This window comes from Micromonospora sp. CNZ280 (genome assembly GCF_011759515.1).
The window spans coordinates 2,655,507-2,711,806 of the sequence record NZ_JAAOYP010000001.1; the positions used below are offsets into that span (position 1 = coordinate 2,655,507).

Annotated in this window: 53 protein-coding genes, 1 tRNA gene and 1 pseudogene (1 of these 55 only partly in view); 26 read left to right on the top strand and 29 right to left on the bottom strand. The window is 71.8% G+C overall.

Features of this window, described 5'->3' with window-relative positions; genetic code table 11:
- Window positions 1-71: 71 nt before the first annotated feature.
- Entirely contained in the window at window positions 72-767 is a 696-nt protein-coding gene (locus FHX32_RS12705; RefSeq protein WP_167181258.1) for a response regulator transcription factor, read from the bottom strand.
- Entirely contained in the window at window positions 764-2,014 is a 1,251-nt protein-coding gene (locus FHX32_RS12710; RefSeq protein ID WP_208418060.1) for an ATP-binding protein, read from the bottom strand. Before FHX32_RS12710 ends, FHX32_RS12705 begins: the two co-directional genes overlap by 4 nt.
- A gap of 1,414 nt (window positions 2,015-3,428) precedes the next feature.
- Here FHX32_RS12710 and FHX32_RS12715 point away from each other — a divergent pair.
- Window positions 3,429-7,043 carry a S8 family serine peptidase gene (locus tag FHX32_RS12715; protein ID WP_208418061.1) on the top strand — a complete coding sequence of 1,205 codons (3,615 nt, stop codon included), beginning with the start codon at window positions 3,429-3,431 and terminating at the stop codon, window positions 7,041-7,043.
- A gap of 305 nt (window positions 7,044-7,348) precedes the next feature.
- On the opposite strand, the gene FHX32_RS12720 is transcribed toward FHX32_RS12715, so the two are convergent.
- The 8 genes from FHX32_RS12720 to FHX32_RS12760 form a co-directional block, all read right to left on the bottom strand.
- On the bottom strand, window positions 7,349-7,675 hold the full coding sequence (locus FHX32_RS12720; RefSeq protein WP_167181262.1) for an STAS domain-containing protein: 327 nt from the start codon (window positions 7,673-7,675) through the stop codon (window positions 7,349-7,351).
- Window positions 7,672-8,190, bottom strand: coding sequence for an ATP-binding protein (locus FHX32_RS12725; protein ID WP_167181264.1), 519 nt, complete (start codon window positions 8,188-8,190; stop codon window positions 7,672-7,674). Before FHX32_RS12725 ends, FHX32_RS12720 begins: the two co-directional genes overlap by 4 nt.
- 306 nt (window positions 8,191-8,496) lie before the next feature.
- The gene (locus tag FHX32_RS12730) at window positions 8,497-8,988 is read right to left on the bottom strand and encodes a hypothetical protein (RefSeq protein WP_167181266.1); all 492 of its coding nucleotides are present in this window, start codon (window positions 8,986-8,988) and stop codon (window positions 8,497-8,499) included.
- 438 nt (window positions 8,989-9,426) lie between these two features.
- Window positions 9,427-9,828, bottom strand: a complete 402-nt coding sequence (locus FHX32_RS12735; RefSeq protein WP_167181268.1) for a hypothetical protein — start codon at window positions 9,826-9,828, stop codon at window positions 9,427-9,429.
- A gap of 497 nt (window positions 9,829-10,325) precedes the next feature.
- Complete coding sequence (locus FHX32_RS12740) at window positions 10,326-11,399, bottom strand: hypothetical protein (protein ID WP_167181270.1); 1,074 nt, start codon at window positions 11,397-11,399, stop codon at window positions 10,326-10,328.
- Between the two features lie 880 nt (window positions 11,400-12,279).
- Window positions 12,280-13,119: an SDR family oxidoreductase gene (locus FHX32_RS12750; protein ID WP_167181272.1), complete on the bottom strand. Its 840-nt coding sequence runs from the start codon at window positions 13,117-13,119 to the stop codon at window positions 12,280-12,282.
- Window positions 13,120-13,148: 29 nt separating this feature from the next.
- On the bottom strand, window positions 13,149-14,600 hold the full coding sequence (locus FHX32_RS12755) for an MFS transporter (protein WP_167181273.1): 1,452 nt from the start codon (window positions 14,598-14,600) through the stop codon (window positions 13,149-13,151).
- A 4-nt stretch (window positions 14,601-14,604) separates the two neighbouring features.
- Window positions 14,605-15,693, bottom strand: coding sequence for an epoxide hydrolase family protein (locus tag FHX32_RS12760; protein WP_167182664.1), 1,089 nt, complete (start codon window positions 15,691-15,693; stop codon window positions 14,605-14,607).
- Between the two features lie 116 nt (window positions 15,694-15,809).
- Here FHX32_RS12760 and FHX32_RS12765 point away from each other — a divergent pair, with 116 nt between their 5' ends.
- Complete coding sequence (locus FHX32_RS12765) at window positions 15,810-16,271, top strand: MarR family transcriptional regulator (protein WP_167181275.1); 462 nt, start codon at window positions 15,810-15,812, stop codon at window positions 16,269-16,271.
- A 249-nt stretch (window positions 16,272-16,520) separates the two neighbouring features.
- Entirely contained in the window at window positions 16,521-17,012 is a 492-nt protein-coding gene (locus FHX32_RS12770) for a hypothetical protein (protein WP_167181277.1), read from the top strand.
- Between the two features lie 42 nt (window positions 17,013-17,054).
- Here FHX32_RS12770 and FHX32_RS12775 read toward each other — a convergent pair whose 3' ends face one another.
- Window positions 17,055-18,617, bottom strand: coding sequence for an MATE family efflux transporter (locus FHX32_RS12775; RefSeq protein WP_208418062.1), 1,563 nt, complete (start codon window positions 18,615-18,617; stop codon window positions 17,055-17,057).
- On the opposite strand from FHX32_RS12775, the gene FHX32_RS12780 reads away from it, so the two are divergent.
- The 5 genes from FHX32_RS12780 (at window position 18,570) to FHX32_RS12800 (ending at window position 22,209) form a co-directional block, all read left to right on the top strand.
- Window positions 18,570-19,091 carry a PadR family transcriptional regulator gene (locus FHX32_RS12780; protein ID WP_167181279.1) on the top strand — a complete coding sequence of 174 codons (522 nt, stop codon included), beginning with the start codon at window positions 18,570-18,572 and terminating at the stop codon, window positions 19,089-19,091. The two genes, FHX32_RS12775 and FHX32_RS12780, sit on opposite strands and share 48 nt — an antisense overlap.
- A gap of 176 nt (window positions 19,092-19,267) precedes the next feature.
- Window positions 19,268-20,203, top strand: coding sequence for an RHS repeat protein (locus FHX32_RS12785; protein ID WP_167181281.1), 936 nt, complete (start codon window positions 19,268-19,270; stop codon window positions 20,201-20,203).
- The gene (locus FHX32_RS12790) at window positions 20,200-20,544 is read left to right on the top strand and encodes a hypothetical protein (protein WP_167181283.1); all 345 of its coding nucleotides are present in this window, start codon (window positions 20,200-20,202) and stop codon (window positions 20,542-20,544) included. The genes FHX32_RS12785 and FHX32_RS12790 overlap by 4 nt, the downstream gene beginning before the upstream one ends.
- Before the next feature lie 649 nt (window positions 20,545-21,193).
- Window positions 21,194-21,853, top strand: coding sequence for a reverse transcriptase domain-containing protein (locus tag FHX32_RS12795; protein WP_486481031.1), 660 nt, complete (start codon window positions 21,194-21,196; stop codon window positions 21,851-21,853).
- 283 nt (window positions 21,854-22,136) lie between these two features.
- Window positions 22,137-22,209, top strand: a tRNA-Arg gene (locus FHX32_RS12800).
- Between the two features lie 128 nt (window positions 22,210-22,337).
- Here the strand turns inward: FHX32_RS12800 and FHX32_RS12805 are convergent.
- Entirely contained in the window at window positions 22,338-22,832 is a 495-nt protein-coding gene (locus FHX32_RS12805) for a GNAT family N-acetyltransferase (protein ID WP_167181285.1), read from the bottom strand.
- Between the two features lie 196 nt (window positions 22,833-23,028).
- On the opposite strand from FHX32_RS12805, the gene FHX32_RS12810 reads away from it, so the two are divergent.
- The gene (locus tag FHX32_RS12810) at window positions 23,029-23,604 is read left to right on the top strand and encodes a hypothetical protein (RefSeq protein WP_167181287.1); all 576 of its coding nucleotides are present in this window, start codon (window positions 23,029-23,031) and stop codon (window positions 23,602-23,604) included.
- Between the two features lie 228 nt (window positions 23,605-23,832).
- A complete protein-coding gene (locus FHX32_RS12815) occupies window positions 23,833-24,804 on the top strand; it encodes a zinc-binding dehydrogenase (protein WP_167181289.1) in 972 nt (323 codons plus the stop codon).
- 48 nt (window positions 24,805-24,852) lie between these two features.
- On the opposite strand, the gene FHX32_RS12820 is transcribed toward FHX32_RS12815, so the two are convergent.
- Together FHX32_RS12820 and FHX32_RS12825 are read right to left on the bottom strand one after the other, a co-directional pair.
- Window positions 24,853-25,518 (bottom strand): class I SAM-dependent methyltransferase, encoded by a 666-nt coding sequence (locus FHX32_RS12820; RefSeq protein WP_167181291.1) that lies wholly within the window; start codon window positions 25,516-25,518, stop codon window positions 24,853-24,855.
- Window positions 25,519-25,647: 129 nt separating this feature from the next.
- Complete coding sequence (locus FHX32_RS12825; protein ID WP_167181293.1) at window positions 25,648-26,496, bottom strand: SDR family oxidoreductase; 849 nt, start codon at window positions 26,494-26,496, stop codon at window positions 25,648-25,650.
- An 89-nt stretch (window positions 26,497-26,585) separates the two neighbouring features.
- Here FHX32_RS12825 and FHX32_RS12830 point away from each other — a divergent pair, with 89 nt between their 5' ends.
- Window positions 26,586-26,969: a winged helix-turn-helix transcriptional regulator gene (locus FHX32_RS12830; RefSeq protein WP_486481032.1), complete on the top strand. Its 384-nt coding sequence runs from the start codon at window positions 26,586-26,588 to the stop codon at window positions 26,967-26,969.
- A gap of 342 nt (window positions 26,970-27,311) precedes the next feature.
- Here FHX32_RS12830 and FHX32_RS12835 read toward each other — a convergent pair whose 3' ends face one another.
- Both FHX32_RS12835 and FHX32_RS12840 read right to left on the bottom strand, forming a co-directional pair.
- The gene (locus FHX32_RS12835; protein ID WP_167181295.1) at window positions 27,312-27,911 is read right to left on the bottom strand and encodes an ATP-dependent Clp protease proteolytic subunit; all 600 of its coding nucleotides are present in this window, start codon (window positions 27,909-27,911) and stop codon (window positions 27,312-27,314) included.
- 134 nt (window positions 27,912-28,045) lie between these two features.
- Window positions 28,046-28,660, bottom strand: a complete 615-nt coding sequence (locus FHX32_RS12840; RefSeq protein WP_167182674.1) for a transcriptional regulator — start codon at window positions 28,658-28,660, stop codon at window positions 28,046-28,048.
- Window positions 28,661-28,828: 168 nt separating this feature from the next.
- On the opposite strand from FHX32_RS12840, the gene FHX32_RS12845 reads away from it, so the two are divergent.
- Window positions 28,829-29,842 carry a potassium channel family protein gene (locus tag FHX32_RS12845; protein WP_167181297.1) on the top strand — a complete coding sequence of 338 codons (1,014 nt, stop codon included), beginning with the start codon at window positions 28,829-28,831 and terminating at the stop codon, window positions 29,840-29,842.
- A 128-nt stretch (window positions 29,843-29,970) separates the two neighbouring features.
- Here FHX32_RS12845 and FHX32_RS12850 read toward each other — a convergent pair whose 3' ends face one another.
- On the bottom strand, window positions 29,971-30,459 hold the full coding sequence (locus FHX32_RS12850) for a MarR family winged helix-turn-helix transcriptional regulator (RefSeq protein WP_208418063.1): 489 nt from the start codon (window positions 30,457-30,459) through the stop codon (window positions 29,971-29,973).
- A gap of 84 nt (window positions 30,460-30,543) precedes the next feature.
- Here FHX32_RS12850 and FHX32_RS12855 point away from each other — a divergent pair, with 84 nt between their 5' ends.
- Window positions 30,544-31,188, top strand: coding sequence for an FMN-dependent NADH-azoreductase (locus FHX32_RS12855; protein ID WP_109900582.1), 645 nt, complete (start codon window positions 30,544-30,546; stop codon window positions 31,186-31,188).
- Window positions 31,189-31,265: 77 nt separating this feature from the next.
- Here the strand turns inward: FHX32_RS12855 and FHX32_RS12860 are convergent, their stop codons facing one another.
- The 3 genes from FHX32_RS12860 to FHX32_RS12870 form a co-directional block, all read right to left on the bottom strand.
- On the bottom strand, window positions 31,266-32,300 hold the full coding sequence (locus FHX32_RS12860) for a 2-oxoacid:ferredoxin oxidoreductase subunit beta (protein WP_167181301.1): 1,035 nt from the start codon (window positions 32,298-32,300) through the stop codon (window positions 31,266-31,268).
- Entirely contained in the window at window positions 32,293-34,140 is a 1,848-nt protein-coding gene (locus FHX32_RS12865; protein WP_167181303.1) for a 2-oxoacid:acceptor oxidoreductase subunit alpha, read from the bottom strand. Before FHX32_RS12865 ends, FHX32_RS12860 begins: the two co-directional genes overlap by 8 nt.
- A gap of 319 nt (window positions 34,141-34,459) precedes the next feature.
- A complete protein-coding gene (locus tag FHX32_RS12870; RefSeq protein WP_486481033.1) occupies window positions 34,460-35,827 on the bottom strand; it encodes a hypothetical protein in 1,368 nt (455 codons plus the stop codon).
- 178 nt (window positions 35,828-36,005) lie between these two features.
- Between FHX32_RS12870 and ndhC the strand changes: the two genes are divergently transcribed.
- The gene (gene ndhC, locus FHX32_RS12875) at window positions 36,006-36,380 is read left to right on the top strand and encodes an NADH-quinone oxidoreductase subunit A (RefSeq protein WP_486481034.1); all 375 of its coding nucleotides are present in this window, start codon (window positions 36,006-36,008) and stop codon (window positions 36,378-36,380) included.
- A gap of 14 nt (window positions 36,381-36,394) precedes the next feature.
- Here the strand turns inward: ndhC and folP are convergent, their stop codons facing one another.
- Window positions 36,395-37,264 (bottom strand): dihydropteroate synthase, encoded by an 870-nt coding sequence (gene folP / locus FHX32_RS12880; RefSeq protein WP_167181307.1) that lies wholly within the window; start codon window positions 37,262-37,264, stop codon window positions 36,395-36,397.
- A 250-nt stretch (window positions 37,265-37,514) separates the two neighbouring features.
- Here folP and FHX32_RS35065 point away from each other — a divergent pair.
- Together FHX32_RS35065 and FHX32_RS12890 are read left to right on the top strand one after the other, a co-directional pair.
- Window positions 37,515-37,898: pseudogene (locus tag FHX32_RS35065) on the top strand (DivIVA domain-containing protein); the annotation flags it as partial.
- A 434-nt stretch (window positions 37,899-38,332) separates the two neighbouring features.
- On the top strand, window positions 38,333-38,830 hold the full coding sequence (locus tag FHX32_RS12890; protein ID WP_167181311.1) for an SRPBCC family protein: 498 nt from the start codon (window positions 38,333-38,335) through the stop codon (window positions 38,828-38,830).
- 6 nt (window positions 38,831-38,836) lie between these two features.
- Here the strand turns inward: FHX32_RS12890 and FHX32_RS12895 are convergent, their stop codons facing one another.
- Window positions 38,837-39,727 (bottom strand): sterol desaturase family protein, encoded by an 891-nt coding sequence (locus FHX32_RS12895; RefSeq protein WP_167181313.1) that lies wholly within the window; start codon window positions 39,725-39,727, stop codon window positions 38,837-38,839.
- Between the two features lie 139 nt (window positions 39,728-39,866).
- Here FHX32_RS12895 and FHX32_RS12900 point away from each other — a divergent pair, with 139 nt between their 5' ends.
- A complete protein-coding gene (locus tag FHX32_RS12900) occupies window positions 39,867-40,457 on the top strand; it encodes a DNA-3-methyladenine glycosylase I (RefSeq protein WP_167181315.1) in 591 nt (196 codons plus the stop codon).
- A 4-nt stretch (window positions 40,458-40,461) separates the two neighbouring features.
- Complete coding sequence (locus FHX32_RS12905; RefSeq protein ID WP_167181317.1) at window positions 40,462-41,085, top strand: hypothetical protein; 624 nt, start codon at window positions 40,462-40,464, stop codon at window positions 41,083-41,085.
- Window positions 41,086-41,100: 15 nt separating this feature from the next.
- Here the strand turns inward: FHX32_RS12905 and FHX32_RS12910 are convergent, their stop codons facing one another.
- Together FHX32_RS12910 and FHX32_RS12915 are read right to left on the bottom strand one after the other, a co-directional pair.
- Window positions 41,101-41,892, bottom strand: coding sequence for an enoyl-CoA hydratase-related protein (locus FHX32_RS12910; RefSeq protein WP_167181319.1), 792 nt, complete (start codon window positions 41,890-41,892; stop codon window positions 41,101-41,103).
- 4 nt (window positions 41,893-41,896) lie between these two features.
- Entirely contained in the window at window positions 41,897-42,715 is an 819-nt protein-coding gene (locus FHX32_RS12915) for a PaaX family transcriptional regulator C-terminal domain-containing protein (RefSeq protein ID WP_167181321.1), read from the bottom strand.
- 190 nt (window positions 42,716-42,905) lie between these two features.
- On the opposite strand from FHX32_RS12915, the gene FHX32_RS12920 reads away from it, so the two are divergent.
- Both FHX32_RS12920 and FHX32_RS12925 read left to right on the top strand, forming a co-directional pair.
- On the top strand, window positions 42,906-43,073 hold the full coding sequence (locus tag FHX32_RS12920) for a DUF3117 domain-containing protein (RefSeq protein ID WP_007455245.1): 168 nt from the start codon (window positions 42,906-42,908) through the stop codon (window positions 43,071-43,073).
- 148 nt (window positions 43,074-43,221) lie between these two features.
- Window positions 43,222-44,697, top strand: a complete 1,476-nt coding sequence (locus FHX32_RS12925) for a M17 family metallopeptidase (RefSeq protein ID WP_167181323.1) — start codon at window positions 43,222-43,224, stop codon at window positions 44,695-44,697.
- Window positions 44,698-44,739: 42 nt separating this feature from the next.
- Here the strand turns inward: FHX32_RS12925 and FHX32_RS12930 are convergent, their stop codons facing one another.
- Window positions 44,740-45,312, bottom strand: coding sequence for an O-methyltransferase (locus FHX32_RS12930; RefSeq protein ID WP_088997234.1), 573 nt, complete (start codon window positions 45,310-45,312; stop codon window positions 44,740-44,742).
- Window positions 45,313-45,625: 313 nt separating this feature from the next.
- Between FHX32_RS12930 and FHX32_RS12935 the strand changes: the two genes are divergently transcribed.
- Together FHX32_RS12935 and FHX32_RS12940 are read left to right on the top strand one after the other, a co-directional pair.
- Window positions 45,626-46,936, top strand: coding sequence for a trypsin-like peptidase domain-containing protein (locus tag FHX32_RS12935; protein WP_167181325.1), 1,311 nt, complete (start codon window positions 45,626-45,628; stop codon window positions 46,934-46,936).
- Window positions 46,937-47,009: 73 nt separating this feature from the next.
- Window positions 47,010-47,432: a twin-arginine translocase TatA/TatE family subunit gene (locus FHX32_RS12940; RefSeq protein WP_167181327.1), complete on the top strand. Its 423-nt coding sequence runs from the start codon at window positions 47,010-47,012 to the stop codon at window positions 47,430-47,432.
- Window positions 47,433-47,631: 199 nt separating this feature from the next.
- Here the strand turns inward: FHX32_RS12940 and FHX32_RS12945 are convergent, their stop codons facing one another.
- The 3 genes from FHX32_RS12945 to FHX32_RS12955 all read right to left on the bottom strand — a co-directional run bounded on the left by FHX32_RS12945 (window position 47,632) and on the right by FHX32_RS12955 (window position 50,891).
- Complete coding sequence (locus FHX32_RS12945; RefSeq protein ID WP_167181329.1) at window positions 47,632-48,780, bottom strand: Mrp/NBP35 family ATP-binding protein; 1,149 nt, start codon at window positions 48,778-48,780, stop codon at window positions 47,632-47,634.
- Between the two features lie 250 nt (window positions 48,781-49,030).
- Window positions 49,031-49,612 (bottom strand): DUF1003 domain-containing protein, encoded by a 582-nt coding sequence (locus FHX32_RS12950; RefSeq protein WP_167181331.1) that lies wholly within the window; start codon window positions 49,610-49,612, stop codon window positions 49,031-49,033.
- Complete coding sequence (locus tag FHX32_RS12955) at window positions 49,605-50,891, bottom strand: magnesium transporter MgtE N-terminal domain-containing protein (protein ID WP_167181333.1); 1,287 nt, start codon at window positions 50,889-50,891, stop codon at window positions 49,605-49,607. The genes FHX32_RS12950 and FHX32_RS12955 overlap by 8 nt, the downstream gene beginning before the upstream one ends.
- Before the next feature lie 33 nt (window positions 50,892-50,924).
- Here FHX32_RS12955 and FHX32_RS12960 point away from each other — a divergent pair, with 33 nt between their 5' ends.
- Together FHX32_RS12960 and FHX32_RS12965 are read left to right on the top strand one after the other, a co-directional pair.
- The gene (locus tag FHX32_RS12960) at window positions 50,925-51,794 is read left to right on the top strand and encodes a PhzF family phenazine biosynthesis protein (protein ID WP_167181335.1); all 870 of its coding nucleotides are present in this window, start codon (window positions 50,925-50,927) and stop codon (window positions 51,792-51,794) included.
- 80 nt (window positions 51,795-51,874) lie between these two features.
- Window positions 51,875-52,339 carry a hypothetical protein gene (locus FHX32_RS12965; RefSeq protein ID WP_208418699.1) on the top strand — a complete coding sequence of 155 codons (465 nt, stop codon included), beginning with the start codon at window positions 51,875-51,877 and terminating at the stop codon, window positions 52,337-52,339.
- Window positions 52,340-52,388: 49 nt separating this feature from the next.
- Here FHX32_RS12965 and FHX32_RS12970 read toward each other — a convergent pair whose 3' ends face one another.
- Window positions 52,389-53,084 carry an HAD family hydrolase gene (locus tag FHX32_RS12970; RefSeq protein ID WP_167181339.1) on the bottom strand — a complete coding sequence of 232 codons (696 nt, stop codon included), beginning with the start codon at window positions 53,082-53,084 and terminating at the stop codon, window positions 52,389-52,391.
- 104 nt (window positions 53,085-53,188) lie between these two features.
- Here FHX32_RS12970 and FHX32_RS12975 point away from each other — a divergent pair, with 104 nt between their 5' ends.
- A complete protein-coding gene (locus FHX32_RS12975) occupies window positions 53,189-54,145 on the top strand; it encodes a DMT family transporter (RefSeq protein WP_167181341.1) in 957 nt (318 codons plus the stop codon).
- A gap of 97 nt (window positions 54,146-54,242) precedes the next feature.
- Window positions 54,243-56,300, top strand: partial view of an APC family permease gene (locus FHX32_RS12980; protein WP_486481035.1) — the 5' portion only. It continues 153 nt past the right edge of the window; the window shows 2,058 of its 2,211 coding nt (coding positions 1-2,058); the start codon lies at window positions 54,243-54,245; its stop codon lies off the right edge, out of view.

Genomic DNA, 56,300 nt, shown 5'->3' on the forward strand with positions numbered 1-56,300 from the left:
GCCCGCACACCCCTCTGCGGCTGCCGTGGCCACGCCCGAACGTCATCCTGTCGGCGGCGGAGCCAGCAGCACTATCTGTCCATGTCGATGCGCCACCAGTGCTTCTCGTCGGTCGCTCCCCCGGGCCAGAACTCCAGCAGATCTCCTGGCGCGAGTCCAAGCGTGCGTTCGATCTCACCTGGGGTAACGTTGCGCAGTGATTCGGACAGCGACCGGATCAAATCGAGCCAATAGCCCCGGAGCGTGGACTCGCCCACGAACAGTCGCTTCGCGACCTGGGCGTAGCTCAGCCCACGGGCGCGGCCGTGCAGGATCTGCCGCTGACGCTCGCTGAGCAGGGTGATGCAGCCACGCCGGACCAGCACCTCGAGGATCCCGACGACGGACTGCGGCATGACGGTGCCACCCAAGGCGACATCGAGGAAGAGTTGCTCGGCCCGGCCGGTCGGCAGCGCCTTGGAGACGACCCCGCTCGCACCCGCCGCGAGGCAGGCCGCGAGGACGAAGCGGCGCTCCTCCTGGCTGTAGACGCAGACCCGGTAGCCGCAGCCGGTCAGGGCACGAATCGCGGCGATTCCCTGCCGGACGTCAGGCTGTTCGACGTTCGCCAGGTGCAGGTCGAGCAGGACCACATCCACCACCGGGTGGTGGACCATCAACTCCTCTACCGACGAGACCGCGGCGACGACGTCCAGATTAGGCATGAGCAGGCTGAACGAGTCACGCATCAGCGCCGCGTCCTCGACGACCGCGACCCGTGGTCTCATGCCGCCTCCTCGACGGAGGCGTCCCCGGTTACCCGAACGGACGCCGGTTCGGGACCCGGCGAGATCGTCACGGTCGTCCCGTCGCCGACGGCGGACTCGATCTCGACGTCGAGCCCGCACCGCCGCAGCTCGCCGACAACGACCTCACGCAGCCCGACCCCGACCCGCACCGCCACCGGATCGAAGCCGACGCCGTCGTCGCGCACGGTCAGCGTCCAGCTCCTGTCTTCGATTTGGTCGAGGTGGACCACGACCTCGGCTGCCCGCGCGTGCGTCCGTACGTTGAGCAGCAGGCTCTCCAGCGCGCGCTCGACAGCCTCGGCCTGCGCGGCGGGAAGCCTCAGGCCGGCGCCAAGGTCGAGCAGGGTGTCGATGGACAGGTCGGCGAACCGGTCACACACCCGCTCGATCATCGCAGCGAGCGCTACCGAGGGTCCGGAGCCGTCCGGTCCGATGGTGGCGGACTCATCCCCGTCCGGCGCCCGGCCGCGCAAGTAGGAACGCATGCGCTTGAGTTCCAACTCCGCCAGGTCGATGAGCCCGGAGCGCGGAACGCCGGTCTCCGGCTCGGTGAGCAGGCGCATCACGGCGACACCGTTGTGCATCATCACCTGGGCGCGGCGTTCCTCCTCGCGCCGCGCCAGCTCGGCCGCGCGGGCCTGCGAGGCGTCGGCGTCGCGCGCGATCCGACGCATGTACCCGAAGAGCATGCGCGCGATCAGCGCGTACACCACATAGGTGAGGACGTTGCCGATGGCGCTCGGGGTCATGTCTCCCCAGAGCTCGCCGCCGAGATACACCACGTAGCAGGCGGCGACGCCGAACAGGCCGCCAGCCCAGAGGGCGACGCTGCGGACACCGCTGGCCGTGATGATGATCGACAACGCGTAGCCCGGCTGGTACGCGACCCAGGTGCCGAAGCGTTCCGCCGACGCGAGCACCAGCGGCCCCAGGACAAGCAGTGCGCAGGCCAGCGCGAAGTCCATGGCGGACACCGCCGCGCCCGGCGGGCGACGGCGCACGAGTGTCGCCACGCTCACCGCGACCGAGGCAAGGGCCGCGGCGAACCAGCACGCAAGGTAGCCGGCCGGGCGCGGCGACGTTGCCACGCCGTTGTTGATCGCCGGGATCATTTGCGCGACCGTGCCCAGACGGACCCCCGCGATGAGGTATGAGAACGTCCGCTCGACGCCGGCCCTGGTCGTCGGCAGCTCCGCGGCCCGCCACAGCCTGTTCCAGCCGTTCATGCTCCTCCCAGCGTGATCGGCGGCACCGGTCGTGCACTGTTGACGGTTTCGCCGGGCCGTGGAGAGCCCGCGGAAAGCCAAGGTACGCATGAACAGCAACTATGGCCAGTACCTCCGACGTCGCCCGGGCTGGAGGATCGGAACACGCCGGCGGGCCACCGTCCGCCCCGGCGGATTCCCCCAACACCGCGCGACGGTCCCAATCCTCGCCGAGGTCGGGCACCTGCTTGACTCCCCAGCGGGCTGGCGAGGGTCCGCCCGTCAGCGTGATGTCGTGGATCGCGCGACACAGAAGGTGCCCGAGGACCGGTACTCCAGCGTTGCTGGACTCATCAGCGCTTGGCGTGACACGACCCAGCCATAGCGGCCTTTCGACGTTGAGCCGGGCGTCGCGCCTCTCGTGGCGCTGCCTCGTCGGAGTCTTCGGCGTGGGGGAGGCCGAGGCTGACAGGCGTCGGTCACCGCGGTCCGGTGCCCGGCCCTTGGATCCCGGGCCGAGGGAGCGCACATCGAGATCTCCGATGATGTGCGCGGTGTGTGCTCCCCAGCGGATGCCAACCCGGGTGAACCGGTGCCAACGCGGGTCACCGCGGCCGACCGCCGGTCGCAAACCGGGGTTCGTGTGCTCCAGGTGTAGTCCTGGGCTGGGCGAACAGGGGTCCGGGTGACGTGGGTGAACGTGGGCCACTCCCGGCCACCTCGGGTGAACCCCAGGTCGCTAGACTGGGCGCTCGCGCCCTCGTAGCTCAGGGGATAGAGCAACGGTTTCCTAAGACGGTGCTCAATGTGTAGCCGCAGGCTGTTTACCTGCGGCTCTGCCATTTTCGCCTCATGCCTGCTGGTCGCACCCCGCGTGCTGGTGTGCTCGCTTGCTGAAGATCAGCAGAACGGCTGTCGCCCCTGCGTGTGGGGCTTACCGCTTTGTGCGACGCCCTCTTCGTAGGGCTGCCTCGGCTTCATGGCGTCGACGGATGGCGGTTGGCTGGCTGGGCCAACCTGCTTGCTGCGCGTGCACGTGCAGGTCTTCGAAGTCTCGGGCTGGATCCGTCCTCGGCGTGGTCGGCGGGAGGAGTGTCGGCTCCGCCGTAATCCCTGTCTCACCACCACGGAGCCACCCGCTGAGGGGCGGCGGGTAGAGGAGACCGTACCCAAGCCTCCTGGCCGGGGAGACCATTATCGGTCGACGGCCCGCAGCCCGTGCGTCCGCCAGCGGAGGCTGGGCGGTCGTTAGGCGGATCGACCACGGGGTTTCAGGTCGGTAGTGCTCAGAGCCTTACCTGGAGATCCCGGCCATGCCGGAAACCGAAGGATGTAACGCGCCAACAACGGCCATCGCCTGTTGATGTTGGAAGGCTGGGTGCACGGCTCCCTACTTATCAATTGCGGGGGATCAATGCGTTCTCGTTGCGCGGTCGTGGCCGCGTCCACGCTGATACTGCTCAGTTCGGCAGTCCCGGCTGCGTATGCGGCCCAGCCGTCGAGTCAGGAGCCGGCGCCGAAGTCCGCAGTCGAGCATCTACCGCGGCCGGAACGGCCGCGCGAGGTGAAGGATCGCGAGTTCGACCCGCACTCGGTCCTCGTCCGGTTCAAGCACGGCGCCTCCGCGGCGGCGAAGGATCGGGCGTTGAAGAGCCGTGGCGCCAGCCGCGTCGGCGCGGTACGGGGCACCCGGTACGTCGAGGCACGGACCAGCGGGGCGGCCCCGGACCTGCTGCGCCAGCTCCGGGACGACCCGGCGGTGGCGGAGGTGTCGCTCGATTACCAGCGACGGACGGCGGCCCTGCCGAACGACCCGTACTTCGCGGACGGTCAGTCGTATCTGGACACCGTTCGTCTGCAGCAGGCATGGGACCTGAGCAAGGGCTCGACCAGCCAGATCATCGCGGTGGCGGACACCGGCGTTGACGGTCTGCACGCTGATCTGCAGGGCGTGACCGTGGAGGGCTACAACGCCATCACGGGGGCGGCCATCGCGGCCGGCACGAACTCGGACGACAACGGCCACGGCTCGATGGTGGCCGGTATCGCCGCGGCCAACACCGGTAACCGCATCGGCATCGCTGGCGCGGCCTGGACCGCACGGGTGATGCCGATCAAGGTGCTCGGTGCCAGTGGCAGCGGCTACGATTCCGACATTGCCGCCGGGATTACGTGGGCCGCCGACAACGGTGCGACGATCGTGAACCTGTCGCTGGGCGGCCCCGCCGACAGCCCCTTGCTGCATGATGCGGTCACGTACGCCACGGGCAAGGGTGCGCTGGTGGTCGTTGCAGCCGGCAACTATGGGAGCGGTCTGCCGCTTTATCCGGCGGCATATCCCGAGGTGTTGGCCGTCGGTGCCACGGACAGCGCTGGCAGCCTGACCGAATTCAGCTCGTGGGGCGACCACATCGACGTGGCGGCGCCCGGATCCGACATTATGTCCACCGGCCGGAACCAGACGTACGTCGTGGGCGACGGCACGTCGTTTGCGGCACCGATCGCCGCCGGCGTGGCGTCGTTGGTGCGTACGGCGAATCCGTCGTGGACTCCGGAGCAGGTGATCGCTCGGCTTCGGTCGACGGCCCGGGACGCCGGCCCGCGGGGCATCGACCCCTACTACGGGTTCGGAGTACTCGACGCGTACCACGCGCTGGGCGGCACGCCTGGTGGGGAGTTCCCGACGCGGGCGCTCGGCGCGAGCGAGCCGAACGATGTGCCGGCCCGGGCGACCGTCTTTGCCACCTCGGTCACCGGCACCCTGGCAGCCGAGGGCGACGTCGACTGGTACCGCTTCGACTCCACCGGAGAAGGGTCCGTCGACGTCACGGTGACGCCGCCGACGCGCGACGGCAGCATCGCCCAGAATGCCGACCCGGTTCTGACGGTGTACGACAAGGACCTGCGACTGATTGGCAAGGTTGACAAGGCGGGTCCGGGTGGCGCGGAGACGCTGAAGTTTGTCGGCGACATCGGTACATACCACGTTTCGGTGCGCAACTACAACGGGGCTGCCGACAGCCGGTCGTACACCCTCGCGGTCGCCACCGGATCCACCGCCCCGTTGTTCCAGCCGGCGACGTGGACCAGCGTCGGCGATGCGGAGGCGCGGACCGTTGACGTCGCGGATGTGACCGGTGACGGCCGCGACGACGTCCTTCTCATGACAAGCGGCTACACCGGTTCGGAGAACGACCACAAGCTGCTCGTCTTCGCGCAAAGACCGGACGGCACGCTCGCCCCACCGGTGCGTTACGGAACCGACGCCGTCCCCCACCCCTTCTTCGCGGTGTTGGACACCAACGGTGATGGTCGTCAGGATGTCGCGATCAACACGGTGAGTGGCATCAACATCCTGCGGCAGACCGCTGCCGGGACGCTGGAGAGCGCCGGGCTGCTACCGGCCAAGGGCAGCCCGGTGGCCGCGGACATGGACGGCGACGGCGACACCGATCTGGTCGCCACCGCCTCCAACGTGGGCATCACCCTGCTGACGCAGGGCGACGGCGGCAACTTTACGTCGACCCCGGTCACCGCCGATGACGTTGGAGAGGTGGAAGTGGGCGATGTCGACGGGGACGGGAAGGTCGACGTCGTCGGCGCGCCGCCGCCGTACCTCGGCAATGCGCCGATCTACGTCTACCACCCGACCGAGACCGGATGGACGCGAACCAACCACCCGACGGGTATGACGTCCCCCCAAACTGTCAACGGCATCGAGGTCGCCGACGTGAGCGGGGACGGTCGCGCCGACATCATCACTACGTTCGGCGGCAACAAGCCGAGTGCCCAGGTCAGCGTGCTCGTGCAGAATGCCACCGGCGGGCTGGGCAACGGGGCACTCTACCCGGTCTGGGACATCCCCCAGCCGGTCGAGGCGGCCGACGTCACGGGCGACTCCCGCCTGGACGTGGTCGTCTTGCACGGAGGATGGCACACGGTCAGCGTGCTGCCGCAGACGAGCGACGGGCGGCTCGGCACGCCGATCAGGACCGACGACCTCCCGTACGCGACGAGCTACACCATGCAGGGCCTCGCGCTGGGTGACATCAACGGCGACAACCGGACAGACGCGGTGGTCGCCGACTACAACAACGGCCTGGTGATGTTGCGGAACAACAACGGCCCGACGCGGGGTGGGCCGCAGATGTGGGTGCGGGACGTCTCGCCCGCTGATTTCGCATCGGAGGTGTCGCCGGCGGCGGTGCCGTCGGTGACCTTCCAGCGTGCGGTCGATGCGGAGTCGGTGTCGTCGTCGACCGTGCGGTTGGTGGACGGCCGGACGGGGGCGGCGGTGACGGCGTCAGTGTCGTACGACGCCGGGACGCGCACGGCGCGGGTGACGCCAGCGGTGGCGCTGCAGGACGAAACCCCGTACCGGTTGGTGGTGGAGGGGGTGCGGGACACTTCGGGCGAAGGCCAGACGGAGCGGTTCAGCAGCACGTTCAGCACGGTGGACACGGCGCCGGGTCCGGTGAGCGACTTTCAGGCGACCGGGGCGCTGAGGGAGGCGGGCCTATCGTGGACGGTGCCGTCGATCGCGGATTTCGACCAGGTGATCGTGCGCATGGACACCGGCAAGACAGCGCCGTCGTCGGTGACGTCGGGCACCGCCGTGTATGCGGGGACCGGATCGAGTGTGACGGTGAGCGGCCTGACCGACGGGTCAACCTACACGTTCGCGGCGTGGGTGCGGGACCGGTCGGGTAAGCTGAGCAGCCCCAGCACGGTGACGGTCACCGGTTCGGCGGTGACGATCTCCAGCAGCGCGAAGACGGTGACCTACGGCAGTTCGGTATCGCTGACCGGCCGGTTGACCCGGACGGACACCCGGGCGGCGATCGCTGGGGCGTCGGTGCAGTTGTACGGGCGGCCCGAGGGGTCTACCACCTGGTCGCTGGTGGGGACGGCGACGAGCAACAGCACCGGGGATGTGTCGCTGAGTCACACTCCGAGCGTCAGCACCGCCTACCAGTGGATCTACCATGGCACCACCGGGTACACGGGTGCCGACTCCCCGCTGCGGGCGGTGCAAGTCCGTACGCGGTGACGGCGACTGTGTCGTAAAGGGAGAGGTGATGCCGCCTCTCCCTTTACGTCAGCGCGAGCTCATAGCGACCCAGGCCGACGAAGGAAGCCGCTGGCGCTGCCGCGTCCGCGGCTTTCTTGCGCCAGGTCGCGTAGCTGGGTGCGTACTGAAACCTTCACTGGCAGGAAGTGCAGCGAGTATCCGATGAAAGTTCCGAACCCTGGCGGTTCGACGCCTTGGCCTCAGCCGAGAAATGCAAATCCGGCGACGCCCGCAATCTGCTCGCGCTGAGTCGAGGGTTTACTCGGTGCGGGTGTGAGGTTCCGTCAGGTGCTGGTGAGCGAGAGGGCGTCGAGCACGCCGGTGACATCCAGGACTCGACGGGCGGTCCTGCTGGGATTGGTGACGACGAGTTGTCTCCCGGTTGCCGTCGCGGTGTTGCGGGCGGTGATCAGTGCGCCGATGACAGTCGAGTCAATGAACTGGACCGCTGCCATGTCGACGTCGACCCGCTGCGCCGCGTTGATCGTGTGGGTGAGGAGGTCCAGGAGGTGGGCCGCTCCGTTGACGTCGATTTCCCCTCGGAGCAGGACGATTCTGCGGTCCGGCTCGACGTGAACTTGGTGCTGCCAGCTTGGCTGGGGGTTCATCATTTGGTGCCCTCCCCAGGGCTGCTGAGATCGTCGTTGTGTCGTGCGCCCGATGCGGCGCTGATGTCGGGGCCGATCGATGGCTGCAAGCATACGGTGACCGTGGCGGTCACTCCGTCGGGGCGGCGGGTGAGGATGAGCCCGTCGGTCAGCTGGTGGGCTAGCCACAGTCCCCGCCCGCCGGGCACATCGGCGGTCGGTGGCCGCACGGGCAGATTGTCAGTCGTCTCGCCCTGGTCGGTGATCTCGCAGATCAGGATGTCTTCCTCACGGCGTAACTCGATGCGCCCGTGGCCGCCGCCATGGCGGACGGCGTTGGTGATCAGTTCGTGCGCGGCGAGAACGAAGTCGAAGTTGGGATCGCCGACGAGTCCCGCGGCGGAGACCTTCGCGGCGAGCGCGTGTCGGAGGGCGGTAACAGTCGCGCCGGTGAAGTGCTGTGACATCAGGGTCGTGACCGCGCCACGGTGTGGCCGTGCCGGGTCCGCCGGCTCGGGCCCCCACGCGTCCGCACCCATGCTGGCAGGCTACCTACTCCTGCAAGTTCCGCGACCCTTGCTCGCCGACAAGTATCCCCAGCTCACGGCACCCGCCGGTGATCACCCGACTGGGACAACCGATGCTCCTCGTCCCGGCAGCGGTCACGCCACCACCCACTGGGTCTTCCGGCCTGCTCGGCGAGCAGGCCGTCGCGGCCGAACCGGCCTACTCGGTGGCGACGGCGTCAGTGTGCATGTGCCGCACGACCACCGCAGCGGCAGCCCGAGGCAGGATGACAGTCTGTTGGCGGACGGCCGCGACGGCGGGCACGAAGCCAACTGCGGCTAATGCATGGCAAACGGCGGTGACAGCCGGGACACGACATGGCGGACTATCGGCCAACCCGGGTCGTGATAGTCAAGCAGAATGTCCAAATGACGGCTGGCACCCAAGGGCACGGCGCTCGCCTGACGGTCAGCGGCGCTCAATGCCAATGCGGTCGGGGCATGCGTCGCCACGCGAAGGTTGATGAGCTGAGCCTCGTCTCCGCTGGCCGGTGCCGTCATACCTGCGATCATCATGACCGTCGGTTCGCTCGCTTCCCTATCGGTCGACTCTAGGCGGGCAAAGTCGGGGCGGCCCGAGCTGGAAACCCAGTAGTGGCAGGGCCGACCACGCGCGTGCAATCCGCGAACCAGGCGACCAACGACAGTGACGTGCGAGGCCGGGCAAGTTACCACCACCCGCAAGCCCTTACCGACCGTCGCCGCCACGATCAGGTCAGCAACGGTCGCCAGCACTACACGTTCACGCGCAATGGCGGACAGGTCAAGCACACAAATGCCCTTCAGCCCAGGCAGACCGGCACCAGCTATCAATACGGCCTCGGCACCGGACTCGGGGCGAGATGCTGCCGGCCCGACGTGGACTGTTGTGGCGTCCCGAGCCGACCTCTGCACTGCCACCAATGCAGGCGTCACGACCGCGACAGCCGTTACATTGACCTGTGCGCCGGTGCCGTTTGCTGGCAGGACCCGCCCCGACCTGGTCGCAGGCCAGCAACACCCAACCGTGAAAGTTACTGCGCTGCGGCGGTCGGTAGTCCACCGAAGGTGGTCGCGGCGCGGGAGGTGAACTGAAGCGGAATCCGTGCGGCCGCTGCCGCAGACAGTGCGGCAGCGGCGGCGGGACTACCTACGACGGGCCACCCCGCAGGGCGCCCTCCACCATGTGATCAGATCCGCAGATGAGTGGACGGGGCAGGTAGTGGTGCCTCAGTCTCCAGCAGTGGAGGAGCGGTAGCGGCTGACTACAACCACGGCGATGGTGGCGGCGCCGGCCAGTCCCGCGAGCGTCAGCAACCAGAGCCCGGATCCTACGCTCATCTGGGTGGCGGCGCTCATCGCCTTGCCAAGGCCCAGGGGATCGTCCTCACCGGACATGCTTGCCCGCATGTCCGCCTCTGCCGACTGAAGATCGACGATCTTCCACGCGCCGAGTCCGAGCAATCCGAGGGCGGAGAGAGCAGCAAGGACCGGCACGACGAGAGGCATCCGTTGACCCCGCAGGGCCAACCCGGCGTAGACGGCAATCGCGAGACCGAGTCCAGCCGTGATCCAGCCGTCCGAACCGTCGACACCCGACACGGTCATCGTCCCCAGGATCGGTGCGCTCACCTTGGCCCAAGGCATGAATGAGCCAATGATGGCGGCGAGGCCAGCGCCCAACACGATCCATTCACGGATTGGTCCCGATGCGGCAGGCGTCCCTGCGGGCCCACGGACGGGTTCACCCACGGACGGCGGTTGGTCCGGCGGAGGCGTGGCGGATTCATGCACCATTGTTCGGTCCCTCTGGATGCCGATGCCCTTCCCGTCTTTCGAGATGAGCGGAGAGTCAGCAATCTATGACTCCACCACAACAGAAACCAGCGGTCGTACGGATGACCGAGGTGTGATCGCTCGTGCAGCAATTCTGGCTGGCCGTCGGACGTCCGGCCAGATTGGAGCGGACGGAGCGCGTGTTCGCCGACCTCGGCGCCTCTGTGACGGATGTTGGCCCGGCGCCAGCCGGAGTCACCGACCGCGGCGCGGGGACACCTCAACCGACCGTCGGATAGCGGTCGTCGTCGCCTGTCTCGGATAACCAACCGCATCAGCCTGCGCCTGAGCTGTCAGTCGTCCTCTTCCTCGCCGCGTCCCTGCGAGTAGCTAGCCAGCAGGTCCTGCAGGCGGGTCACGGTGTCGGCGCTGATCCGGCCCCGCTCGGCCGCCTCGGTGACTCGCTCGCGCAGTTCCTGAATCCGCTTGGTTCGGTCCTTGGGCTTGCCTTGGTTGAGGCCGGCGAGCTTGTCCCGCAGGTCGTCGGCCGTCTCTGGGTCGATGTCGTTCCGGCTCTCCGCGTTGTCGACTATCGCCGCCAGTTCGGCGGCCAACTGCCGCGGGCTGACCGGAGTGAGCTTGGTTGGCGGGCTGCTACCCGGACCCGACGACGTGCCCGACGCGACCGATGCCGGCTGGTCGACGGGTGCGGCGACGACCGGCTCCGCGACGGGCCGAGTGTCGGGTTCGTCGCCGAGGGCGAGCGTTCCGACCAGCCCGACGACGAGAGCGAAGCCGGCCGCGATGAGCACCGTAAGCAGCCGTTTCGAGTAGCCCGACGGGCTGGCCGGCGAGGTGGGGCGCATTAAATTAGTTCCACCCACCACCGCCCGCGCGGGCCGATCCATGGCGTGCGCGGGCGGTGCACTCCGGCCGACCTTCCGGACGCGCTGGTAGGTGAACCACACGGCCCCGGTGTCGGTGGCGGACCTGGTCCCGGTGAACACGCGCTGATACTCCTGCGCCACGCCGATCGCGACGACCTGGGACCGGCCGGTGGCCGCGGCTTTGCGCATCAACGGCATCACCTGGTCGATCTTGCGTTGCGGCCACGGGCTGTCGGCCAGCACGCCCGGCCGGGTCTTCTCCTTCTTGCCGGTGAAGCCGATGACCGGGATGTCGTTGGCCTCGGCGAACGACATCACCGCCCGGCGGAAGGCCTGTCCACGGCGTTCCAGCAGCGCAGGCGACGGCACCGGCATGCCCTCGTGCTGGTTGAGGAAGCTGACCACCTGCCCACCCACGACCAGGTTCGGCACGGACATGGTCAGATGGACCCGGTCCAGGCAGTCGACCTCCAACAGCTTCGGCCAGTCGAGCACGTCGTTGACCGTGACCGCATTCGTTCTCGTCAGACGTGAGGCCATGACCAACCTCCGCATCCACGCCTACGAATGCCAGGATGACCCCACCAACAGCGACCCGACCAGCCCAGCCACCCACCTCGGCGCTTGATCTTGAGTCGGGCCTCGGCGCGGGTGCGGAACCGCTGCCGGTGGATGTACTCGACCCCGAGTGGAGTTGAACGCCTCGGCGGCGGCGTTGTCCAGGGCGCAGCCGACCCGGCCCATTGACTGCAGGACACCCAGCCGGCGGCAGGCCTTGGCGTAGTCGGCGGCGGTGTACCTATCCCCTTAGGTCCGGCCTCCACGCTATCGGGGAACCTCAGGGAGAGATTCAAGAGGGGTTTGCTCGGCTCGAAGTAGCGTTGCCCTCCAGGCTCGACAACCCAGGTGGATCGAGCATCGGAGGACCCGTTGAGTACGTGCCGAGCCAGTCGCTGGCGCCGTGGCCCCGCAGGTCGACGGCGTACACCGTCCGATCAGCGGACACGCCTGAGGCGATCACGTCCCAGTCGCGTGCGATCTTTCCGGTCGCGGGGAGCAGCGCGCTGGGTGCCTGGTCCGTGTCGACGGCCGGCCAGACCCGCAGTGAAAGATGCTGGTCTCCGACCGCGATGTCCAACAGTCCAGTCACACCGTGAGCTTCTCCGACCGTTGCTTCCGAATTCGAGACATTCTGCCGCGAGCAGACTGACAGGCTGCACGGCCACGATGATATTGACGTCATCGCCGTCCATGTCGATCGTGGCCCTACTGGTTCAGCTCACCCGCCGGGCGGCCGGCAGCAACCCGATCACCCGACAGGCGATGCCTTCCTCGATCCCGGCAACCTGGGCCTGGTCGGGAAGCGCCCCACGTAGATCAGGGTCGGCATGCTGGCGGGCCGCCCGGGGACGGCGCTACGTCAGGCTGGCGTCGCGGTGAAGGCTGCCGCGTGGTAGGCAGCCCATTGGGCGTAGGTGAATGCGGGCCGCCCTGTGACCTCCTCGACGGTCGGCAGTACCTGCGCGGTCTTGCCGTCGGCTGAGGCGAGTACGTCCAGGAGAAAGTCGACCGCCGGTGGCGGCGCTCCCTGGAGCAGCTGCTCCGCCCGGAACTGGTCGCTGGGCTGCTCCTCGAACCGCAGCGGTCGCCCGGTCGTCTCGCTGATGATCCGCACGCGGTCGATCTGGGTCAGTGACTGGGGCCCGGTGAGTGTGTACGTCTTGCCGAGGTGCCGGTCGAGCAACGCGCGGACGGCGACCGCGGCGATGTCGCGGGGGTCGACGGGGGCCTGCGCGGCATTGCCGAATGGCGCGCGTACGACCCCGCCGGCCGCGATCTGGTGTGCCCAGGCGAGGTCGTTGGTCATGAAGACGTCGGGGCGTACGAACGTCCACGGCAGCCCCGACGCAGCGACGGCCTCTTCGAGTGCCAGATGCTGCTCGCCGATCCATCCCGGCCTGGGGTACGTGATGGCCGATGAGGAGAGCAGTACGACGTGCCGCAGGCCGGCCTGCTTCGCCGCGTCGAGGAACCCGTCGGGCGCGCCGAAGACGGGAAACAGGAATGCCCGCTCGACACCATGAAGTGCTGCCGGCAGGGTTTCCGGCCGGGTGAGGTCGCCGGGCAGGACCTCGACCTCGTCGGGAAGCGCGCGGGTACGGGGGTTGCGGGTGATGACGCGTACCTTCTCGCCGGCGGCGACGAGTTGGCGGACGATGTTGACGCCGACGTTTCCGGTGGCGCCGGTTACCAGGATCATGGGTTGTGATCTCCTTTTCCCAGGGTCGGTTATCGACGGGCTTCGTCGCGGCCGATGATCAGGAACACGGCGACGGCCGCGAGGCAGAGGAATCCGGCAGCGGCCAGGCTTGCGACGTTGTAGCCGTGTACGGCTGCCTGGGCGGCAAGACCCGCGGCCGGTGCGTGGGTGTGGCGGAAGTCGGCGGCGGCCGAGCCCGCGATGCTGCCGAGCAGCGCGACGCCCAGCGAGGAGCCGACCTGCATGGAGGTCATGACGGTGGCTCCCGCGACCCCGGCGTCCGGTCCGGCGCCCAGGGTGGCGGTGTTGTTGGCGGGCACCAGGACCCAGGCGTTGCCGAGTCCCAGCAACACGACGACGGGCAGCAGGTGTGTGGCGTAGTCGCTGTCGGGGCGCAACAGGCCGAGCAGCGCGAGGCTCGCGGCCGTGACCAGCAGACCGGGACACAGCAGCCACCGCACCGGGGCGCTGGCCACGATCCGGCGGGCGAGCCGTACTCCGAGGATGATGGCGGCGGTGTACGGCAGGAAGGCGAGCCCGGCGGTGAGCGGGGCGTAGCCCAGGACGTTCTGCAAGTAGAAGGTGAGGAAGAAGGATCCGGCGAAGTTACCCACCGCCATGCACAGAACGGCCAGGTAGGCGCCGCCTCGCCGGCGGTGCAGGACCACGCGCAGGGGTAGCAGCGCATGGGTCGTCCGGTTCTCGACCCCGACGAACAAGGCCAACAGCACGAGCCCCGCCGCGAGGCCGAGCATCGTCGACGGTGTCGTCCAGCCACCGGATTCCGCTTCGCTGAACCCGTAGACCAGCGCCATCAGCCCCGACGTCACGAGGGCAGCGCCGACCAGGTCCACCCGCGTGCCCGTACGACGGGGCGTGGCAGGCACGGCCACGACGACACCGACCGCGGCGATGGCCGCGACGGGCACGCTGACGAACAGGCTCCAGCGCCAGCCCGCGTAGTCGGTCAGCAGCCCGCCGAGGATCAGTCCGATGCCCGAACTGCTGCCCATGACCGTGCCGTAGATCCCGAACGCCTTGGCCCGCTCGTCGGGCGTGGTGAAGGTCGTGCCGATCAAGGCAAGGACAGCGGGGGTGAACAGCGCCCCGAACACCCCCTGCAGCCCGCGGGACGCCAGAAGCATCGCCGGGTTGACCGCCACGCCGCCCAGAACGGAGGCCAGCGCGAGACCGGCCAGCCCGATGAGCAGGCACCGTTTGCGACCGATCAGGCCGGACAGCCGGCCCCCGAGCAGCAGGAGCCCACCGTAACCGAGGGCGAAGATGGTGATTACCCACTGGCGTTCGACATCGGTGAGTTGCAGCGCCCGCTGGACGGTCGGCAGCGCGATATTCATGATCGTGGCGTCTGCCGTGATCACGAGTTGGCCGATGGCCACCGCTACCAGTGCCCACCAGCGCCGCGGATCCGCGGTAACGGCCGACGTCGTCGTACGAACTGCACTCGTCAGGCTCGGCATGACGTCACCGCAGGTCCCGGAAGAACGCTCGTACGTCGTCGACGAACAGGTCGGGCACCTCCATCGCGGCGAAGTGGCCGCCACGGTCGTACTCGCTCCAGTGGGTGATCGTGTACGACCGTTCGGCGAGGGGGCGTACGGGCCGGGTGATGTCGTGCGCGAAGACGGCGACGCCCACCTGAGGCGGGCAGGGCAAGGGTCCGCCGAACGCGCTCTCGCGGGTGAGGCGCGCCGCGGACGCCGTGGTGGCGGTGAGCCAGTAGAGCGCGACGTTCGTGAGGATGCGGTCGTCGCTGATCTCGGATCGTGGGTCGATCCACTCCGTGAACTTCTCGGCGATCCACGCCAGTTGCCCGACCGGTGAGTCGATCAGGGCGTAGGACACCGTCTGCGGCCGGGTGGAGTAGAGCACCTGGTGAGGGTGCCGCTGAGCCATGAGCTGCTTGATCCGCGCCAGGCGAGCGCGGTTCTGCTCAGACAGATCGGCTTCTCCCGCCCAGTTGGGCGGCGGAGGCGTGGGCAGGTAGTTGAGGTGTACGCCGACGAGGTTCTCCGGGGCGACCGCGCCGAGCGTACGGGAGATCCCCGATCCCCAGTCGCCGCCCTGCGCCCCGTACCGGTGGTAGCCCAGCCGCCGCATCAGTTCAGCCCAGGCTCGGGCGACGCGGGTCTGGTCCCAGCCGCGTTCCCGCGTCGGGCCGGAGAAGCCGAAGCCGGGGATCGACGGGATGACCAGGTGGAACTGCTCGGACAGTGGGCCGATCACGTCGAGGAACTCCACGACCGAGCCGGGCCAGCCGTGGGTGAGGATCAGCGGCAGCGCGTCCGGATCGGCGGATCGCACGTGCAGGAAGTGGATGTTCTGCCCGTCGATCTCGGTGGTGAACTGCGGGTGGTGGTTGAGTTCGGCCTCGTGCTTGCGCCAGTCGTACGCGGTGCGCCAGCGCTCGGCCAGTTCGCGTACCCGCCACAGTGGGATGCCGTAGTCCCAGCCGGCGTCGGGCAGCTCGTCGGGCCAGCGGGTACGAGCCAGCCGGTCGGCCAGATCATCGAGGTCGGCCTGGGGGACGTCGACACGGAACGGCTTGATCATGGTCATCTGAGCAACTCACTCTCATTGGAGGATCTAACGTTTGTACCACTAACGTTAGCACGGCCAATTCATTCGATTCCGTTAGTCGCGCCAATGAGACTTGTTAGGCTGGCCACATGGAGACCCCGGCCCGAGACGCGGCACCTGCCCGCCTGACCAGCCTGCCGAGCTGGCTGATTACCCAGACCGCCATGCATACCCACCGGCTGGTGAGCGACGGGCTCGCGGCAGTCGATGCCCGGGGCTACCACTACCGCCTGCTTGCGACCCTGGATGAGTTCGGGCCCGCCAGCCAGGCGGCGCTCGGCCGCCGCAGTGGCATCCACTTCAGCGACATCGTCGCGGCGATCAACGAACTCGCCGACCGGGAACTCGTCAACCGCGCCCCCGACCCGGCCGACCGGCGGCGCAACATCATCACCATCACCCCAGTCGGGCGACGGCAACTTCGACGGCTGGAAAAGCAGCTGGCCAAGGTGCAGGAAGAGCTGCTCGCGCCGCTCTCGACCGACGAGCGTGACCAACTGACCCACCTGCTGACCCGGGTGCTCGCGTATCACACCCGCCAACCAGCCTGATCGGCATGCCGTAGCCGCGGTGGCGTCGTGCGGCGCGGATCGTCGACAGGTTGTGCGGGTCACCGACCTTCGCGCAAGCCAAGCGGGTGACTTCAGCTCCCCGGCTGTCCGCGTCCAGCAGAACCGAGAACACGTCGACATCCGGCCAGGCATCGATTCACCCAAGCCACCCGGCGGGCAGCGGCAGTCTCGCCGCCGGCGCGCTGCACGGCGGGGCCCACCACAGCAGAACCGAGGCGCGACGGTGCGGTGCTCGCACCGGAAAACTTGGCAAGCCCTCATGCGCTGACCAGCGCACAACCGGTACGGGCCACGCTGCATAGGTTCGAACGACACGACGACGTCGCGGGCCAGAAGCTCGCCCACCACACCAAGAAGCGCTCTGCGAGTCGGCGGCGTCCGGATCTGGCCGATGTGCGGATGCATCGGGCGGTGTTGTGGGTCAACGCCGCGCGGGCAGTCATGCGAAGATCGTCCTTGTCTTCGGCGACGAACGCCGCTGCCGCCACGGCGCGCGGCGCGGCGCGGCGCCACAACGTTGACGTCTTCGGTGTCGGCGCCGCCCGTGTCTCTGGCGGTGCATACCTCGGACAACGCGGCCGGGGCCAGGTGGCGGCCGTCCGGTCGGGCCTCGACGTGCCGGCTGATCCAACCGTCGGGTTTCACTTCAGGCCCGACATCGGGCCTGAAACGTCACAGGTGCGTGAATCAGCGCGTACACCCGCCGAAAGGAAGTCCTGAACTCGGCTACGGCGATGTCGGCCGCCTTTACGGTAAGGTCGGTCACCGTCGACCTGGCGCCGTGTCCGGACGGGGAACCGTGGCGGCTGTTGGGGATCGATCCAGCGTCGTGCTTGGAAGGGTTCGGCGTTCTGCACGGATCGACGGTGCGAGCGGAGCGATGGGTTCGTCTGCGGTTGGGGCGCGCAGTTTGGCCGCCCGCAGGACCAGCGTGAGCTGGAGCAGCGCGCTCACCGCCATCGCGAGCCACACTCCGGCCAGCCCCAGCACACCGGCGAAGCCCCAAGCCAGCCCGCTCTGCGTGAGCATCCCGGCCACCGTTACCGCGAATAGCCGCGGTCCGCTGCCGGAGCCCACGAGAAGGCCGCCGAGCGCGACCACTCCGGCGATCGGGATCAGGTAACCGCCGACGCAGCGCAGGAAGATCACGCCGGCCGTGATCACCTGTGGGTCCGCGCTGAACAGGCGCATCAGCATGGGCGCGGCTGCCGCGAGGAATACCGCGGCGAGCGCGGCGGCGGTCAGGGCGAGGCCGAGCACCTGCCTGCCGATGGCGCGGCGCTGCGGGGTGCGGGAGTCCGGCTCGAGGGCGCTGATTGTCCGCGGAGTGTGGATGGTCGCCGCGTTGCGCAGGGCGTAGAAGCCCATCGTGGCGAAGTAGAGCAGTTTCATCCCGATCCCGTACGCGGCCACTGCGGCCACGCCGGAGCGGCTCACCACGCCGATGGTGATCAGGGCGCCGACCATGCGGACGAGGAAGTCCCCGGCGATCGGCGCGCCGGCGACCGTGACGGCCCGGAGCGCGGGCCGTAGCGGGGCTGCGGCGCCGCGCGCCGGATGCCGGCGACGTACCAGAATCAAGCCGGTGACGAGTGCGGCGGCGCGGCCGAGCGTCGTCGCCGCGGCCGCTCCGGCAACGCCGAAGGCCGGCACCGGGCCGACTCCGTAGATCAGCACGGGGTCGAGGACCAGCAGCAGGCCGTTGGCGAGCAGGGCCAGCCGCATCGGCGTTCGGGTGTCCCCGTGCCCTGCGAAGGTTGCGTCGACGACCTGCTGGGCGTAGAAGATCGCCACGGCCGGGAAGAGGACCGTGAAGTACGCCGCCGCCTGTTCCGCCGCCTCCGCGTCGCCGAGGAAGGCGGCGGCGAGTGGGTGGCGCAGCGCCCAGCCGGCGAGTACCACCACCGGAGTCAGCCCGGCATAGATCCACCAGCCGGCGCGCACCGTTGCGCGGGCGGCGGCCGTGTCGCCCGCGCCGACATGGCCGGACAGCACCACGGTCACCCCGCCGTTGACCAGCAGGGCGACGCCGAGCAGGGCGTTCTCCACGCTGGTGGCGACGGCGACCGCGGCGACCGGGCCGGGACCGAGCCGCCCCACCCATGCCACGTCGATCATTCCGGTGATCACGCCGGAGAGCAGTGCGACGTAGTTGGGCGCGGCCAGGCGTAGCAGTGGGCGCCGGTGGGTCATGTGCTTACCTCGGTTCGCTGTACCTCGTTTCGATGTACCACGGAACGCTATAGGCTGGCGTGGCCACACGCAACGGAGGACGACATGCTCGCGCTGGCGATCCTGGGCTTCCTGCACGACGAGCCGCTGCACGGATACGAGCTCAAGGAGCGGATCAAGTCGCTGACCGGGCACGTCCGACCGGTCAGCGACGGTGCGCTCTACCCGGCGATCAGCCGCCTCGAGGCGGCCGGGATGCTGGAACGCCGGGTCGAGCCGGGCACGTCCGCGGCACCGCGGCAAGTGCTCTCACTCACCGACGCCGGCCGCGCCGAACTGCTCCAGCGTTTACGCTCGCCCTCGGAGGTGGAGATCAGCGACCGGAACCGGTACTTCACCGTGCTGGCGTTCCTGCGGCACCTACCCGACCGGGCCGAACAGGCCGCGGTGCTCAGGCGGCGGCTAGACTTCCTGCAGGCGCCGGCCACGTTCTTCTCCGCCGGCGGAAAACGGCTACGGGCAGCCGACATGGACGACCCCTACCGTCAAGGCATGTTCGAAATCGCCCGCGCTACCACGCAGGCGGAACGGGACTGGCTCACCCGTACGCTCGCTACGCTCGGCTGAGCCTGTCGTTCAACCTCCACGACGGCCAACTGCCGGCCGGAGCGGCCGTTCCCGCTATCAAAGGCAATGCCGCCCGGCGGACGGGACGGGTCATCACCACCACCAGCTACGACGGTCGCGGGCAGATAGCGGCGCAGACCGCTCCGTACTACAACATTGACCCGGCCGGATCAGCGTTGGACAACCCCGCCGCGGCGACCCTGGACTCCCGGACGACTTACAGGTACGACGCGCTGGGGCGGGTTACCGCCGAGGTGTTGGAATCCGGCGGTGTGGAGAAGTGGCGGACCCGGCACAGCTACGACGGTGACCGGCACACCCTCATCCCGCCGTCGGGAGGCAACTCCACCACCTACTACGACGCCGCCGGCCAGGCGGTCAAGGTTGCCGTCCAACCAGGCACCCAGGTCGAGGAGACCCGCTACGGCTACAACACCGCCGGTGAGCTGACCGCCATCACCGACGCGGCAGGCAACGTGACCCGCTACGGCTACGACCTGTCCGGCAACCGCACCAGCGTCCAAGACCCGAACACCGGCAGCAGCAGCTCCAAGTACAACCCCATCGGTGACCTGGAATGGACCATCGACGCCCGCGGCCAAAAGATTTCCTACCGCTACGACACCGTCGGACGGGTCACGGAACGGTGGGCAGGTGAGCTCAACACCGGCACCAAACTCGCCGCCTACACCTACGACGGCCTCGCCTTCGCCAAGGGGCAACTCTCCTCCACCATCCGATACGTCGCAGGCGCCGAGTACAAGGTGGAACCGACCGGGTACGACGACCAGTACCGGCCCACCGGCACCCGGTGGACCATCCCCCAGGCCGAAGGCAAGCTCGCCGGCACCTACACCACCGGTTACGGCTACGACTCCGCCGACCACCTGACCAGCGTCACGTACAGCGCGAAGGGCGGCCTGACCGCGGAGACGGTCACCGCCGCACGCCGCTGCGGTGGGGTCGGTGGGACGGCAATCGACTCACCGTCGCCCGTATCGGTGAGGACGACCGCTGCCTCGCCGATGTCAGCCCCTGCGGGACGCGGTTCCTCACGATCGCTCACTGGGGGAGGGAGCCGGCAATCCATCGCCTTCCCGACGGTGCGGTGACGCACGAGGTCGCCGCCTCCCACCGGCTTCCCCCGCATCCCCAGGCGCCGCCAGACGCCGAGGAGGAGCCCTTCTGGGGCTACCAGTGCGGCTTCGTCGACGAGCGCACGGTTGTCGCGAGCACCAGGGAGAGGTATGGGTATCCGCGGCACTGGCTGATCGACACGGCGCGGGGAGATGTGCTCGGTTGGGTGGAGTACTCGACGCCCGTATCGGAGGACCCGATGGCGCTTGGCGACGGCACCTGGCTCACCTGCGGCGAGGACCCCTTCCAGCTCCTGCTGTGGAGTCTTCCCCCGAGGGTGGAGGACGACGTCTCGTCCACCGCAGCCGGCCGTTGATCCGTGGGTGATCCGCAATCCGGTTGATCTGCAGGGACAACACCACTCAATCGCTACCACTGAGCCGTTTTCGTGCGCCCAGCAGATGGAGGTTGATCGTGTAGGTGGTTGATCTTCGTTCGTAAGCTCGTCGTCGCTTGCCGGTGGAAGTCCGGTCCGGGTAGCTGCCAGGAGGCCCGGTAGCAGACTGGCGGCTCGGTCTGGAAACGGGTCGGGTCGAAGCCCAGTGTCGAAAGCCCTGTTGGGGGAGCGACTGAGCGGTCCGTAGCGTGAAGCGAAGCCTGCGGCGTCGTTACTCAGCTGCCCGTGAGGGTGGCACAGGGGAGTGCTGAGCCCTTCGAAATCGGGGTGAAGGCCATGGAAGCGGTGAAGCACCTGGATTGCAGCCGTGAAGGACTCCTCGGCGTATGGGGCGCGGAACGTTCAGATAGTGGCGGCGGGAACTGGGGAGGCCCTCCCCGGCCCGGTGACCTGCGCGTATGTCACCGGAAGCGCGGCGTTCTATAACCGATGATCTCGGGAAGTGAGCGACCGGCCGGGAGGGCGTCGGAGGCGGTCGTAGTACCGATCGAGCCGGGCGGACAACACAACCGCCGGTGAGGGAAGGGCCGCTGCTTCGTCGGTGCGTGTGGTGTTGAGGAGGGGCCCGGTGAGTGCCGTTTCGGCTAGTCCCGCCGCTGGCGGATCGATCGTTGATCCGGTCCGTGCCTTGCAGCGTGCGCTGTACCGGGCGGCCAAGGCCGATCCCGGACGTCGGTTCCACGCGCTGCGAGACAAAGTCCTGCGCAGGGACGTCTTGTGGCGGGCGTGGGTCGCGGTGCGTCGTAACGACGGCGCGCCGGGCATCGACAAGACCAGCCTTGACCAGGTCGAGCAGGACGGCGTTGGCCGGCTGCTGGATGACCTGGCGCGCGAGCTCAGGGACGGCAGCTATCGGCCGTTGCCGGCGCGGCGGGTGTTCATCCCCAAGTCCGGCAGCAGCGAGTTGAGGCCGCTGTCGATCCCGTCGGTTCGTGACCGGATAGTGCAGGCCGCGGTGAAGATCGTGCTCGAGCCGGTCTTTGAAGCGGACATGCTGCCGTGCAGTTTCGGGTTCCGCCCGAAACGTTCGGCGCACGATGCCCTGCAGGTGCTCATCGAGGAGTCCGCGCGGGGTAGGCGGTGGGTGGTCGAGACGGATATCGCCAACTGCTTCTCGGCGATACCGCACCAGGAGTTGATGCACGCGGTTGAGGAACGGGTCTGCGACCAGGCGCTGTTGAAGCTGCTGTCTCTGCTGATGGTGGCCCGGACCCTATCGGTGGTCTAGCGCCTGTTGTATCGCCTACTTCGTGGCGGTTGCCGTTGGGTAGCCTCCGCCAGGCTGTGGGGGATCATCGCGCTGTGCGCGGTGTGTGCTCTCCAGCCGGTGCCACCCTGGGTCAATCGGTGCCAGTTCGGGTCAACCGGCACCAAGGAACATGATCGCTAGCTCGCCCGTGTGATCCACGTGTGGTCATCGGCTGGGCCGATCGGCCGGGACAATGCAGGCCAACGCAGGCCACTCCCTGCCATCCCGGGTCAGCCCGCAGGTCGCTAGACTGGGCGCTCGCGCCCTCGTAGCTCAGGGGATAGAGCAACGGTTTCCTAAACCGTGTGTCGCAGGTTCGAATCCTGCCGGGGGCACCTGGTCACACCCTTGATCAACGCTTACTGACTGTCTTCCGGCCTCCCGTGCCCGCTGCCTGCCCTATCGCCTCGCCAGCTCCCCAACCGGAACAGTTCCCACGCCACGTTCGATCGGCAGCGACGGGTCAAGGAGCGAGGCTCTTGACCATCACGTGCTCCCTGCGCACGCCGTCGGGCATGAGGTCGCCGAGCTCGCCCGTGTCGTGGAAGCCGTTCCGCCGGTAGAGCGCCCGGGCGTTCATGTTGTCCTCCACCACGGCCAGCCGTAGCGTCCCCGCGCCGACCTGCCGAGCCCACTGCTCGACCGCGTGCAGCAGGTGGTCGCCCACGCCTCGGCCACGTCCCGCCGGCGCCACGTACATGGAAATCAGCTCGGCGACGCCGTCCTGATCCGTCGGCACTCCGCTGGTCATCCCGACGGGCTGCCCGTCGAGCATCGCCACCACGTTGTACGAGCCGGGGATGGCCAGTCGACCGCGCCAGCGTTCCTCACGGTCGCCGTCCCCCTGCCAGTCCGCCAACTGTGAACCGAAGGCGTACGGCGCCTCGGTCAGCGCAGCGAGCCGCAGTTCCCGCCAGACCGTCCAATCGCCCTCAGTGAGCGCACGCGTTTCGATCATTCTTGAAGGCTGTCGTCGGTCGGGGGACCAGGCAATGCGTTTTCGGCTGGGCCATCGGCGAGCCAGTGAACGTGCGGCCCGCATTCGACAATTCCCAAGCCGAGGGTCCACCCGTGTCCGCGTCAACGACCGCTCGCAGGACCTGTACGCCCTTTCTGATCTTGACGCGGCCATCGCGGTGCCCAAGGGTGGCCGGATGACGTCGAAGGTCTGGCTTTCTCGTGACGAGGACTTCCGCCCCGGTGCCGAGCTGTTCCGTAGCGAGCGGCTGTTCGTGCTGTGGGCGTACTCCGCGACCCACGGCCAGCTGCTCCTGCGGGCCGACCTGATGCCCGAGGGTCACGCCCGCCTCCCGACCACGGTCGGGGTGCTGTTCAGGCTGGCGGACGCGATGCAGGTCCGGGCGGCGTACCGGGGACTGGTGATCCGATGCGCGACCGGGGAGGAGGCCGCGCGGATCCACGGCGGCATCCGGGACGATCATGGCCACCCGGAGAATTACCGGGTGCTCGTGCTGGAGAGCCAGGGGACGATGGGCTACGTCCTCGCCCGCGGCGTGGGATGGTGCGAGGGCGAGTTGTCGGACCTGCAACCCTCGTTCTTCAACCCGTTCACGCCGTACGATCCGGTGTGGCCGGTCAAGCCGCTGCTCGGGGTCGGCGCTGAGCTCGACATCGCCTCCCCGCAGGAGTCGCGGAGGCGTTCCTCACCGGCCGGCCGGCGGGCGTACGCCGAGACCGGTACCGCAACCGGCACCTGCTCGCGGTGGTGACCGAGGAGGACGGCCGCCGACGCCGTCACAACCTGGGCGTCTTCCGCACCGAGGCGGACGCCGAGGAGGCGAGGCGACTGGTCGAGCCGCACCGCGGGGTCGCCGGCGCCCAGAAGGCGGGCAGGTCACCCGGCTCCGCCCCGCGCCGGTCCGGTGGCATGTCGGACAGCCGTGAGATCAGTCGCCAGGTGTTGACCTCAACCGGCCTTGAAGTTGTCGGATCGTCTCATGCGTGCGATTCAGCTTCACGAGTTCGGCCCACCCGGCAACCTGGTCCTCGACGACCTGCCGGACCTCTCACCCGGCCCCGGCCAGGTGCGGATCGCCGTCCGGGCCAGCGGCGTGCACCTGCTCGACACGACTCTGCGCCAGGGCGAGGCCGGCGGCCCGCTGCCGCTGCCCGAGCTGCCCACGATTCCCGGCCGGGAGGTGGCCGGGGTGGTCGACCAGGTGGGCGCCGGTGTCGACGGATCCTGGCTCGGCAGGCGGGTCGTCGCCCACCTCGGCATGGTGCCGGGCGGCTACGCCGAGCAGGCCGTCACCGCTGTCGAGTCGCTGTTCGCCGTACCCGAGGCGGTGAACTTCCCCGAGGCGGTGGCCGCGGTCGGCACCGGCCGGACCGCCCTCGGCGTCTTCGAGCTGGAACGCCCGACCGCGGACGACGTGGTCCTGGTGCCCTCGGCGGCTGGTGGGATGGGCTGGCTGCTGGTGCAGGCCGCCCGGTCGACCGGGGCCACCGTGGTCGCGGCGGCGCGGGGCAGCGACCGGACGGCGCCGCTGCACGACCTGGGCGCGCACCTCGTGGTCGACTACGGGCTGCCCGACTGGGCCGACCGGGTCCGGGAGCAGGTCGGCGGCGTGACGCTGGTCTGGGACGGGGTGGGTGGCACCGTCGGCCGGGCCGCGCTGGAGCTGCTGCGGCCGGGCGGCCGGTTCATGATGTTCGGCTGGTCGTCCGGTGCGGCGACCCGGGTCGAGACGGCGGACCTGGTCGAGCGGGGCCTCACCGTGGGGTGGCTGGGTCAGCGGATGCGCGCCCTGCCCGGCGGCATCCCGGGCCTGGCCGGCCGGTCGCTGGAACTCGCCGGCCGGGGCTGGTGGCGGCCGCGGGTGTCCACGTACCCGCTGGCCGACGCGGCCACCGCGCACGCCGACCTGGAGGGGCGCCGGGCGCTGGGCAAGGTGGTGCTGACGACCTAGGCGCCACCGGGTGGGGGTGGGCGCGTCCCCACCCGGTCGCCGCGGGCGTCAGGAACCGGCCGGTCGGTGGGCCAGCAGGTACGCGTGCGGGGTGCGCTCGGGGCGGCCCGCGACCGTCGCGGGCTCGCGTACCAACCGCACCCGCATCGCGAACCCGGCCTCGGTCAGCAGCTCGGCGACGCGTTCCGGCTGCCGGCGCCGGAAGGTCAGCGAGATCGAATGGCCGAGCGCCTCGGTCAGGTGCAGCGGCTCGTCACCGACCTGGAACGCCAGCATCAGGTGACCGCCCGGCGCCAGCGCCCGGCGGAACCCGGCGAAGGTGGCCGGGAGCAGCTCGTCCGGCAGGTGGATGATCGAGTACCAGCACACGATGCCGCCGAGGGTGGCGTCCGGCACGTCCAGGTCGGTCATCGAGCCCACCGTGAAGGGCAACCCGGGGTGGGCGGCGCGGGCCGTCTCGATCATGCGCGGGGACAGGTCGACGCCGGAGACGTCCAGCCCGAGCCCGTGCAGGTGGCCGGTGACCCGGCCGGGACCGCAGCCGAGTTCGACGACCCGCCGGTTGTCGCCGGCGCGGACCGTCTCGGCGAAGCCGGCCAGGACGGCGCGCTCCCACGGATTGCTCGCCAGTTCGTCCTGGAGATGCTCGGCGTAGCTGGTGGCCAGCGTGTCGTAGGACGTGCGGGTGTCGTGGAGGAAGTCGGCTTCGCTCATCCCGGCACGGTAGCGGGCCGGGACGACAGCCACGGGCGGCGAGTGCGGCCGGTCGACGGTGGCCGGGCCGGTCATCGACGCACCCCCGCCGCCCCGCCGGACAACCGGGCCGGGCGGCGGGCGGGATCGTCAGAGCGCGGCGCGGATCGCCTCGGCCAGCGTGGTCGGCTCGCGGCCGATCAGCCTGGCCAGGTCGTCGCCGTCGACGTGCAGCTCGCCCTGGGCGGCGGCCCGGTCGCCGTCGGCGATGACCTCCGCGTACGCCCGAGGCAGGCCGGCGCCGACGAGGACCTCGACGTACTTCTCCACCGGCAGGTCGGTGTAGCCGACCTGCCGGCCGGTCTGCCGGGACAGCTCCTCGGCCAGCTCGGTCATCGTGAACCCCGCGCCACCCAGCTCGTACACCCGGCCGGCGTGGCCCTCGGTGGTGAGCACCGCGGCGACGGCCTCGGCGTAGTCGGCGCGGGCGGCGCCGCTGATCCGGCCGTCCCCGGCCGCGCCGGCGATCCCGTGCTCCAGGTACGTCGGGATCTGCGGCAGGTAGTTCTCGAAGTACCAGCTGTTGCGCAGGAACACGTACGGCAGGCCGGAGTTCGCGACAACCTGTTCGGTGCCCCGGTGGTCGACGGCGAGGATCAAGCTGGAGGTGTCCGCCTTGGGGGCGCTGGTGTAGGCGATCAGCAGGACACCGGCCTCCCGCGCGGCGGTCACCACGTTGCGGGCCTGCTCGACCCGGCGGCCGATGTCGGTGCCGGAGACGAACGCCAACTGCTCCGCACCGGCGAACGCGGCACGCAGCGACTCGACGTCGTCGTAGTCGGCCCGCCGCACGGTCACGCCCCGGTCGGCCAGGTCGGCCAGCCGGTCGGTGTCCCGGCCGAGCGCCACGACGTCCCCGGCCGGTACGCCCCGGTGCAGCAGCGACTCGACGACCAGGCGACCGAGGTGGCCGGTGGCGCCGGTGACGACGATGGACATGGAGCACTCCCTTGCGAGAACGGTGTCGGTCGTCAGCGTCAACGGGAACACCGAGCCGACGCTTCCCGTTGGAGAGTAGGCACCTTCAAGTGCGTGACTTACCGATGGAGAGTGGTGGCGTGCAGCCGAACATCTACGCCCGCGACTGCGGCAGCCGGCAGGTGCTGGACCGGATCGGCGACCGGTGGAGCGTCCTGGTGGTGCTCATCCTCGCCGAGGGCACCAAGCGCTACGGCGAGCTGGCCCAGCGGATCGAGGGGATCAGCCAGAAGATGCTCACCCAGACGCTGCGCGGCCTAGAGCGCGACGGGCTGGTCACCCGGACGGTGCACGCCAGCGTGCCGCCCCGGGTCGACTACGCGCTGACCGACCTCGGCCGCAGCCTGCTCGACCTGGTCGCCGGGCTGGAGTCGTGGGCCACCAACCACCTGGCCGAGGTGGAGGCGGCCCGGGCCCGCTACGACGCCCGGTGACGATCCGGCCCTGATGCAGCGGGCACGGGCCCGATGTAACGAAGATTGCCGGCAAGACGCTGCGCCGTGCGCCCGCGCGCGTGATTCCCACCGCGCATAGGCTCCGCTCTATGGGGATCGGCACGTGACGACATTCTCACCTTGGGTGTCGGACGCGATCGAGGGGGCGCGTCCGGCGCCGTGCCGGTTCGCTTCCATCCGACGGAGAAACGCCTGCGTACCTCGTCGACCTGCCGTGACGGATGGATCGGCGGCCGGCGGTACGCGACGGCGGCCGGCGGGACCATCGCCGGCCGCCGTCGCGCGTTCCCGTCCGGGCCGCCCTCGTCGCGGCCCGGGCCGTCAACCCGCCGGGAGCTGGTCGACCGTGGTGAGCACCCGGTCGACCAGGCCGTACTCGCGGGCCTGCTCGGCGGTGAACCACCGGTCCCGGTCCCAGTCGCGCTGGATCTCCTCCAGGGTGCGTCCGCTGTGCTGGGCGATCAGCTCCTGCATGGTCCGCTTCACGTGCAGCATGTTCTCGGCCTGGATGGTGACGTCCGCCGCGGTGCCGCCCATCCCGCCGGACGGCTGGTGCATCATGATCCGCGAGTGCGGCAGCGCGTAGCGCTTCCCGGCGGCGCCCGCGCAGAGCAGGAACTGCCCCATCGAGCCGGCGAAGCCGAGCGCCAGGGTGGCCACGTCGTTGCGGACGTACCGCATCGTGTCGTAGACGGCCATGCCGGCGCTCACCGAGCCGCCCGGCGAGTTGATGTAGAGGAAGATGTCCCGCTCGGCGTCCTCGGCGGCGAGCAGCAGGATCTGGGCGCAGATCTGGTTCGCCGTCGCGTCGGTCACCTCGGTGCCGAGGAAGACGATCCGCTCCTTGAGCAACCGTTCATAGACCTGGTCGCCGAAGGTCGGCTGCCCGCTGTCCAGCATCCGTACGCCGTTGGAGATCATCGTGTCCGCCTTCCACCGTGCCGGCGGGCGGCGGAACCGCCCGGGGGACCGGCGCTTCCAGCCTCCGGCGCGGCGCGTGCGGAACCCAGGATTTCTGCCCGCGGCAGATCCGCCGTGGGCAGAACCGGGCCGGGCTACGCCGGGGTCAGCCGCCGCCGGCCGGCCCGGGCCCGCCGCCTGGCCAGCACCTTGGCGGTACGCGGACGGGGGCGCCCGGCCGGAGCGGAGGGGATCAGCCGCACCCGCAGCCCCGCCCCGCCGACGGTCGAGCCGAGCCCCGGCATCCCGCCGCCCACGTACGCCGGCACGCCGACCGTGAGCACCACGGACCCGCCGGTGTACGGCCGTGGCTCGCCGAGGTGCGGCCTCGGGTCGCCGGCGCCGGGGCCGAAGCCGACCCGGGTACGGCCGGCGCGCGGCGCGACCGTGACGCGCGGGCCGCTCTCCTCGTGGCGGGAGACCGGCACCCGCTCCAGCCGGGCCAGGGCGGCCCGCGGTGCGGTGGGGATGCGCGGCTCAACCCGGCGCAGGTCGTCCCGGGCCTCCTCCAGCAGGTCGGAGAGGCGGATGCCGAGCGCCCGGCAGATCGCCGCGAGCACCTCCGACGAGGCCTCCTTGCGGCCCCGCTCGATCTCGGACAGGTAGGGCACCGACACCCCGGCTGCCACCGCCACCTCGCGCAGCGTGCGGCCCTGCCGCAGCCGGAGCCGGCGCAGCACGCCGCCGATCACTCGTCGCAGCAACGACATGCGGGCCTCACTCTCGCGGTCGTCCGGGGACACCTCCATCATGCCCGCTCACCGCCGTCCCGGTCGGCCCGGTCCGGTCCGCCAGCCCGTGATCTCCACCCGGGCGTGCGGCCCCCGGGGAAACCGCTATGTTGTGGGCGTGCAGGCGTCGGTGGAGCAGGTCCCTCGGTGATCCATTTTCCCGCACAGCGGCGGGGGCCGCTGAGCGCGCTGAGCCTGCGCCTGGCTGCCGCGGTCGGGCTGGTCCTCGCCACCGTCGCGGTGGTCTACCTCGACCGGGACGGCTACCGGGACGTCAACGAGGACGGGATGACCCTCCTCGACTGCTTCTACTACGTGGTGGTGTCGCTCTCCACCACCGGCTACGGCGACATCACCCCGGTCAGCCAGAGCGCCCGGCTGGTCAACGTCCTGTACATCACCCCTGCCCGGGTGCTCTTCCTGATCATCCTGGTCGGCACCACGCTGGAAGTCCTGACCGAGCAGTACCGCACCGGCCGTCGCCTGTCGCGGTGGAGGAGAACCGTGAAGGACCACGTCATCATCTGCGGCTACGGCACCAAGGGCCGGAGCGCGGTCTCCGCCCTGCTGGAGAACGGTCTGGAGAAGTCGCGGATCGTGGTGGTGGAGCGCAGCGGCGCGGCGCTGCGGCAGGCCACCTCGGCCGGGCTGGTGGCGATCGAGGGCTCGGCGACCCGTTCCTCGGTGCTCAACGAGGCGCACGTCCGGCACGCCAAGGCCGTGATCATCGCGACCGACAGCGACGACGCGTCCGTCCTCGTGGCGCTGACCGTACGCCAGCTCACCGCCGGACAGGTGCGGATCATCGCCGCCGCCCGGGAGGCCGAGAACGCCCCGTTGCTCAAGCAGAGCGGCGCGCACCACGTGATCGTCTCGTCGGCGACCGCCGGCCGGCTGCTGGGGCTCTCCACCTCCGCCCCGCCGCTGATCGACGTGGTGGAGGACCTGCTCACGCCCGGGCAGGGGATGGCACTGGCGATGCGCTCGGCCGAGCGCCACGAGGTCGGCCGCTCGCCCCGCGAGCTGGACTCGCTGGTCATCGCCCTGGTCCGGCGGGGCAAGGTGGTCACCCTGGCCGACCGGGCCGGCGCGGTCATCGAGACCGGCGACATGCTGGTGCACGTCCGCGACGACCGGCCGCAGGCGGCTCCGACGAGCTGACCGTCCGGACGGCCAGACCCGGTGTCATCCGGTGCCGGCCGGCAGCGGGCCGGCTGGCCCGGCGGTGACGCGCCGGTCCGGGCCAACCCGGTCGGACTTGTCGGGGCTCGGCTTGCCGGTAGGCCGGTTCAGCAGCTGGCGTCCAGCTCCGCCTCGTCGGTGACCGCCGCGGCGCAGGTGGCCGGCGCTCCGCTGGTCGCCCGCCGGAGCAGCTCGTAGAGCTGGTCGCGCTCCGCCGGATCCAGCGCGCCGAGCACCTCCTCCTCGGCGCTGGCCAGGGCGCACTCGGCCTCGCCGAGCCGGCTCGCCCCGGTCTCGGTGAGGAACACGTCGTGCCGGCGGCGATCCTCCGGTGAGCGTCGCCGCTCCACCAGGTGCGCCGCCTCCAGGTCGTTGAGCAGCCCCACCACGTTGGTGCTGTCGATCTGCAGGGTGCTGGCCAGCGCCTGCTGACCGATGCCGCCCGCGTCGCGCAGCACGGTGAGCGCGACCAGATGCCGGGGGCGCAGGCCGAGCGGCGCGAGCACCGATTCCGAGCGCAGTCGCATCCGCCGGGCCAGGTACTCCAGGAGCGCCCCCGACCGGCGCTCCGACTGGCCGACCGACGGGGCAGACATGTGACCCAGTCTACCCATCCCAAGGAACGTCGGCCTGTTATAAATGGTTAGCGCTACACAAATGATCCGTGGAGGGTTAGTCAAATGCCACACCTGTTGCACATCGACTCGAGCATCCGCGGCGAGCAGTCGGTCAGCCGCCGGCTCACCGCCCGGGCAGCCGCCGCCTGGCGGGCCGCCCACCCGGACGGCACGGTGACCTATCGGGACCTCGGCCGGGAGCCGCTGCCGCACCTGGACGAGGCCGGCGGCCTGGCCCGGATCGTGCCGGTCGACCAGCACACCCCGGAGCAGCGGGCGTCCTGGGAGTTGACCGAGCGGCTGGTGGCCGAGGTCAAGCGGGCCGACACCGTCCTGCTCGGGCTGCCGCTCTACAACTACGGCGCGCCGAGCAGTGTGAAGACCTGGGTCGACCACCTCATCGCGCCCGGCATCGCGTACGACCCGGAAACCAACGCCGGGCTGCTGGGCGACCGGGAGTTCATCGTGCTGACCAGCCGCGGCGGCGGCTACGGAGCGGGCACCCCGCGGGAGGGCTGGGACCACGCCGAGCCCTGGCTGCCGCACGGCATCTCGCAGACCGGGATGGAGCCGCGCTTCATCACCGCCGAGCTCACCCTCGCCCCGGTGGTCCCGGCCATGGCCGAGCTGATCCCGCTGCACGAGGAGAGCCTCGCGGCGGCCGAGCGCGCCATCGACGAGCTCTGGGTGCCGGCCCGAGTCGGCTGAGGTGCCGCCCGGACAACGGAAAGGGTGGCCGTCCCCGCGCGGGGACGGCCACCCTTCGTCGTGGGCTCAGCGCCGGCTCAGATGATCGTCCAGGTGTCGCCGCTGTTGAGCAGGCCGGCGAGCTGCTGTTCCGGGGTGTCGGTGACCTTCGCCCGGGCGGTGGCGAGCTGCTCCTGCACGACGCTGTCGTAGGACGGCCGCTGGACCGAGCGGAACACGCCGATCGGGGTGTTGCGCAGGTCGAGGCCGGGCAGCCGGGACAGCGCGAACGCGTAGGCCGGGTCGGTGACCGTGGCGTCGTGCACGACGATCTCGTCGGGGCTGGTGGCCGCGGTCTCCCGTACCTCCAGCCCGAAGCCGCCGGGCGGGTGGACGACGCAGAACTGGCCGTCCTTGCCGAAGGTGATCGGTTGCCCGTGCTCCAGCCGGATCAGGTAGTCGTCCCGGGTGGCCGGCTCCTTGAGCTGGTCGAAGGCGCCGTCGTTGAAGATGTTGCAGTTCTGGTAGATCTCCACGAACGCCGAACCCTGGTGCTCGGCCGCCGCCCGCAGCACGGACTGCAGGTGCTTGCGGTCGGAGTCGATGGTGCGGCCGACGAAGGTCGCCTCGGCGCCGAGCGCGAGGGAGATCGGGTTGAACGGCGCGTCCGCCGACCCGACCGGCGTCGACTTGGTGATCTTGCCGACCTCGGAGGTGGGGGAGTACTGCCCCTTGGTCAGCCCGTAGATGCGGTTGTTGAACAGCAGGATCTTCAGGTTGACGTTGCGGCGCAGCGCGTGGATCAGGTGGTTGCCGCCGATGGAGAGGGCGTCGCCGTCACCGGTGACGACCCAGACCGACAGGTCCGGCCGGGTCGCCGACAGGCCGGTGGCTATCGCCGGGGCGCGCCCGTGGATGGAGTGCATCCCGTAGGTGTTCATGTAGTACGGGAAGCGGGACGAGCAGCCGATGCCGGAGACGAAGACGATCCGCTCGCGGGGGATGTTCAGCTCCGGCATGAACTGCTGCACGGCGGCGAGGATGGCGTAGTCGCCGCAGCCGGGGCACCAGCGGACCTCCTGGTCGGACTTGAAGTCCTTGGCGGTGAGCTTGAGGGCGACGGGCTCAGACATTCTTCAGGACCTCTTCCAGCATCGTCTCCAGCTCCGCGGCGGTGAACGGCAGGCCGCGGACCTGGTTGTAGCCGATCGCGTCGACCAGGTACCTCGCCCGGATCACGTGCGCCAGCTGGCCGAGGTTCATCTCGGGGATGACCACCCGGTCGTAGGAGCGCAGCACCTCACCGAGGTTGGCGGGCATGGGCGCCAGGTGCCGCAGGTGCGCCTGCGCGACCGGCAGCCCGCGCTGACGCAGCGCCCGGCAGGCCGCACCGATCGGCCCGTACGTCGAACCCCAGCCGAGCACCAGGACGCGGGCGTCGCCGTCGGGGTCCTCGACCTCGACGTCCGGGACCGGAATCGCCTCGATCCGGGCGGCGCGGGTGCGGACCATGAAGTCGTGGTTGGCCGGGTCGTAGGAGATGTCACCGGTCTTGTCGGCCTTCTCCAGCCCGCCGATCCGGTGCTCGAGGCCGGGCGTGCCCGGGATCGCCCACGGCCGCGCCAGGGTCTGCGGGTCCCGCAGGTACGGCAGGAAGGTCGTGCCGTCCTCGCCGTTGGGCTGCGTGGCGAACTCGACCCGCAGGTCGGGCAGCGACTCCACGTCGGGCAGCAGCCACGGCTCGGAGCCGTTGGCCACGTAGTTGTCCGACAGCAGGATCACCGGCGTGCGGTAGGTGAGCGCGATCCGGGCCGCCTCCAGGGCGGCGTAGAAGCAGTCGGACGGCGACTTCGGGGCGATCACCGCGACCGGCGCCTCGCCGTGCCGCCCGTACAGCGCCATGTTGAGGTCGGCCTGCTCGGTCTTGGTCGGCATGCCGGTCGACGGCCCGGCCCGCTGCACGTCGACGATGACCAGCGGCAGCTCCAGCGCCACCGCCAGCGAGATCGTCTCGCTCTTCAGCGCCACGCCGGGACCGGAGGTGGTGGTCACGCCCAGCGAGCCGCCGTACGACGCGCCCAGCGCCGCGCCGACCGCCGCGATCTCGTCCTCCGCCTGCATGGTGAGCACACCGAACTTCTTGTGCTTGCTCAGCTCGTGCAGGATGTCCGAGGCGGGCGTGATCGGATAGGCGCCCAGGAAGACCGGCAGCCCCGAGCGGACGCCCGCGGCCACCAGACCGAGCGACAGGGCGGCGTTGCCGGTGATGTTGCGGTAGGTGCCGGGCTGCATCTTCGCCGGCTTGACCTCGTAGCGGACCGCGAAGTCCTCGGTCGTCTCACCGAAGTTCCACCCGGCCCGGAAGGCGGCGACGTTCGCGGCCACCAGCTCCGGCCGGGCCGCGAACTTGCGCTCCAGGAACCGCAGCGTCGACTCGTACGGCCGGGAGTACATCCAGGAGAGCAGGCCGAGCGCGAACATGTTCTTGGCCCGCTCGGCGTCCTTCTTGGACACCGCCTGGTCGGCGAGGGCGCCGATGGTCATCGACGTCAGCGCGACCGGGTGCACCACGTAGCCGGCCAGCGAATCGTCGTCCAGCGGGTTCGCCTGGTAGCCCACCTTGGCCAGGTTCCGCTTGGTGAACTCGTCGGTGTTCACGATGATGTCCGCGCCGCGGGGCAGATCGGCCAGGTTGGCCTTCAGCGCGGCCGGGTTCATCGCCACCAGCACGTTCGGCGCGTCGCCGGGGGTGAGGATGTCGTAGTCGGCGAAGTGCACCTGGAAGCTCGACACCCCGGGCAGGGTCCCGGCAGGCGCCCGGATCTCCGCCGGGAAGTTCGGCAGGGTGGAGATGTCGTTGCCGAGCTGTGCCGTCTCGGAGGTGAACCGGTCGCCGGTCAACTGCATGCCGTCGCCGGAGTCGCCGGCGAACCGGATGACCACCCGGTCGAGCTGACGGATCTGCTTGGTCACGCCTGCACCTCGCTTCGCTCAGCGCGGTCGCGCGGGCGGCTGAAACTGATGGTGACCTCGCCTTGCCCGGCCACGTGACCTCCTTGACGCACCGCCGCACCGGCCGTCCGTGACTGGTCCGGCCCGCTGTCTTTCCTCATCTGAGAGCCTACGTCGGATCGACCGGCCAACCTCCCGGGAGGTCCGCCGACTGGGACCGGAGGAGGCCGCCTTTTGTCCGATGTTGCGGCGTTTTGCCCTGCCCGCCGTAATTCAGATCACCGGTCGCGGACGGCCCGCCGCGGCCGCCCGGGTCGCGTCCGGGTGCCGGTCGGGCGGGTCACTCCAGGGTGGCGGGCGTCGCCGCCGGCTCGGTCGCCGGTGCCGTCATCCGCCGGCGCAGCGAGACGGTGGCCAGCGTCAGGGCGAGCACCACCAGCAGCGCGGAGACCGCGATCAGCAGGGCAGCGGTGCGCTGCACCGAGCTCGACCCGCCGCCCGCGCGGTCCAGCATCGGTGCGGTGGCCGCCACCACCCCCTGCGAACCGGTCGGCGCGGGCGCCGCGGCGACCTGGGTGGTCAGGGCGGCCGCCGCGGTGATCCGGAAGCTCATCTGCACCCGCCGGGTCCGGCCCTGGCGCGGGTCGAGCTGCCCGACCACCGCACCGGAGAGCGGCGCGGCCCGCTGCGCCTCCGGCGTCGCGATCACCGGCAGGCGCAGCTCGGCGGTACGCCCGGCCGGCACCGCGCCGACCTCGCACCGGGTTCGGCCCGCCGCCGTCGGCGCGCATCCGGCCGGGGGCGTCGGCACGCTCACCCCGTCCGGCAGGACCACCTCGATCCGGCCGCTGGCGTCCACCCGGCCGGTGTTGCCCAGTCGGACCGCGAGTTCGCTCGCCCCGCCGCCGATGTCGAAGGCGACCTCGTCGGCCCGCAACATGATGCCGGGCACCGGCGGGCCGGGCGGGAAGAGCACCGCGAAGCCCTCGTTGTCGGTGACCGAGCCGGCTGTGCCGGGCGCGGTCGCGGTGACCCGGACCGAGCCGGTGAGCGGCATGTTCCGCCAGGCGGTGCCGCTGACCCGGATCTTCAGGCGGGTGCTGAACCGCGCGCCCGGCGCGGTGATCCACTCACCGCACCGGTGTTCGCCGCCGCCGGTCGCGGCGCAACCCGGGGTGCCGGCGTCGGCCAGTCCACTGGGCAGCGTGTAGCCGAGCCGGATCCGGGTCCGCGCCGTGCCGGTGTTGGTGATGCTGACCCGCAGCGTGGCCACCGTGCTGGCGGCATTCCAGTAACGGCCGGAGATCTGGAGGTCGCCGGTGCTGACCCGGACGCCGAGCGGGCTGGCCGGCGGGGTGCCCGGACCGGGCGCGGACGGGCGGACCGGCGGCGGCACGGGCACGGGCGTGGCGGGTGCCGTGGTGGCCGGCGGTCCGGTGGTCGGGGCCGGACCGCCGGTGCCGGTGGCGGTGGGGTCCGGACCGGCGGTGGGCGTGGCCGGTGGGGTGGTCTCCGGGCTGGTCGGTGGCGCGGTCGTCGGCGCCGGTCCGGTGTCCGTCGGGTCCGCGGTCGGCGTCTGCTCGTCCGGCTCGTCCGCCGGCCCGGTGGCGGGTGCGGTCACCAGTGCGGCGGACGGCGCGGCGGTCGCCCACCCCGGCACCACGGTGAGCGTCAGCCCCAGCGCGAGCGGGACCGCCAGCAGCGGCATGACCCGCCGGCTGCGCGCCCGCCGAGCGGGCGATACGTCTGCGCGGGGCATCTGTCCTCCGGTGACCAGGGGTGGAGTCAATATTCGTGACATTTGCCCCAGAGCACTAGTCCCAGCGCAAAACAAATTCGTAACGTGTCCGGAACGCCCGCGCCGGACCGGGCGGTAGGCTGCCGGCGTGACCTACCTGGGCTCGTACGCGACGCTCGGGCTGCTGCTGCTCGCCAGCGTCCTCTTCTTTGTGATGGCGTTCTCGGCCAACCGGGTGTTACGTCCTGCCCGTCCGGCTGATCCACCGGGGAAGCGGGCCAGCTACGAGTGCGGCCTCGATCCGGTCGGCGCCGACTGGGCGCAGATGCAGATCCGGTACTACGTGTACGCGTACCTGTACGTGCTGTTCGCGGTGGAGTCGGTCTTCCTCTTCCCCTGGGCGGTGGTCTTCGACCGGCCGGGGTTCGGGATGGTCACCGTGGTCGAGATGGCGATCTTCGTGGCGGTGCTGGCGCTCGGCATCCTCTACGCGTGGCGCCGGAACATCCTGCGCTGGACCTGACCTGCCCGGCGGGATCAGGCGAGGCCGCGGCGGGTCGCCGTGGGCGGCCGGTCACCCCGGATCGAGGCGACCATGTCGAGCACCCGACGGGTCTGGCGTACCTGATGGGCCCGGAACACCCGGGCGCCCAACCAGGCGGAGACGGCGGTCGCCGCCAGGGTGCCCTCCAGCCGCTCGGTCACCGGCAGGTCCAGCGTCTCGCCGACGAAGTCCTTGTTGGACAGGGCGACCAGCAACGGCCAGCCGGTGCCGGTGAGTTCGTCCAGCCGGCGGGTGATCTCCAGCGAGTGGCGGGTGTTCTTGCCGAAGTCGTGCGCCGGGTCGATCAGGATGCCGTCCCGGCGTACGCCGAGTGCGACCGCACGGTCGGCGAGCCCGGTCACCGTGCCGAGCACGTCGGCCACCACGTCGTCGAAGGCCGCGCGGTGCGGCCTGGTCCGCGGCGCCAGCCCGCCGGCGTGCGAGCAGACCAGCCCGGCCCCGGTGTCGGCGGCCACCTGGGCCAGCGCCGGGTCGGCGCCGGACCAGGTGTCGTTGAGCAGATCGGCCCCGGCGGCCACCGCCTCCACCGCCACCTCGGCCCGCCAGGTGTCGATCGAGATGACCACCTCGGGGAACGTGGCCCGGACGGCGGCGATGGTGTCCACCGTCCGGCGGATCTCCTCGGCCACGTCGACCTCGGCTCCCGGGCCGGCCTTGACCCCGCCGATGTCGATGATCTCGGCGCCCTCCTCGACCGCCCGCTCCACGGCCCGTAGGGCGCTGTCGGCGGCGAAGGTGGCGCCCCGGTCGAAGAACGAGTCCGGCGTGCGGTTGACGATCGCCATCACCACCAGGTCGCCGGCGTCGAACGTCCGCGTACCGAGCCGAAGCGCTCCGGCCATGCCGCCCTCCCGAGGTCCGCGCCGCCGACCGCCCGTCGCCGGCCGATCCCGACGCTATCCGGTCGCCGGCCGCCGCCTCCGCCCGCCCGACGAACGCTGTGGCGGCGCGGGCCGTCAGCCCCGTGCCGCCCGCGCCCGCCCGGTCGACCTGGCGGGCGGGGCCAGCGGCGGAGCGCCGGAACCGGGCGGATCCGGCGGCGGGGTGGGTGGTGGGGTCGCTCCGGCCCGTTCGACATGCCACGATCTGTGCATGGGTCAGGTTCTGCTCCTGCTGGTCGTGGCGCTGACCGTCGCGGCGGTGGTGTTCGGGGTGACGGTGCTGGTCAGCGGCCGGGATCCCGGCCTGGTGCCGGTCGAGCCGGACGGCCGGGCGGTGCCGCTGCCGGGTGCCCGACCGCTGCGCGAGTCGGACGTCGGCGAGGTCAGGTTCGACACCGCCCTGCGCGGCTACCGGATGGCCCAGGTCGACCAGGCGATGCGGCGGGCGGCGTACGACATCGGCTACAAGTCCGAGCTGATCGGGGTGCTGGAGGCGGAGGTCGCCGCGCTGCGCGAGGGGCGGATCGAGGACGCCGACGCCCTGCGCCGGGCCCGGGAGCAGGCCGCCGGCAGCGCCGCCCAGGCCGAGCCCCCGGCCGCCGGCGCCACCGGGCCGGCCGGGCCCGGCGGACCCCCGGTCGACGATCCCACCGGGCCCGCGGTCTCCGAACCCGTCGTGTACGCCGAGCCGGCACCGACCGGCCGGGACGCCTTCGCCCGGCCCACGACCGGGTCCGACGCCTTCGCCCGGCCCACCACGGCCACCGAGCCGGCTGGCGGGTCGGCCGGGACCGCCACCACCCGGCCGGTGACCGAGTCGGATTTCGCCCGGCCGGCGACGGCCGGCGAGCCGGCTGCCGAGCCGGCCGGGGCCGCCACCACGGCAGACACGACAGCCACCGGCACACCGGGCGCCGAGGCCGCGCCGGCGACCGGGAACGGGGCCAGGCCGGTACCCGCCGAGAGCGACGACGTGCCGGGCGAGCCGGAGGACGGCCGGCGCGGGCCGGTCGCCCGGTCGGAGCCGGTGTGACCGGTCCGGAGGGAGCGGACGACCTGCGCGAGGCCGCCCACCCGGGTGCCGGCGAGGTGACCGCCACGGTGATCGTGAACGCCCCGGCCGGCCGGGTGTTCGCGGCGCTGACCGCGTGGGAGCGGCAGTCCGAGTGGATCCCGTTCACCAGGGTGCGGGTGATCGAGGGGGACGGCGGCGAGGGCAGCCTGGTCGAGGCGGTCACCGTGGTCGGCCCGGCCGTGCTCCGGGACGAGATGCGGGTGGTCCAGGTGGACCCGCCGTACGAGGTGCGGGTGGTGCACTGCGGGCGGCTGCTGCGTGGTCCCGGCGTGCTGCGCTGCACGCAGCTGGAGCGGGACCGCACCCAGGTGGTCTGGCACGAGTGGTTCCACCTGCCCGGTGGCACCGCCGGCCGGGTGGCCTGGCCGGTGCTCTGGCCCGGCTCCAAGTTCGGCCTCACCCAGGCGCTGAAGAAGTTCGCCCGGTTGGTCGAGCAGGGCCGCCTGCCCTGACCCCGGTCAGCGGGTGGTGACCGGGGCCGCCGGTGCCGGGGTGGCCGGTGCCGGGGCCGCCGGTGCGGCTTCCGGTTGCCAGCCGGGTGAGCGGAACAGCACCCCCGCCCGGTGCCGCCAGCTCGCCGCGGTACGCAGGTCGCGGGCGATCGAGACGTACTCGTGGAAGGCCACCCGCAGCGGGTTGTAGGTCTCGATGTTCTTGGTCAGCCCGTAGACGCAGCGCTCCCGCTCCGGCGCGAAGGTGCCGAACAGCCGGTCCCAGACGATCAGGATGCCGCCGAAGTTGCGGTCCAGGTAGCCGCCCTGCGAGGCGTGGTGCACCCGGTGGTGCGACGGGGTGTTGAACACCGCCTCGTACCAGCGGGGGAGCTTGTCGATCCGCTCGGTGTGGATCCAGAACTGGTAGAGCAGGTTGACCGAGCCGGCGAACGCCACCACCGCCGGATGCACCCCGAGCAGGATCATCGGGATGTAGAACACCCAGCCGGTGACGCTGGTCCACGGCTGCCGCAGCGCGGTGGAGAGGTTGAACCGCTGCGAGGAGTGGTGCACCACGTGGGTGGCCCAGAGGATCCGGATCACGTGGTGGCCCCGGTGCGACCAGTAGTAGCAGAAGTCCTGGGCGAGCACGATCAGCGGCCAGCTCCACCACAGCTCGGCGACCCGCAGTGGGGTGACCGCGTAGAGCAGCGCGTACGCGGCGGCGATCGGAATCTTCCAGAGCAGGTCGGTGAAGACGCTGCCCAGCCCCATCGCGAGGCTGGTGGCGGTGTCCGCCGCCCCGTAGCCCACCTCGTCGTCGTCGCGGTGCAGCAGGTAGGAGACCCGTTCCAGCACGACGAGCAGCAGGAAGGCCGGGATCGACCAGGCGATGACGTCCGGGAACTCCTTCATGGTGCCGCCTCCCGCTCTCGGTGCGCCGGGCGCGGCCGGGTGTGACGAGGCACACCTACCGGCCGGTAACCAGCACCATAGGCATCCGCCCCGGCCGGAGGCAATGGGCGTGTCGGGGGATTGGCCTACCGTTTACGCCGTGAGTGACCTGGTGATCGGCCCGGACGGGCTGCCACGCTGCGCCTGGGGGGCGAGCACCCCTGACTACGCCGTCTACCACGACACCGAGTGGGGCCGGCCGCTGCACGGCGACGACGCGCTCTACGAGCGGATGACGCTGGAGGCGTTCCAGTCCGGCCTGTCCTGGCTGACCATCCTGCGCAAGCGGGCCAACTTCCGGCTCGCCTTCGACGACTTCCACATCCCCACCGTGGCCGGCTACGGCGAGGCCGAGGTGAACCGGCTGCTGGCCGACGCCGGCATCGTGCGCAACCGGGCCAAGATCGAGGCGGCGATCGCCAACGCGCGGGCCGCGCTGGACCTGCCCGAGGGGCTCTCCAAGCTGCTCTGGTCGTACGCGCCGCCGCCCCGGGCCAGCCGGCCGACGTCGTTCGCGCAGGTGCCGGCGCTGACCGCCGAGTCCACCGCGATGGCCAAGGCGCTCAAGAAGCGCGGCTTCCGGTTCGTCGGCCCGACCACGGCGTACGCGCTGATGCAGGCCACCGGGATGGTCGACGACCACCTGGCGGGCTGCCACGTCGTGGCGCCCGGCAGCGGCGTGATGGGATGAGGACATGACGACCGACACCGCGTACCGGGTGAGCGGGGTGGGCCGCGCCGACGGCACGGGCGTCTGGGCGGTGCTGCTGCCGGCCGGGCGCTACGACGCCGAGCGGCTCGTCCACCACGACACGCTGGAGCTGACCGGCCTCGACGGCACCGTTCGCCCCCGCCCCGGCGACCAGGTGGCGGTGCTGGCCGACGAGCCGCCGCGGCTGGTGGCGCTGGGCCGGGTCGTCGCGCCCACCGGCGAGGCGCCGGAGGACCCGGACGATCCGCAGTCCGAGCGGGGCCCCGCCGAGCTGGTGGTGGCGTACACCCGGCGCGCCTTCGACGAGCCGGTGCCGGCCGACGCGGTCACCCTCGACCGGCCGGTGAGCCCGCTGGACCCGGCCGTCTTCCGGCGGCTGGTCGACCGGCTCGGCCCGCCGAAGGAACGGCGCTCCTGGCTGGTCAGCCTCGACCTGCCGATCGAGGCCGACTCGCCGGCCGAGGCGGTCCGGCTGTTCTGGGCGTACGTGCAGGAGCTGGGCCCGCGCGAGCTGCCGGCCTTCGTCTCGCCGTTCGGCGACGAACTGGCGATGCAGGCGTTCGTGCTCGGCGAGGAGGCCAACCAGGATCCGGAGGAGGACGACTGACCTCCCAGGGTCGGGTCAGCGGCCCTCGAACGCTGGCTTCTGCTTGTTGACGAAGGCGAAGGTGGCCGCGCGGTGGTCGTCGGTGGCCCCGCAGATCGACTGGGCCTGCGCCTCGGCGGCCAGCGCGTCGGCGAGGGTGCCCGCGTCGGCGATGGAGAGCTGCCGCTTGATCGCCCCGTACGCGACGGTCGGGCCGGCGGCGAGCCGGGCGGCCAGTTCCTGCGCGGCCGGCAGCACCTGCTCGTCGTCCTCGACCATCCGGTTGAGCAGCCCGAGCCGGCAGGCCTCCTCGGCGCGGACCGGCTCGGCCAGCATCAGCAGCTCCACCGTCTTGGCGTGGCCGACCAGCCGGGGCAGCGTCCAGGACGCGCCGGTGTCGGCGGCGAGACCCACCTTGGCGAAGGCCATCAGGAAGCTGGTCGACGGCCCACCGATGCGGATGTCGGCCAGGAAGGCGAGCGAGGCGCCCGCCCCGGCGGCCATCCCGCGTACCGCGGCCACCACCGGCTTCGGCAGGTTGGCCAGCCGGGCGGCGATCGGGTTGTAGTGCGCCCGGACGGTGTCCAGCGCGTCGCCGCTGCCCGACTCCAGGGTCTGGACGTGCTCGCGCAGGTCCTGGCCGGCGCTGAACGACCCGCCCGCGCCGGCCAGCACCACCGCCCGGCAGGACCGGTCGGTCTCCAGCTCGGCCAGGGTGTCCCGGAGGGCCTCCTTGAGCGCCACGTCGAGCGCGTTCATCGCGGTCGGGCGGTTCAGGGTGAGGGTCACGACGGCGTCGGTGCGGTCGACGAGCAGCGGCTCGGTCACGTCTCTAACGACCCTTCTGTCGGACGATGCGGTTGCCGGCGTCGAGGCACTGCTCGACGTACCGGTCGGCGGCCGGCCGGAGCCGGGCGGCGTGCCGGTCGAAGAAGCTGGCCGCGGCGGTGCCGGGCCAGCGTTCGGGCAGCAGTGCCGGGGGCAGCTGCGGATCCCGGAACAGAAAGGTACGCCACGCGTGCACCAGCCGGAAGCGAGCGGCGTACGCCTCCTCGTCACCGCTGCGCACGGTCACCCCGGCCAGCAGCGGGCGCTGCTCGGCGACGAACTGCTCGTAGGCCCGGCCGATCTCGGCCAGGTCCCAGGCCCGGCGCACCACGCCCATCGCGCCCGGGGTGCCCGAGGCGTGCGCGGCGGTGAACCGCTCGAACCGGACGCCGGCCTCGGCGAGCAGCAGGTCGACGTCCTCGGCCGGGCGGGTGGCCACCCAGGTCTGCTCGTCGAGCGTGCCGTAGCCGAGGAAGCGCAGGTTGGCGGCGAGTCGCTGGCGTTCCCGGCGGCCGGCGGGCGCCTCCAGCACGAGCAGGTCGAACCGGCCGTCCCAGCTGACCCGGCCGGTGCGGTAGATCCGGGACGCCGCCTCATCGAGCCGGCGGGCGGCTTTCGGTGTGATCGAATATCCCGGCCCGGAGGTCAGCCGGCAGGGGTCGAGCCACCCCTGACGCACCATCCGGGACACCGCCGTGCGCACGGCGGGCGGGGCGATTCCGAGCGGCGCCAGCAGCTTGACCAGGGCGGCGACCGGCGCGCGGCCACCCCGCGGTCGGAGGTGGTCGCCGTACAGGTCGAAGAGTGCCGACCGTGCCTGCATGACCGCACATTGTGACAGGCCTTCTCAAGATAAGCTAGATACTGTTACATCAATACTGCTTCGGTTTGGGTCCGGCGGTGTTCATCAGGGAAAATCGTCAGTCGACACCCCCGCGTAGGTTGCGGGTGGTCGTGACGAAGTGGCTGTGGGGCAACCCACCGACCCTGGTGTAGGTCTGAGGGGAGACAACATGGCGGCGATGAAGCCGCGGACGGGCGACGGTCCGCTGGAAGTCACCAAGGAGGGCCGGGGCATCGTCATGCGGGTCCCGCTGGAGGGCGGTGGCCGGCTCGTCGTCGAGATGACTCCCGACGAGGCCAACGCGCTCGGTGACGCGCTGAAGGCGGCCGCCGGCTGAGCGAGGAGCGGTTTGGGTGGCGTCCGCCGCCCGGACGGTTCGTCGTACCCTGAGCCACCGGCCCTGCCGGTGGCTCAGGGCTTCACCGGCGCGGAGCGCCGTGGGTCCTCCCCGCTCCGCGATCACTTTCCTGGAGGTACGGTCCCGCGTGCTCGCCATCCGTCTGGTCGTCGAGCCCGACCGGCTCGACACCCTCGTCCTGCCCCTACGTCCGGCTGGGGAGGGGGCGGGCGGCGACGCTCCGGCCGTGCCCGCGCCGACCGCGGTGGCGCTGCCCGACGGCGTCGTCGACGAGGCCGCCGCGCTGGCCCCGGCCGCCCGGCTCACCGGCCGGCCCGGTGAGCTGCGCACCCAGTTCCGCCCGGGGCGGACCCCCGGCCTGCTGGTCCTGCTCGGCACCGGGGACGGCGACGAGGCGAGCTGGCGGCGCGCCGGCGCGGCGCTGGTCCGTGCCGTCGCCGATGAGACGCACATCACGTTCGCGCTGCCGGCGGACGCGTCCGCGGCCGCCGTCCGGGGGCTCTCCGAAGGGCTGCTGCTGGCGTCGTACCGGTTCCGGCTGACCGACGCCGGCGACGCGCCCGCGCTCACCGGGGTCGACCTGCTGGTGGCCGACCCGGAGCCCTACCTGGCCGTGGTCGAGACGGCCCGCACCACCGCCCGGCTGACCCGCTGGGCCCGCGACCTGACCAACACCCCGTCCTCGGTGAAGAACCCGGAGTGGTTCGCCGAGCAGGTGGCCGCTCGCGTCACCGGGGTGCCGGACCTGCACCTGCGGGTCCGCGAGCCGGCCGAGCTGGCCGCCGAGGGCTTCGGCGGCATTCTGACCGTGGGCGGCGGCTCGGCGCGCGGCCCGCGCCTGGTCGAGCTGGACTGGCGGCCGGCCGACGCCCGCACCCACGTGGTGCTGGTCGGCAAGGGCATCACCTTCGACACCGGTGGCATCTCGATCAAGCCGGTGCCGGCGATGAAGCTGATGCGCAAGGACATGGCCGGGGCGGCCGCGGTGGTGGCGGCCACCGTCGGCGCCGCGGCGCTGCGACTGCCGGTACGCGTCACCGCGCTCGCCCCACTGGCCGAGAACATGGTCAGCGGCTCGGCGTTCCGCCCGGGCGACGTCGTCCGCCACTACGGCGGGACCACCAGCGAGACCACCAACTCCGACGCCGAGGGCCGGCTGGTGCTCGCCGACGCGCTCGCCTACGCCGTCCAGGAGCTGCGGCCGGACCTGCTCGTCGATCTGGCCACGCTGACCGGCGCCAACGCGGTGGCGCTGGGCAAGCGCACCGGCGCGCTCTACAGCGAGAACGACGAGCTGGCCGCCGGCGTACTGGCCGCGGTGGCCGAGGCCGGGGAGGCGGCCTGGCGGATGCCGCTGCCCACCGACTACGTCGAGTACCTCGGCAGCGAGCTGGCCGACCTCTACAGCGCGCCGAACCAGGGCGCCGGCTCGGTGGTCGCCGCGCTCTACCTGCGCGAGTTCACCGGCGACCTGCGCGACCGCTGGCTGCACGTGGACATGTCCGCGCCGTCCTGGGCGGACGCCGACGACGCGGAGCTGACCAGGGGCGCGACCGGCTGGGGCGTACGCTCGCTGCTGCGCTGGCTGGCCACGCTCGGCTGAGCCGCGGACGGTGCCCGGCCCCGGCGGACGCGGGGCGCCCGGTCAGCACTTCACGGCGGCGAGCAGCCCGTGCCCGAGCGGCAGCAGCGCCGGGATCCAGTGCTCCGACTCCCGGATCGCCTTGATCGTCTCCCGGATGGTCACCGTCTCCACGTCGCGGGCGGCCGGGTCGCCGATCCGGCCGCCGGCCAGCGTGCCGTTGAGCGCGAGCACCCCGCCCGGGCGCAGCAGCCGCAGCGCGGCGTCCACGCAGGCGGCGAAGCCGGTCGACTCGGCGTCCACGAAGACCAGGTCGTACGCGCCGTCGGCGAGCCGGGGCAGCACGTCCAGCGCCCGGCCGGTGATGATCCGGGTCCGGCCCGCCGGGAAACCGGCCTCGGTGAAGATCCGCCGGGCGATCCGCTGGTGCTCCACCTCGACGTCAATGGTGGTGAGGACGCCGTCGGCCCGCATGCCGCGCAGCAGCCACACCCCGCTGACGCCGGTGCCGGTGCCGATCTCCACCACCGCCCGGGCGTTGCCGGCGGCGGCGAGCAGCCGCAGCGCGGCGCCCGCGCCGGGGGTCACCGCGTCGAGACCGACCTCACGGGCGAGGCTGCGGGCGGTGCGCAGCACGAGATCCTCAGCGGCGTACGACTCGGCGAACTGCAGAGCCTGGGCCGTCGAACTGCCGGAACCGGCGACCGTGGCGATGGGACACCTCCGGGCGGCGCGAATGGTGCGAGGGGCGGGTTGGCACTGTGAGCCTAGAGGCGGCCCCCAACGCACGCAGCCGCGCGTCCCGCCGCGGACGATCACGGGCGGCAACCGCTGACTCCACCCGGGGCATCCGTGCAATCCTGGAGACGGTATCCCGCCGGCCGCGACCGGGCCGACCTGTCGCTGGGCCGTCGCGGGCGGGATCCGGGGACGGACTGGGAGGACCGACGTGACCGACGGCTGGGACTGGCGCCAGCCCGGTGGGAGCCCGACGCCGGCGGGACCGCCGGCGCCGGCGTACCCGCCGCCTGCGCCGACGGCACCGCACGGCACCGGCACCACCTCGCCGTGGTGGTCCGACGCGCTCGCCGACCCGTGGCGCGATCCGGCCGCCCCGGCCGCGGTGGTGGTCCCGGCCGCGCCCGGCCCCGGCACGGAGCCGGAACCCGTCACCGACCCGGACGCCCCGGGCCGGCTCCCGCTGCGGCAACTGCTGCTCATCCCGCTGATCACCGCGCTGCTCGCCGGTGGCCTCGGTGGCGCGCTCGGCTACGCGTTCGCGGTCCGCGGCGGTGCCGGCGCCGGCACGGTGCTCGGCGCCGACCCGCAGGCGCCGGGGCTGGCCCAGCGCAAGCCGGAGTCGCTGGCCGGGGTCGCCGAGCGGGTGCTGCCCAGCGTGGTGACCGTGCGGGTGAGCGGCATCGGCGGCACGAGCGAGGGCTCCGGCTTCATCGCCAGCGCGGACGGCCACGTGATCACCAACGACCACGTGGTCGCGGGCGGCACCGGCAAGGCTTCGGTGATCTTCAACGACGGCACTTCGGCCGCGGGCACCCTGGTCGGGCAGGACCCGGAGTCCGACATCGCGGTGATCAAGGTGGCCCGCACCGGGCTGCGGCCGGTGGAGTTCGGCGACTCCGACGCGCTCGCCGTGGGCGATCCGGTGCTGGCCATCGGCTCGCCACTCTCGCTGGCCAACACGGTCACCGCGGGCATCGTCAGCGCGCTCGACCGGACCATGCAGGCGGGTGAGCCGGGCGGCCCGGTGCGCTACTACGCGGCCATCCAGACCGACGCCGCGGTCAACCACGGCAACTCGGGCGGCCCGCTGGTGGACGGCGCCGGCCGGGTGATCGGGGTGAACTCGACCATCAAGTCGCTGGTCGCCGACGGACAGGAGGCGGGCAACATCGGCCTCGCCTTCGCCATCCCGATCAACCAGGCCAAGCGGATCACCCAGGACATCATCGGCACCGGCAAGGCCCGGCGCACCGTGATCGGCGCCCAGGTCGGCGGCCCCGGCGCGGCCAGCGGCAACGGCGTCCGGCTGGTGACGGTGGAGCCGTCCGGGCCGGCGGCCGACGCCGGACTCAAGGCCGGCGACGTGATCGTGAAGCTGAACGGGCGGCCGATGACCGAACCGACCGATCTGATCGCCCTGGTCCGCAAGTTCGCCCCCGGCTCGGTGGTGACCGTGGAGTACCGCCGCGGCTCGGACCGGCTGAACGCCTCGGTGACGCTCGCCGCAGACGCGAAGTAGCGGGCGGTCACCCCCTCCCGGTCCGGCGGCCGACGTGCGTAGTCTTGGCGCTGACGCCGAGAGGGGGCCCGCAGTGCTCGACAACCTGAACATGTGGGAGATCGGTGGGCTGCTGCTCCTGGCGCTGCTGATCTTCGGTGACCGGCTGCCCGCGGTGATCAACGACGGCCTGCGGATGGTGCGTAACCTGCGCAACATGGCCCGCAACGCCACCAGTGACCTGAGCAAGGAGCTGGGCACCGACATCCAGCTGGAGGACCTGCACCCCAAGGCGTTCATCCGTAAGCACCTGCTCAGCGAGGAGGACGAGCAGGCGATCCGGAAGCCGCTGCAGGGCGTCTACGACAACCTGCGGGCGGACGTCGCCGGCGTGCACAACGAGCTGAAGGACGTCGCCAACGCCGCCGACCCCCGGTCGAACGGTGGCCGGCCGGCCACCGCCACCGGCGGCGCCCCGGCACCCGCCCCGCGGGTCAGCTACGACGACGCCACCTGAGCCCCCGGCCGCCCGGTCGGGCGCCACCCCGCGCCGTCAGCCCTGCCGAACGCGGATCAGGCCCCTCCACGGAGGGGCCTGATGCGTCCTGGCGCTCACGGCGACTCGTTCACGACATCAGCTCCAAGGGACGGGACCGGGTGTGGCCCAGCCCGCCCTCGGCCGGTCGTCGGACCGTCCGGAGCCGTGCGGGCGCGGGTCAGCGGCCGGCGGGCTTGAGACCGAGCGGCTTGCCGAGCAGCGACTCGCGGCGGACGGCGAGCCGGTCGGCCACCTTGCCGAGCGCCACCGCGGCCGGCGACTCCGGCTCGGCCAGCACGATCGGGTTGCCCTCGTCGCCGGCCTCCCGGACCCGGGTGTCCAGCGGGATCTGGCCGAGCAGCGGCACCTGGGCACCGATCGTCTTCGTCAGCGACTCGGCGACCGTCGCGCCGCCGCCGGAGCCGAAGACCTCCATCCGGGACCCGTCCGGCAGCTCCAGCCAGGACATGTTCTCGATGACGCCGACCAACCGCTGGTGGGTCTGCAGGGCGATCGCGCCGGCCCGCTCGGCCACCTCGGCGGCCGCCGCCTGCGGCGTGGTGACCACCAGGATCTCGGAGTTGGGCAGCAACTGCGCCAGCGAGATGGCCACGTCGCCGGTGCCCGGGGGCAGGTCGAGCAGGAGCACGTCCAGGTCGCCCCAGTAGACGTCGGCGAGGAACTGCTGTAGCGCCCGGTGCAGCATCGGGCCGCGCCACACCACGGCGGCGTTGCCGGCGGTGAACATGCCGATCGAGATCACCTTCACGCCGTGCGACTGCGGCGGCATGATCATGTCCTCGACCCGGGTGGGTTGGCCGTCGGCGCCGAGCATCCGGGGCACCGAGTGGCCGTAGATGTCGGCGTCGACCACGCCGACGGAGAGCCCGCGGGCGGCCAGCGCAGCGGCCAGGTTGACCGTCACGCTGGACTTGCCGACGCCGCCCTTGCCGCTGGCGACCGCGTACACCCGGGTGCGCGAGCCGGGCTGGGCGAACGGGATGACCGGCTCCTCGGTGGCGCCGCCGCCCCGCAGCTTCGACTGGAGCTGCTGGCGCTGTTCCGGGCTCATCACGCCGAACTCGATCTCGACGCCGGCCACTCCGGGCACCGCGCCGACGGCCGCGGTGATGTCCGCGCGCAGCTTGTCCTTCAGCGGGCAGCCGGCGACGGTGAGCAGCAGTTCGACCCGGACCACACCGTCGTCGCCGACCGTGGCGGAGCGGACCATACCGAGCTCGGTGATCGGCCGGCGGATCTCCGGGTCGTTGACGGTGGCCAGCGCGGCCTGGATCGCGTCGGAGACGGTGCTGACGGGTGCTGACATGCCCGCAATGCTACGTCGGAGGCCGTCCCGCACCGCCGCCAGCGGGGGTCGGTGTGAGCGAATCGATGACGTCCGCCCGGGCCGCCGGGGTCTGGACGCGTACCGCACGAAGTGGGACGATCGAGGCGAACGCCGCTCGCCTGGCCCCTTGAGGCGCGCGGCGTTCTGACGCACCGGTCCGGGCGCGCCCACCGGCTCATCCCGGCCGCCGCGCCGGGCCGGCTCACCCCTCCGGTCGGCCGGCCCGGGCTCAGTCGCCGTCCAGCTCGTCGCGGGGCTCCCCCAGCACGTCGCCGCCACCGGCCGCCCGCTGCGCGGCCCGCTCCTGCTGGCGGCGCTCCAGCCGCTGCCGGCGCTGCCCCGCCTCGTCCAGCTCCTCGGCCAGTCGGGCCAGCTCGGAACGGAGGAAGTCGCGGGTGGCCACCTCACCCATCGCGATCCGCAGCGCGGCGATCTCCCGGGCCAGGTACTCGGTGTCGGCCTTCTGCAGGGTGGCCCGGCGCCGGTCCTCCTCCAGCGCCAACCGGTCCCGGTCCGCCTGCCGGTTCTGCGCCAGCAGGATCAGCGGCGCCGCGTAGCTGGCCTGCAACGACAGCATCAGGGTGAGGAACGTAAAGGTGTACGGGTCGAAGCGCAGGTGCGCCGGGGCCAGCGTGTTCCAGCCGAACCACAGCAGGATCACCACCGTCATGTAGACGATGAAGTTCGCCGTGCCCATGCCTCGGGCGATCCCCTCCGACCACCGGCCGAAGGCCTCCGGGTCGAACCGGGGCAGCTTCAGGCTCCGGGGCTCGCGCGGCTGGTCCAGCCGTTCCGCCCGCCGCTCAACCATCCGCGCCGTCCAGCACCGCGTCCGAGTGGGTCGGGCCGGTCATGGCGTCCCGGTCGCGCCAGTCCCGGGGGAGCGAGTGGTCCAGCACGTCGTCGACGGTGACCGCGCCGACCAGCCGGTTGTTCCGGTCGATCACCGGCATGGCGACCAGGTCGTAGGTGGCCATCCGGCGGGTGATCTCGGGCAGCGGGGTGGTCGGCCGGAGCGGGTCGATGTCGTTGACCACCACCCCGCCGAGCAGGTCGGCCGGCGGTTCCCGGAGTAACCGCTGGAAGTGCACCATCCCGAGGTAGCGGCCGGTCGGCGTGGTCATCGGCGCGCGGGTCACGAAGACCTGCGCGGCGATCGCCGGAGAGAGCTGCGGTTCGCGGATCCGGGCCAGCGCCTCCGCCACGGTTGCGTCCGGGGGCAGGATCACCGGCTCCGAGGTCATCACGCTGCCCGCCGTGCCGGGCGTGTACTTCAGCAGCTGGCGTACCGGGTCGGCCTCGTCCGGCTGCATCAGGTCGAGCAGCACGTCCTGTTCCGGCGGGGTGAGCTCGCTGAGCAGGTCGGCGGCGTCGTCCGGATCCATCTCCTCCAGCACGTCGGCGGCCCGTTCCCGGTCCAGCGCGGCCAGGATCTCCACCTGGTCGTGCTCGGGCAGTTCGCTGAGCACGTCGGCGAGCCGCTCGTCGTCCAAGGCGGCGGCGAGCTCGTTGCGCCGCGCGTCGGGCAGGTCCTGCAACGCGTTGGCCAGGTCGGCGGGGCGCATGTCCTCCAGCACCGAGAGCAGGTTGGCGGTGCCCCGGGTGTCGGCGATGCCGCTCAACCCGCGGACCCGCTCCCACTCGACCTGGTGAAGGTTGCCGCGCCGGCCCAGCCGGCCGGTCTGCTCGCGTACCGCCACCCGACTCAGCGACCACTCGCCGCCGCGGCTGCACTCCATCGCCACGTCGACCACCGCGCCGGCCTGGCCGCCCGGGTCGACCTGCACCCGCCGGTCGAGCAGTTCCTGGAGCACCAGCAGCTCGTTCGGACGTTTTTCGAAGCGGCGTAGGTTGAGCGTGCCGGTGCCGAGCACCACCGCGTCCCCGTCGATCGAGGTGATCCGGTTGATCGACAGGAAGATCCGCCGGCGCATCGGCATCTCGGCGACCAGGCCCACCACCTCCGGTGGACGCTGGGTGGGCCGCAACCGGGCCACCGCGTCGCGTACCCGGCCCACCTGGTCGCCGTTGGGGTCGAAGACGGCGACGCCGGCGAGACGGGCGATGTAGACCCGGGTCGGCGTGCTCACGGGCACCAGCCTAAGCGCCTAGTGTTTATCAACATGTCGACCTTGGCCTACGAGATCGTGGACGTCTTCACCGACCGCCCGTTCGCCGGCAACCCGCTGGCCGTGGTGTTCGGCGCCGAAGGGCTGGCCACCGAACAGATGCAGGCGCTCGCGCTGGAGTTCAACCTGTCCGAGACGGTGTTCGTGCTGCCGCCCACCCAGGTCGGCGCCACCTACCGGGCGCGGATCTTCACCCCGGCCGAGGAACTGCCGTTCGCCGGGCACCCGAGCGTCGGCGCGGCGGTGACGGCCAGCCGCCGGGGCATGTTCGGTGTGGGGCAGGTCACCCAGGAGTGCGGCGCCGGGGTGCTGCCGATCCAGGTGACCGCGACCGGGGCCACGCTGACCGGCGGCACCCCCACCCTCGGCCCCGAGCTGGACCCGGAGCCGCTGCTGGAGATGGCCGGGCTGAGCGCGGACGACCACGTCGGACCGGCGCCCCGGGTGGCCGGCTGCGGGCTGGAGTTCCCCTACCTGCCGGTGCGTCCGGACGCGGTGGCCCGCGCGCGGGTGAACGCGGCGGCGGCACAGCGGTACGGCGTGGAGCACGTCAGCGTCTTCTCCTGGGACGCCGACTCGCAAACCGCGCACGCCCGGGTCTTCGTGCCAGGGCTCGGCGTGCCGGAGGACCCGGCCACCGGGTCGGCCGCACTGGGCCTCGGCGTCTGGCTGGTGGCCAGTGGCCTGCTGCCCGGCGAGGGCCGCTCGCCGTACGACGTGGTGCAGGGGATCGAGATCAACCGTCCGTCCTCGTTGGCCTGCACGGTGACGGCGGCCGGCGGGGTGGCGGTCGGCGCCACCGTCGCCGGTCAGGTGATGCCGGTGGCCCGGGGCGAGATCATGGTGCCGCCGTTCGTCGGCTGACGCCGACGGCGCGGGTACGGGAGGATGCCGGAGTGAGCGACGAGCCCGAGCGCAGCAGCACGCCCCTGGTCGACGAGGCGATGAAGAAGGCCGCGGTGGCCTGGGTCGCCGTGCCCGGTGGCCCCGCGCTCGCGCTCTGGTGCGTACCGCTGGAGGGCGCGCTCTTCGTGGTGAGCGGGCCGGGCGAGCAGTCCGCGCCCGGGCTGGCCGAGGCGACCGAGGCACGGGTGACGCTGCGCGGCGACCACGGCGGCCGGATCGTCACCTGGCCGGCCCGGGTTGAGCGGGTGGCCCCGGGCAGCGAGACCTGGGAGACCGCGGCGCCGCTGGTCGCCGGTAAGCGGCTGAACGGCCGGGGCAGCGCCGCCGACCAGATCGCCCGGTGGGCCGCCGAGGGCTGCGCGCTGGTCCGGCTGACCCCGGCCGGGGAGCCGGTCGCCGGGGCCGGGCTGCCCGACGGGTCGCTGGCCGAGGAACCCCGGGAGGCGACGGTGGTGCGGGTGACCCGCAAGCCGTTCCGGCTGCACCGGGTCCGCCGCCGCTGACCGCACTCCGGCCCGGCCCGGTACCCGACCCGGCCGGCCCCGGGCGCGGTCACGCCGGGACCGCCGCCGGGTCGACCAGGTCGAGCACCTGGCTCAGCGAGCGCAGCACCGGCCCGTCCCAGGTGTCGGCGTTGAACACCATGTGTTCGGCCAGGTCGGGCGCGGCCAGCCGCACCGCGGTCATGCCGGCCCGTTCCGCCCCGGTCAACTCCTGGCTGCCACCGTCGCCGACGTAGAGGCAGTCGGCCGGCGTCAGCCCGAGCCGGTGGCAGGCCGCCAGGTAGAGCGCCGGATCGGGTTTGCAGCGACCGACCTGCACCGAGAAGACCCGCACGTCGAGCAGCGGGGCGATCGCCAGCTGCGGCAGGAACGCCGGCAGCTCGTGGGTGCAGTCGCTGATCAGGCCGGTCCGCAGCCCCCGCTCGCGCAGCGTGACGAGCACCGACGCGGCGTCGTCGCGCAGCCGGGTGTCCGCGCGTACCGCCCGGTGCCGGGAGGCCACCGCGGCCCGCACCGCGCCGTCCGACGGGCGTACGCCGGCCTGCTCACAGACCCAGCGCAGGGTGGCCTCGGCGTTGCCGAACCGCCCGCTGGCCCGCTGGTAGTAGCTGCGGTCGAGCACCTCGACCAGCGTGTCGGCCGGGCAGCCGAGCAGCTCGGCGATGCACCGGTGTGCCGCACCACGCTGCACCGAGCGGGTGAGCGTGCCGAAGAAGTCGAAGAGCACCGCCTGGTACGTGGGCATGGGGGAACGCCTCCGGGCGGTCGAGAGGGTCGCCGGCGGACCGCGTGATCGTAACCGAACGATGACGTTCCGTGGCTACTCGAGTCGTGTGAGGATTGCTCCCCGTGCCATCCGAACACCGCCCACCGCTGGACCCGCTGACCACCGGGGCGCTCGCCCTCGCCGTGGTCGCCGTGTCGTCGTCCGCGCCGCTGGTCGCGTTCGCGGCCGCGCCCGCCCTGGCGATCGCGTTCTGGCGCAACCTGCTCTCGGTCGCCGTGCTCGGCCCGGTCGCGCTGACCCGCCGCCGGGCCGAACTGCGGTCGCTGACCGTCGGGGCGGGCCGGCGCGCGGGTTGGGTCTGCGTGCTCTCCGGTGTCGCGCTGGCCGCACACTTCGCCACCTGGATGCCGAGCGCCCAGCTCACCTCGGTGGCCGCCGCGACGGCGCTGGGCGCCACCCAGCCGGTCTGGCAGGGGCTGATCGCCCGGGGGCAGGGCAAACGGCTGCCGCTGGTGGTCTGGGCCGGGATCGGGGTGGCGGTCGGCGGGGCGGTGCTGGCCAGTGGGGCGGACTTCGCCGTCTCCGGCCGAGCCTTCGCCGGTGACCTGCTCGCGGTGGCCGGCGGGCTGTTCGCCGCCGTGTACACCGCGTTCGGCGAGCGGGCTCGGGCCACCGTCAGCACCACCACGTACACCACCGTCTGCTATGGCGTCTGCACGCTGCTCCTGCTGGTGCTCTGCCTGGCCGGCGGGCTGCCGCTGGGCGGCTTCGACACCGGCACGTGGCTGGCGATCCTGGCCCTGGTGGCCGGCGCTCAACTGCTCGGCCACTCGATGTTCAACTACGCGCTGCGGCGGGTCTCGGCCACCACGGTCAGCGTGCTGATCCTGCTGGAGGCTCCCGGCGCCGCCTTGATCGGCTGGGCCTGGCTGGGGCAACTGCCGCGGGCCACCGCGCTGCCCGGGCTGGTGCTGCTGCTGGTCGGCGTCGCCGTGGTGGTGCTCGGCGGTGCCCGCGCCCGCCGCACCCCACCCGTCCCCACCCCCACCCCCGCCGACGCCACCCCCCTGCCGGACTGACCCCGCCCGCCCCCGAGGGCGCACTTTCTCGGAAAGAGTCGCCATTCCGCCGCCGGAGGGGCCTCTTTCCGTGAAAGTGCGAGGAAGGGAGGCGTGGGTGGGCTGCGGGGGTGGCGTGGGCGAGGTGGGTGGGGGAGGTGCCGGGGGGAGCCTCGTTACGCCGTCGGCTGAGTTTCCGCCGCTCGCTGCGGAGGAACTGGCGGCGCTGCGGCGGATCGGTGACCAGTGGCGGGTGGCCCGGCGGGACCAGCCGCCCGGGGCGCTACCGGTCGACCCCACCCTGCGCCGCACCGGTGGCCAGCCCGAGCCGAGCCGGTTCGGGCGGCTCGCCCCGGTCGCGATGTTCCGGTTCGGCGAGCCGGACGAACTGGTCGCCACCGAGCCGGCCAACCTGCCCGGAACCCGGTTCGGCCGGACCGTCACCCGGCTCCGGCGCGCCCTGCTCGGGCCGCCGCTGAGCAGCTCCGCGGTCCTCTACGAGCGGATGCGCAAGCTGGTCGCCCTGCCGGTGCTCTCCTCCGACCTGCTCAGCTCGGTCGCGTACGGGCCGGAGGCGATGCTGGCCGTGCTGCTGCTCGCCGGCAGCGGCGCGCTGGGGCTGTCGCTGCCGCTGGCCGCCGGGCTGGCCGTGCTGATGGTGACGGTCGGCGTGTCGTACCGGCAGACCGTCGTCGCCTACCCGCACGGCGCCGGCTCCTACGTGGTGGCCGGGGACAACCTGGGACCCCGGGCCGGGCTCGCGGCCGCCGCCGGCCTGATGGTCGACTACGTGCTCACCGTGGCGGTGTCGGTGGCCGCCGGGGTGCACGCGGTCACCTCGGCGCTGCCCCAGCTGGCCGGGTGGACCGTGCCGCTCGGGGTGCTCACCATCGCCCTGCTGCTCGCCGGCAACCTGCGCGGGGTGCGTACCGCCGGGAACCTGTTCGTGCTGCCCACGTACGCCTTCGTGGTCGCGCTGCTGGCGCTGCTCGCGGTCGGCTACGCCCGCGCGGCCGCGGGTGGGTTCGCGCCGGTCCCGCCGCCGCCGGCGCCGGCGGTCGAGGGGCTGGGGCTGTTGCTGGTGCTGCGGGCGTTCTCGTCCGGGGCGGTGTCGATGACCGGCATCGAGGCGGTGTCGAACGCGGTCCCGGTGTTCCGGCCGCCGGAGTGGCGCAACGCCCGCACCACGCTCGGCTGGATGGTGGCCATGCTGGTGCTGCTCTTCGCCGGCCTGACCGGGCTGGTCCACCTGACCGGGGTGGCGCCGACCCCGGAGGCGACCCTGCTCTCCCAGCTCGCCCGGGTCACCTTCCCGACCGGCCCCTGGTACGGGCTGGTCCAGGCGGCCACCGCGCTGATCCTGCTGCTGGCCGCGAACACCGCATTCAACGGCTTTCCCCGGCTGCTGTTCTTCATGGCCCGGGCGAACCACGCCCCCCGCCGGTTCCTGCACATGGGGGACCGGCTGGCGTTCAGCGACGGACTGGTCGCACTGGCCGTCGCGGCGGCGGCCGTGCTGGTGGCGTTCCGCGGGCACACCGAGTCGCTGATCCCGCTCTACGCGGTCGGGGTGTTCCTGGCGTTCACCCTGTCCCAGGCGGGGATGGTGGTCCACTGGCGACGCCGGCGCGAGCCGGGCTGGCGCCGCCGGGCGACGGTCAACGCGGTCGGCGCGGCGCTCTCCGGGCTGGTGCTGGTCACCGCCGCGGTCGCCAAGTTCATCGAGGGCGCCTGGGTGGTGGTGGTCGGGGTACCGCTGTTGGTGCTGCTCGGCACGGCGATCCACCGGCACTACGCGCTGCTGCACCGGTCGCTGGCGCTGCACCCGCCACCGGCCGGCCCGGCGCCCGCGCCACCGGTGGTGCCGGCCCTGCCGCCGACGGCCGGTCCGGCGCCGCCCGAGGGCGAGGAGCTGCCCCAGCAGGTACGGCACCTGGTGGTGGTGCCGGTCGCCCGGCTGAACCGGGCCTCGCTGCGGGCGCTGGCGTACGCGGCCTCGCTCGGCCAGCCGACCCTGGCCGTGCACATCGCCCCTGAGGAGCCGGAGGCGGACCGGTTCCGCGCGCAGTGGCGGGCGTGGGGGGACCACGTCCGGCTGGAGACGATCGTCTCGCCGTACCGGGCGGTGATCGGGCCGCTCGCGCACTACCTGGAGGCCCTGCACGCCGCCCGGTCC

Excerpts from the sequence above, each read along its gene's own strand:
- FHX32_RS12720 (WP_167181262.1), bottom strand. The coding sequence starts at position 7,675 with ATGATGAACCCCCAGCCAAGCTGGCAGCACCAAGTTCACGTCGAGCCG.
- FHX32_RS12870 (WP_486481033.1), bottom strand. The coding sequence starts at position 35,827 with ATGCCGCTGCTGGCGGTCCCGCTCGCGCTGGGGCTGACGCTCACCGTG.
- FHX32_RS12725 (WP_167181264.1), bottom strand. The coding sequence starts at position 8,190 with ATGGGTGCGGACGCGTGGGGGCCCGAGCCGGCGGACCCGGCACGGCCA.
- folP (WP_167181307.1), bottom strand. The coding sequence starts at position 37,264 with ATGGCCGGAGCGCTTCGGCTCGGTACGCGGACGTTCGACGCCGGCGAC.
- FHX32_RS12750 (WP_167181272.1), bottom strand. The coding sequence starts at position 13,119 with ATGATCCTGGTAACCGGCGCCACCGGAAACGTCGGCGTCAACATCGTC.
- FHX32_RS12855 (WP_109900582.1), top strand. The coding sequence starts at position 30,544 with ATGCCACACCTGTTGCACATCGACTCGAGCATCCGCGGCGAGCAGTCG.
- FHX32_RS12805 (WP_167181285.1), bottom strand. The coding sequence starts at position 22,832 with ATGATCGAAACGCGTGCGCTCACTGAGGGCGATTGGACGGTCTGGCGG.
- FHX32_RS12820 (WP_167181291.1), bottom strand. The coding sequence starts at position 25,518 with ATGAGCGAAGCCGACTTCCTCCACGACACCCGCACGTCCTACGACACG.
- FHX32_RS12780 (WP_167181279.1), top strand. The coding sequence starts at position 18,570 with ATGCTCGCGCTGGCGATCCTGGGCTTCCTGCACGACGAGCCGCTGCAC.
- FHX32_RS12970 (WP_167181339.1), bottom strand. The coding sequence starts at position 53,084 with ATGCCCACGTACCAGGCGGTGCTCTTCGACTTCTTCGGCACGCTCACC.
- FHX32_RS12860 (WP_167181301.1), bottom strand. The coding sequence starts at position 32,300 with ATGTCTGAGCCCGTCGCCCTCAAGCTCACCGCCAAGGACTTCAAGTCC.
- FHX32_RS12850 (WP_208418063.1), bottom strand. The coding sequence starts at position 30,459 with ATGTCTGCCCCGTCGGTCGGCCAGTCGGAGCGCCGGTCGGGGGCGCTC.
- FHX32_RS12825 (WP_167181293.1), bottom strand. The coding sequence starts at position 26,496 with ATGTCCATCGTCGTCACCGGCGCCACCGGCCACCTCGGTCGCCTGGTC.
- FHX32_RS12920 (WP_007455245.1), top strand. The coding sequence starts at position 42,906 with ATGGCGGCGATGAAGCCGCGGACGGGCGACGGTCCGCTGGAAGTCACC.
- FHX32_RS12740 (WP_167181270.1), bottom strand. The coding sequence starts at position 11,399 with ATGGCCTCACGTCTGACGAGAACGAATGCGGTCACGGTCAACGACGTG.
- FHX32_RS12835 (WP_167181295.1), bottom strand. The coding sequence starts at position 27,911 with ATGATCTCCAACGGCGTACGGATGCTGGACAGCGGGCAGCCGACCTTC.
- FHX32_RS12705 (WP_167181258.1), bottom strand. The coding sequence starts at position 767 with ATGAGACCACGGGTCGCGGTCGTCGAGGACGCGGCGCTGATGCGTGAC.
- FHX32_RS12960 (WP_167181335.1), top strand. The coding sequence starts at position 50,925 with ATGTCGACCTTGGCCTACGAGATCGTGGACGTCTTCACCGACCGCCCG.
- FHX32_RS12755 (WP_167181273.1), bottom strand. The coding sequence starts at position 14,600 with ATGCCGAGCCTGACGAGTGCAGTTCGTACGACGACGTCGGCCGTTACC.
- FHX32_RS12710 (WP_208418060.1), bottom strand. The coding sequence starts at position 2,014 with ATGAACGGCTGGAACAGGCTGTGGCGGGCCGCGGAGCTGCCGACGACC.
- FHX32_RS12965 (WP_208418699.1), top strand. The coding sequence starts at position 51,875 with ATGAAGAAGGCCGCGGTGGCCTGGGTCGCCGTGCCCGGTGGCCCCGCG.
- FHX32_RS12765 (WP_167181275.1), top strand. The coding sequence starts at position 15,810 with ATGGAGACCCCGGCCCGAGACGCGGCACCTGCCCGCCTGACCAGCCTG.
- FHX32_RS12945 (WP_167181329.1), bottom strand. The coding sequence starts at position 48,780 with ATGTCAGCACCCGTCAGCACCGTCTCCGACGCGATCCAGGCCGCGCTG.
- FHX32_RS12810 (WP_167181287.1), top strand. The coding sequence starts at position 23,029 with ATGACGTCGAAGGTCTGGCTTTCTCGTGACGAGGACTTCCGCCCCGGT.
- FHX32_RS12950 (WP_167181331.1), bottom strand. The coding sequence starts at position 49,612 with ATGGTTGAGCGGCGGGCGGAACGGCTGGACCAGCCGCGCGAGCCCCGG.
- FHX32_RS12840 (WP_167182674.1), bottom strand. The coding sequence starts at position 28,660 with ATGTCGTTGCTGCGACGAGTGATCGGCGGCGTGCTGCGCCGGCTCCGG.
- FHX32_RS12760 (WP_167182664.1), bottom strand. The coding sequence starts at position 15,693 with ATGATCAAGCCGTTCCGTGTCGACGTCCCCCAGGCCGACCTCGATGAT.
- FHX32_RS12895 (WP_167181313.1), bottom strand. The coding sequence starts at position 39,727 with ATGAAGGAGTTCCCGGACGTCATCGCCTGGTCGATCCCGGCCTTCCTG.
- FHX32_RS12815 (WP_167181289.1), top strand. The coding sequence starts at position 23,833 with ATGCGTGCGATTCAGCTTCACGAGTTCGGCCCACCCGGCAACCTGGTC.
- FHX32_RS12915 (WP_167181321.1), bottom strand. The coding sequence starts at position 42,715 with ATGCAGGCACGGTCGGCACTCTTCGACCTGTACGGCGACCACCTCCGA.
- FHX32_RS12905 (WP_167181317.1), top strand. The coding sequence starts at position 40,462 with ATGACGACCGACACCGCGTACCGGGTGAGCGGGGTGGGCCGCGCCGAC.